The organism is Pseudomonas sp. RGM 3321 (assembly GCF_022836805.1).
In the GTDB taxonomy this organism is placed as follows: domain Bacteria; phylum Pseudomonadota; class Gammaproteobacteria; order Pseudomonadales; family Pseudomonadaceae; genus Aquipseudomonas.
This window is the reverse complement of the sequence record NZ_JALHBH010000121.1, coordinates 456,876-514,546: the sequence shown is the minus strand read 5'-3', so window position 1 is coordinate 514,546 and position 57,671 is coordinate 456,876. Positions and strand designations below refer to the sequence as shown.

Sequence of the window (57,671 nt, the reverse complement as noted above, 5' to 3'; positions counted from 1 at the left end):
GCTCATCAACAGGGTATTGAACAGCCCGGCAAAAAAGTTGCTGGTGGTCGGGCTGTCGAACGGGCTGACCAGCCTCGTCAGGAGCTGATACAGCGCAAAACACAAGGCTGACGACAGCGGCAGCAGAATCGCCGGGGTAAAAAGTTCGCCCCCCGGATGAATGATGATCATCACCCCGATAAACCCGACAACCACCGCAACCCACTGCCCGCGCGTCACACGCTCATGCAACAACGGCACCGACAGTGCCGTGACCAGCAACGGCGCAAGAAAGTTGACCGCCGTCGCCTCTGCCTGCGGAATGAACATCAGGCTGCTGGTAAACAGCAGACTGGTGCCCAGCAGGGCCAGCGCACGCAATGCCTGCAATCCGGGACGCTTGGTACGCAGCACGCGCAACCCCGCCGATGGCATGAAGATGCAGGCCATGAGCAGCGTGTGCACTAGATAGCGCGCCCATACCACCAGAATGATCGGATAGAAACCGGACAGGTACTTGGAAAGTGTGTCGTGACTGGCGAACAGAAAAGTCGCCAGAAGAATGAAACCAATCCCTTTCAGGGGCTGGTTGACGCCGGACAAAGGCGTACTGGCAGTGCTCATCGCGCTTCCTTGTTCAAGTTTCAGCAGCCGGACGCCGTGGCCGAAAACGCCAGAGCACGTTGCCTATATTTACAGAGCCGTATCAACAGACCAGTGAGCATCGCACACGCGTTTGCAACGTCCCTCACAAAATGTTCGAACCGGTTCATTAACGTTCGATAATCGCCCGAAACAGTTATTTCACAATTGCACGGCACCTTCCGTCCTTTCACTATCGTAGCCAGCTACAAGACTCAATAACTACAAAAAAGGTCTGTTCCATGCGCGCCAATTCCTCCTGCAAACTCCTTTGCGGTCTGTCTGCGGCCATTGCTGCAAACCTGACACCCATCAGCAGTAACGCTGCCGGGTTCGTCGAAGACGCCAAGGTCAATCTGAACCTACGCAACTTCTACATCAACCGCAACTTCGTAGACCCGGCCAATGCGCAGAACTACGCCGAGGAGTGGACGCAGAACTTCATCCTCGACGCCCGCTCCGGCTTCACCCAAGGAACCGTCGGCTTTGGCGTGGATGCGCTGGGCCTTTACTCGCTCAAGCTCGACGGCGGCAAGGGAACGGGCGGCACGCAATTGCTGCCAATCCACAGCGATGGACGCCCGGCTGACGACTTCGGCAGACTGGCCGTGGCCGGCAAGGCGCGCTTCTCGAAGACCGAATTGAAGGTCGGCGAATGGATGCCCGTGTTGCCGATCCTGCGCTCGGATGACGGCCGCTCGCTGCCGCAAACCTTTCAGGGCGGGCAGATAACCTCCAAAGAGATCGACGGGCTGACCCTGTACGGCGGCCAGTTCCGCGGCAACAGCCCGCGCAACGACGCCAGCATGGAAGACATGTCCTTGAATGGCCGCTCAGCGTTCACCTCAGACCGTTTCAACTTTGGTGGCGGCGAGTATGTTTTCAACGACAAACGCACTCAGGTCGGGGTCTGGTACGCCGAGCTTGAAAACATCTACCACCAGCAATATTTCAACCTGCTGCACAGCCAGCCGCTGGGCAGCTGGACGCTGGGTGCCAACCTTGGCTACTTCCAGGGCAAGGACGATGGCCAGTCGCTGGCCGGGGATCTGGACAACAAGACCTGGTCAGCGATGCTCTCGGCACGGCACGGTGGCAATACCTTTTACCTGGGTCTGCAGAAGGTCAGCGGCGACAGCGCCTGGATGCGCGTCAACGGTACCAGCGGCGGTACACTGGCCAACGACAGTTACAACTCCAGCTTCGACAATGCCAAGGAAAAATCCTGGCAGTTACGCCACGACTACGACTTCGCAGCCCTGGGCGCACCCGGCCTGACCCTGATGAACCGCTACATCAGCGGCGACAATGTACACACCGGCGCTATCACCGACGGCGAAGAGTGGGCACGGGAAACCGAACTGGCCTACGTGTTCCAGAGTGGCGCGTTCAAAAGCCTGTCGCTCAAATGGCGCAACTCGACCATGCGTCGTGACTACAACACCAACCAGTTCGACGAAAACCGCCTGATCGTCAGCTACCCGCTGTCGCTGCTCTAAAAAACAAAAACGCCGCCACGGTTGATCACTTATCGTTATACAGAAATCTAACTGACTATCGTGCCGACGCTCCGCGTCGGCATGCAGTTCTGGACGCTCTGCGTCCTCTTTGTGGCGCTACGCGCCACGCGCTGGTTCTGCGAATCAGTGAGATTCAGGCCCGACTTCGTGATAAAACAGCGCTTTTATTTATGGGCAGTGAACGCGGGTAAGGCATGACATTTCGCTGCAGCACTCCTTGTTATGCGACTTTTCAGTCTTCCTTCAACGACTCCACCCCCATCTCGTCCCACACTGCTTCGGCCAAGTGGAACGTTGCATTGGCCGCCGGAATGCCGCAGTAGATCGCGCTCTGCATCAGCACTTCCTTGATTTCCTCACGGGTCACGCCATTGTTTTTTGCGGCTTTCAGGTGCAGGCGCAATTCGCCCTCGCGATTCATGCCGATCAACATCGCAATGGTAATCAGGCTGCGGGTATGGCGTGGCAGCCCCGGACGAGTCCAGATATCACCCCAGGCGTGACGGGTAATCATCTCCTGGAATTCTTCATTGAACGGCGTCAGTTTGCTCAGGCTGTTGTCGACATGCGCATCGCCGAGCACAGCGCGGCGCACCTGCATGCCAGCTTCGTAACGTTCGTCTTCGGTCATCGGGAAATCCTTGTGTGTTCAGCCACGGCACGCTCGACCCATTGTCGGGCCTGGCCAAGGTAATGGGCCGGATCAAGCAGACGATCCAGCTCGTCGGAAGAAAACTGCTCGCTGACTTGCGGGGTTTCGCCGAGCACCTGACGCAAATGCGCGCCCTGCTCTACCGCGCGCCGGCAGCACTGTTCTACCAGATGGTGGGCAGCGTCGCGCCCGATGCGCTGAGCCAGCGCAATGCTCACTGCCTCGGCGAGCACCAGCCCTTTGGTGGATTGCAGATTGATCGCCATACGCTCGGTATCGACCTGCAGACCGGGTATCACCTGCAACGCCTGTTGCAGCGAACCGGAAACCAGACAGCACAGCTCAGGCAAGGTTTCCCACTCGGCATGCCACAGGCCGAGACTGCGTTCATGCTCCTGCGGCATGGCCGCGAACATGGTGGCGACCAGCCCCGGTGCGCGGGTGGCTGTACTGATCATGACGGCAGCGCCAACCGGGTTGCGCTTGTGCGGCATGGTCGAAGACCCGCCCTTGCCCGGTGCCGAGGGCTCGAAGACCTCGCCCACTTCGGTCTGCATCAGCAGGCTCACGTCGCGCCCCAGTTTGCCGAGGCTGCCAGCGATCAGGCCCAGCAGACCGGCAAACTCCACCAGTCGGTCGCGCTGGGTGTGCCAAGGCTGCTCGGGCAACTCCAGTTGCAGCTCGCCCGCCAGTGCTTCGGCCACCGAAAAGGCCTGATCGCCCAGCGCCGCGAGACTGCCGGAAGCACCGCCGAATTGCAGGCACAACAGGCGCGGTTTGATCTCGTTCAAGCGCTGTCGATGACGAGTTACTGCGCCCAGCCAGCCAGCGATTTTCATCCCCAGGGTGACCGGCGTGGCCTGCTGCAGCCAGGTGCGTCCAGCCAGCGGCGTACCAGCATGACGCTGTGCCTGCTCAGCCATCGCATCGGCCAGTCGGGTGAGGTCACGCTCAAGCAGCACGATCGCTCGACGCAGTTGCAGGATCAGCCCGCTGTCCATCACATCCTGACTGGTTGCGCCCATGTGCACATAGCGCTCGGCCTCAGCGCTGCGTGCGGCAATCTGTTTGCCCAGCGCCTTGACCAGCGGAATCGCCGAATTGCCAGCGCTGCCAATGGCGATTGCCAGCGCGTCGAAATCGAACAGCCGTGCGTCGCAGCTCAGCTCGATGTCGGCGACCGCCTCGGGCGGGATGAGGCCGACGCGTGCCTGTGCCCGCGCCAGTGCAGCCTCGAAATCGAGCATGCCCTGTACCCGGCCTTCATCCGAAAAGATCTCGCGCATTTCGGGTTGCATGAAGTAGGCATCGAAAAGTTGATTGCTCGCTCTGTTCACATCACCACTCCAGATTGAAAGGTTTCAGGTAGCATCCGAATGACTGACCCAGCCCTTGATCAGCACCGCTATCGCGGCCAGGGCAGCCGGGACCACCAGCGCCGTCAGCACCTGTTCGAAGCTCCAGCCCAGGCCCAACAGTGTGGCACCGGCCCAAGCACCGAGAATGGCACCGAAGCGACCTATCCCGAGCATCCACGACACCCCCGTTGCACGCCCCTGAGTGGGGTAGAAACGTGCCGCCAGTGACGGCATTGCAGACTGCGCACCGTTGATGCACATCCCGGCCAGCAGCACCAGCGTGGCCAACAGGGCGACATTGCCCAGACTCTGCCCGACCAGCCAGGCGAACACCCCCGCCAGCGCGTACGCACAACCAATGACCTTGTGCGGGTTGTAACGATCCATCGCCCAGCCGACGCCCACAGCGCTCAACACGCCGCCGAACTGAAACAGCGCACCGATGAACGCCGATTGCTCCATACTCGCGCCACTGTCGCGCATCAGCGTCGGCAGCCAGCTGGTCAACAGGTAGACGATAACCAGCCCCATGAAATACGTCAGCCACAGCAACAGCGTGCCAGCGCTGTATGTGCCGGAGAAAATCACTTTCAGCACATTGCGGCTACTGACCATTTTCTGTTCAGGAACGCTGAAATCGGTGATGCCAGCCAACGCCTTCGGCGCAATCGGTGCCAGCACTTTGCGAATCCGCTCCGCACCGCGATTGCGTACCACCAGAAACCGCGCCGATTCCGGCAGCCAGACCATCAGTACCACCGCCAGTATCAACGGCAGAATACCGCCCAGCATCAGCAGGCTGTGCCAGCCCATGCTCGGGATCAGTTTGGCCGACACAAAACCACCGCAGGCCATGCCCAGATTGAAACCACAGAACATGCTGGTCACCAGCAGCGACTTGAGCCGCTCGGGCGTGTATTCCGACAGCAACGTGGTGGCATTGGGCATCGCTGCACCGAGCCCCAGCCCGGTCAGAAGGCGTAATACCAGCAGTTGATCAATGTTGCTGCTGTAGGCAGACGCCAGGCTGAACAGACCGAACAGGAACACCGCGACCACCAGCACCACCTTGCGGCCGAACCGGTCGGCCAGCGGGCCGGAACCCAGCGCGCCGAACACCATACCGATCAGCGCAGCGCTCATCACCGGGCCCAGGCTTGCCCGGTCGATACCCCAGTCCTGGCTGAGCGCTGGTGCAATAAAGCCCATTGCGGCGGTATCAAGACCGTCCAGAAACACGATCAGAAAACACAGTGCAACCACCCGCCACTGATACCCGGACAACGGTTGCGCATTGATGAAGGCCTGAACGTCGAGCGTACCCGGCACAGGCTTGCTGGCGGAAAGCGTCATGGAGATGTCCTTTTATTTTTATAAGGTCGCCTGCCGATGCAGGCGCCGGGAACGCACGCACATTGATACGCAAATCGACAACCGATTCAGAAATCGAAAAACACCGTTTCGCCTTCACCCTGCACACGGATATCAAAACGATAGGCCGCTTGCCCATCGTGCGTGCAGCGGCGCGCCACCAGCGTTTCGCGACGCGGCGGTTGCTCGATCAAATTGAGCACCGGGTCCTGAGCATTGGCCTGCGCTTCGTCATCGAAATATAACCGCGTCTGCAGATGAATGTTGATACCGCGGGCAAACAGCGAAACGTTGATGTGCGCAGCCATCGGCACCCCGGCCGCATTACGTGCCGAGCCTGGCTTGATGGTTTTCAGAATCCATTGGCCGTCGTCAGTGGTCGCCGTGCGACCGAAGCCGTTGAACGGCCGGTCTGGGTCGAATTCGCTGTGATACGCGCCTTGATGGTCGGCCTGCCAGAATTCCAGATACGCATCGCGGATCAGATGACCGTTGCCGTCGAAGACGTTGCCCAGCAGCACGATATGCTCGCCCGGCGCGTCGGGCCTGGCCATCTCGTTCCAGATTTCCAGCTCTCGGGTCGGATTGCCAGCCACTTGCGGTGCCAGACCGATGTGCACGTAAGGGCCAGCGGTTTGCGAAGGGGTTTCCTGCAGTAATTGAACGGGCATGTCGGGCCTCCTCAGCAGTTTTCGAAGTGTGTCTTGCGCTGGCCGCGCAACACGATGTCAAAGCGGTACGCCAGGCAATCCATTGGATTACCCATCCCCAGATCGAGCCTGGCAATAAGGCTCTGCACGGCGTCCGGGTTGGCGATGGCCTTGACAATCGGGCAGATCGGAATCAACGGATCGCCTTCGAAATACAGCTGGGTGATCAGGCGTGTGGCAATCGACGGGCCGCTGATCGACACATGAATATGCGCCGGGCGCCAGTCGTTAGGGCCGTTGCGCCACGGGTAAGGGCCTGGCTTGACGGTGCGAAAGCTGTAATTGCCTTCGCTGTCGGTCAGCGCTCGCCCTACGCCGCCAAAGTTGGGGTCGATGGGTGCCAGATAGGCATCGCGTTTGTGGCGATAACGCCCGCCGGCATTGGCCTGCCAGATCTCCACCAAGGTATGCGGAATCGGCTTGCCGTACTGATCACAGACCCTGCCGGCAAGCAGGATGCGCTCACCGATCGGCAGCCCACCGTTGTTGAAGTTGAGCAGCAGATCGTTGTCGTGCTGGCCAAATTTCAAATGCGAGAAATCCGGGCCCGTGGTTTCGGAAATGGATTGCGGGATACTGACCAGCGCTTGGCGCGGTGAGCGCAGGATCGAGGTCTTGTAATCAGGTGTCAGGGCTTTGGGATGCCAGTTTCGATCACGAATGACGAAGCGGCTATTGTCCGCGGCAGACATGGCGTTCTCCTTGTTTTTCTTATGGGCGCAGGCGTCGATCACTTGCGCTACAGGCTGCGGCGAAGTGTCGCGCGATCCATACTTATAGAGAATTGAAATAAAACCGGCCATCCATAACCAAATGGTTATGCATACTGCGCTTTGCGGTAGGTGTCTCCGACGCCTCGTAGCTCATCCACACACCATTGCGCCGCGCGTGTCAGCGGCAAAGCCGGGTTGCTGCACAGGCCGACCGAACCACCCGGCTCACGAATGCCCATGTCCAGTTCGACCAGAGTGCCGCCTTTCAACTCCAGCAATACAGCATCAAGTGGCGCGATCCAGATTGCATCGCTGCACTGCACATAGCGGCGGCTCAGGGTGAGCGAGAGTGTTTCAAGGCGCTGACGTGGCATGCGGATACCGCACTGTACAAACAGACTGTCGGCAAACTTGCGGATGGTGGTGCCCGCCAGCGGCAGCACCAGTGGGAACTGCTCCAGACTTTCAGGCTTGAGCGGCGCGGTCAGTAACGGGTGCTCGTTGCGCACCACCAGCGTCATCGACTCGTTGTACAGATGCTCGAACGTCAGCCCCTGAATCTGCGGGCTGTCAGTCATGCGTCCGACCACGAGGTCCAGCTCCCCTACCCTCAGTTGCGACAGCAGATAAGCACTGGGACCGGTCATCACGCTGACAATCAACGCCGGGTGGCGCTCGTGCAGACGATGGACCACCTCCGGAACCAGCAGGCTTTCAGCCGTTGACAGCACGCCCAGCCGTGCGGTCACAGTTTCGTGCTCACCCGAGCGCAGGCTGCTGACACCTTCACGCAGGGCCTGGACGCTCGGCCCGGCGAAACGCATGAATGCCACGCCCGCTTCGGTCAGCGCCGCACCGCTCTTGCTGCGCACAAACAAGGTTGTGGCCAGCAGGGTTTCCAGTTCCTTGAGACTTTTTGACAGCGCAGGCTGACTGATCGCCAGAACGTCCGAGGCACGCGCCAGGCTGCCCTGCCGGGCCACTTCAAGAAAGCAGACCAGATGGCGAAATTTGATGCGTGTATCGATATTCACTGCGCGTCGTGTCCGGTAAATGAAAGGGAATGCAGCTCAACGACAAGGCAACTCAGCGACTCAGAAACGACGCAACCTGAGGCGCGTCAAATGGCCAGTCCAACTCATCGCCGGTGTCGACTCTACGCAACACCGGAACGCGCAACTCGTAGCGCTCAAGCAGTTGCTCATCCTCGCAGATGTCGACCAGCTCAACCAGCAGGCCGTGCTCGATGGCGAACGGCAGTAAAACCGCTTCGGCAACCTCACACAACGGGCATCCCAAGGTACTGAACAGCTGGCATTCGGGCGGCATGAATTGATCCTCGGCAAATCCTCTACGACGGAAATTATTCTAGGCGCACCCCGGGATCACGTCGACATCCGGAAATGCGTCTTGCTGAACGCGTTCGCACGGTCCAGTACCGGTTTTTCGAAACAACGGTATCCGACCCAGCCGTAAAACACCGCCGCCGCCATCATCAGCAGTGCGAAAAACAGGTTGTCCAGATAGCTTTCGGGCCAGGCGCCGACCAGGCTCCATACCCGCCCGATCACCCCCAGCACCAGCAGGTGAGACAGATAGATCGTGTAGGACATGTCACCCACAGCGACCAGAAACCCAGGCACAACCAGTTGTCGACGCCGTTCGAGCAGGGCAAGGGTCAGGACCAGCAGGCCGAACGTCCCTCCGACCATGAGCATGCGCAGCAAGCCCTGACTGTCGTATAACCGGAAGTAACCGATCAGGGGCACACCCAGCAGCAGCGCACCTCCCAACGACGCAAGGACGGCAGCTGTCGGCACGCGTGCGCTGTGCCGACCATAAAAGAACAATGCCAGCGCTGCGCCAAGAATGAATTCAAGGGCGTAGGGATGCAGGATGATCTTCAGTGCGGGCGAATAGTCCTGCCAGTCGGTCAGCACGTTGAACACAACAATGATCAGCGCCCAGCCGCCGAGCAAAAGCGGCACACTGCGTTCACGAAACAACAGAAAGCCTGAGTACACGACGTAGAACCACAGTTCGAACAGCAGCGACCAGGCCACCATCACCAGCAGCACTTTATCGTTGGGCAGCAGCAGGAACGACATGAGCAAGCTGGAAGACCCATGCCCGCTGTTGACCATGCCCGGCTGCACCAGGTACACCGCCAGCGTAATAAAAAAGTACAGCCAGTACGTGGGGTAGATCCGCGACACCCTGTTGAATAGAAAGCGTCGCGCCTCGACCCCGCTCTGGAAACGGCCACGGCTGACAATCACCATCACGAAACCGCTGATGACGAAAAATAGATCGACACCCAACTGAAAAAAATCGAGCAGCGGCGGCAGAAGGATGTCGCCACCGGAAAACTTGCTCTCTACCGACATCATGTGAAACAACACCACACCCAGGACAGCTATGCCCCTGAGCCCCTGCAGGGAATACAGCCGCTCCATGCCTCTCTCCATTCAGCTCTTATATCGCGCGCCGTGCACATGATCACGCGGGTGGAGCATAGCCAATGGCCAGAAATACGGAACCCCAATCTTCAACACGTTGCGGTTTTTCCTGACAGATACTTTTGGAGTAAGGTGCAGCGGCAGCGCACAGCCTGATTGAACACCAGACGGCAATCGAAGTGAACCTTCAGGAATCACCTGTACTCGAAACATCCATATGCCACCCAAACGGAGAAAATCATGGCCCGCCAAACCGCACAGAACGCTCAGGAAATCCTGAGAGCCGACTTCCAGGTACTGGTTGCCGACACTGAGAAATTGCTGGCGCATACCGCATCGTTGGCAGGTGATCAGGCCGATGAACTGCGTGCCCAGATTCGTGAAAGCCTGCTGCGTGCCAAGGAAACGCTAAAGACCACTGAAGACTCGCTTCGCGAGCGCGGTGAGGCTGCTGTGATCGCGACCGAAGATTACGTTCAGAACAACCCCTGGCAGTCAGTCGGTATCGCCGCAGGTGTCGGCTTTCTGATCGGTCTGCTGGCTACAAGGCGCTAACATCATGACTCTGGGAACGGAATCAGCACCGCCCGAGGGAACTCCGGGCTCTTCACCGCGGCGTCTTGGCGCTGCATTCCTTGGCCTGCTGCACACGCACGTCGAACTGTTCGGCATCGAATTGCAGGAGCAGAAGGCACGCACCGTGAGCCTGCTGCTGTTCGCGGGACTGGCGCTGGTTTTCGGCCTGCTACTGCTCACCGGCCTCTCGGCCTTGTTGCTGATCGTTCTGTGGGACAGCTATCGCCTGGCGGGTATTGTCGGCCTGTGTACGTTCTACCTGCTGGCCGCCGTGTTCTGCGGGTTGCGCCTCAAGGCAGCGATTTTCGATGAGTCGTCGCCTTTCCACGCAACCCTTGAAGAGCTGGCCAACGACCGCGAGCGATTGATGCCATGAGTGAACCCAAGTCGCACCAGAGCAATACCCGTCGGGAACTGCGCAAGGCGTTAATACGCCTGCGCATGGAGATGCACCGTCAGGAAATTCGTCACGAATCGACGCAACTGCTGCAGCCGTTGCAACGCTTTCGCGGGATCCGCCATGACTGGAAAAGCGCGCTCGGCTTTCGCCACGCGCCACTCTGGGGAGTGGGCTCGGTCGCCCTGCTGGGGTTTCTGAGCGGTAAACGTGCCAAGACCGGACGCACCAGCCTGCTGGGTCGCCTGTTGAAGCTCGGCATCACGCTGACGCCACTGATCAAGGTCGCCATGCAGAGTCGCGCCATTCAGAACCGCAACCGCAGGCTCTGATTACGCCAGACTTTTTGCGTAAATCGAACCTCGCGACAAATGCCTGCTCCGGTGCTCCGGGGCGGGCATTTGCTTTTTAACAGCCCCTGTTTCTGTCTGTCCGCGCTTCAGGCCTTGCGGCAGGCGTGCCGAACCGGGAAGCTACGGCCAACATTACTGACGGAGTGAACGCCTTGGATTGGCAAACCCTGCTTAACCGCGAACGACTTGGCAAGACACTGCACAGCCCCGAAGAACTGGGGCGCAGTCCGTTTCACAAGGACCATGACCGGATCATCTTTTCCGGTGCGTTTCGCCGTTTGGGACGCAAGACCCAGGTCCATCCGGTGTCCAGCAACGACCATATTCATACCCGCCTGACTCACTCGCTGGAAGTCAGTTGCGTCGGCCGTTCACTGGGCATGCGCGTTGGCGAAACGCTGCGCGCTGCCCTGCCCGACTGGTGCGAACCGAGCGACCTGGGCATGGTTGTGCAATCGGCCTGCCTGGCGCATGACATCGGCAATCCGCCGTTCGGTCATTCGGGCGAAGACGCAATTCGCAACTGGTTCAATCAGGCTGCCGGACGTGGTTGGCTCGACGCGATGAGCGAGACCGAGCGCAATGACTTTCTCAATTTCGAGGGCAATGCCCAGGGATTCCGAGTTCTTACGCAGCTGGAATACCACCAGTTCGACGGCGGCACTCGCCTTACCTACGCCACATTGGGCACTTACCTCAAATACCCGTGGACCGCTCGCCACGCAGACTCGCTGGGCTACAAGAAGCACAAGTTCGGCTGCTATCAGAGCGAACTGCCGATCCTTGAGCAGATCGCTGGCAAGCTGGGTTTGCCGCAACTTGAGGAACAACGCTGGGCGCGCCACCCACTGGTCTACCTGATGGAAGCCGCCGATGACATCTGTTATGCCCTGATCGATCTGGAAGATGGCTTGGAGATGGACCTGCTGAACTACGCGGAAGTTGAGTCACTTCTGCTTGGACTGGTCGGCGATGATCTTCCGGAAACCTATCGGCAACTGGGCCCTGGCGACTCACGGCGGCGCAAGCTGGCTATCCTGCGCGGCAAGGCCATAGAACACCTGACCAACGCAGCCGCCAGAGCATTCGTCGAGCAACAGGACGCCCTGCTTGCGGGCACGCTGCCCGGCGATCTGGTGGAACACATGCACGGCCCGGCCAAGCGCTGCGTCTTGAACGCCAAGGACATGGCGCGCAAGAAAATCTTTCAGGACAAGCGCAAGACGCTGCATGAAATTGGCGCCTACACCACACTGGAAATTCTCCTCAACGCCTTTTGCGGTGCAGCGGTCGAACAGTTTGGCGGCAGGACGCCGTCCTTCAAGCATCGACGTATCCTCGATCTGCTGGGCAACAGCGCGCCGGATCCCAAGGCACCGTTGCATACCTCGTTCCTGCGCATGATCGACTTCATCGCCGGCATGACCGACAGCTACGCCAGTGAAATGGCCCGGGAAATGACCGGCCGCTCCGGACAGATTTAGCCTTGATCGACCAGCCGAGTACCTGAGTCCAGGCAGATACAACGCTGGTCAGACCTGATTGCCTCGCAAAACTCAGACAGGCCCTACATGCATGTCAGACGAGTCCTATCGCAGCTTTTCTTGCATCCCTCAATAATTGCAGCCACTTCAAATGCCACTCCGGCTCGTCATCCATCCGCCTGCGATACTAACGGCCTGCACGCCGCCTGCGAGGCCTGAACGTCTCGCCAGGGCCTTTCCGGAAAACTCATGTCCACACACAGCCTGCGCATCCTCCTGGTGGAAGATCACCCGTTTCAACTGATCGCCACTCAGGTACTGCTCAACAATCAGGGCTATTTTCTCCTGACTCCCGCGCTCACCGCGGCAGAGGCCATGGCCGCCATGCAACGCAGCCCGGAGCCCTACGGGCTTTTACTGTGCGATCAGTGCTTGCCGGATATGTCAGGCCTTGACCTGATCGATGAAGCGGCCCGTCAAGGCTTGCTGCGTCGGGCCATTCTTCTCAGCGGCCTGCCCGATGTACAGCTTGAAAACCTGCAGCAGCTTGCCACGCAGCGCGACCTGCCCCTGCTCGGCTGCCTGAGCAAACCCCTGCATGGCCCTGACCTCAGCCGCTTGCTGGGGCACAGTCCTGGGTGACATCGCCAATGCTGCTTCAAGCGACTTCAGAAATGCCTGGCAACTATATACACGCCAATTAATGCAAAACCGGGCCGGTTATGAATTCACGTTCAGTGTCGTAGGAAATCATCAACCCACATGAATGATGATTCCATAAAGTAATAAACATCCCGCGCCTCAATAACCAGATACGCACTGAAATTAGCGTTAACGTTTAAACACACTTATGTTCAACGTAGGCTTTTACGTACTCCGATACGCTAATTATTGTAGGACTTTTCCTATATATGCCTGCCGAGCAAGTCTCTTTATGTGCCTGCCTGAACATCTGAGCTAAGGTGCGCGCTTTCTTCACTGCTTGTTATGGAATGGAATATGAACTCAGTTTTTATCATCGACGACCATCCGGTTATCCGGATGGCGGTCAGAATGCTTCTGGAAAACGAAAATTACGAAGTGGTGGGCGAAACCGATAACGGCGTCGACGCGATGCAAATGGTTCGCGAATGCATGCCTGACCTGATCATTCTCGACATCAGCATTCCCAAGCTCGACGGCCTCGAAGTCCTGGCCCGCTTCAATACGATGGGGCTGCCCTCCAAGATACTGGTGCTGACGTCGCAAACCCCCAACCTGTTTGCCATTCGCTGCATGCAATCGGGCGCTTCCGGTTATGTCTGCAAACAGGAAGACTTGAGCGAACTGCTCAGTTCGGTGAAAGCGGTATTATCCGGCTACAATTACTTTCCCAGTCAGGCATTGACGTGTGCCGTCCGCGAAGACGGGCAGACGAACGAGCTGGAACTTTTCAAGTTGGTCAATGATCGCGAATTGATGGTGTTGCAATTATTTGCTCAAGGCCGCTCCAACAAGGAAATAGCCAAGGGCATGTTTCTCAGTAACAAGACCGTCAGCACTTACAAAACGCGACTTATGCAAAAGCTGAAAACCAGAACCTTGGTAGAACTTATCGAGATGGCAAAACGCAACGCGCTAGTGTGAGAAACCGGATGCCCACGCGCTTCAGACAATTATTAATACTGGCCACAGGCCTGTGCATGGGCTGGAGTGCTCAGGCCAGCCTCCATGCGGCCGAACATTACACACTGCTCGGTCGCTCGAGCCCGGCACACATGGACGTGAAGCTGGACAGCAGCCAATGGCAATGGGTACGCGGTCAACGTGAACTGACTCTCGGCATCTCGAACCCCGATTACCCGCCCTTCGATATCACGATGTCAGGCAACGACTACGAAGGCATCACTGCCGATTACGCAGGCATCATCTCGGATGCGCTGGACCTCCCGGTCAGGGTGCAGCGCTTCGAAACTCGCAATGCAGCGATCAAGGCCCTGATCACAGGCCAGGTCGACCTGCTGGGCACTGCCAACGGCTTTGAAGCGGTTGATCGCAACATCAGGCTGTCACAGCCCTACTCGGTTGATCAGCCCGTGCTGGTCACCCGGGTCGGAGACACGCGCCCCCTCACCGAGGGCCTGAAAGGCATGCGGCTGAGCATGGTCTATCACTATCTGCCACCCACAGAGGTCGAGGCGACGTACCCCGGTGCAACACTGAAGACCTACCCATCATTCCAGAACGCTATCAACGCCGTGGCCTTCAACCAGGCCGATGTCTTTCTGGGCGATACGATTTCCACCCAATACATCATCAACAAGGGCTACCTGAACAATGTGCAAATGTCGAATTTCGGCAAGCACGAACCCAATGGTTTCAGCTTTGCCGTCAGCAATGAAAACAAACAATTGCTGGGCGTCATCAACCAGACGCTGAAAGCGATTCCGGTCGATGAGCGCATCAACATTTCCCGGCGCTGGAGCACCGGCAGCGACCTGATGCTCACCGACCAGAAGCTGCAACTGACGCAACGCGAGGAACGCTGGATCGCTCAGCATCCGACCGTGCGCGTGGTGGTCAATGAAGCGTACGCACCACTGACCTTCTTCGACGCCAAGGGCAACTTTCGTGGCATCACCGCCGACCTGCTTGAACTGGTCCGTCTGCGTACCGGGCTCAGGTTCGACGTCAAACGCTCGCCCAGCCTGACCGACATGCTGAACCAGGTCAGCGAGGGCCAGGCGGACATGATCGGCGCGCTGGTGTCCAGCGATGAGCGGGAAGACCGCCTGAGCTTCAGCCGGCCCTATATCGACAATTCGTTCGTACTGGTCACCCGCAAGGACCAGGGCTCTCCCAGCTATCTGGAGCAGATGGACGGCAAACGCCTGGCAATCACCCAGGGCAGCCCGATGCTGGACTGGCTGCGCCGCAAATACCCCAGAGTCGTACCGCTGGAAATCGACAACCCGTTCCAGGCGCTGGACATGTTGTCACTGGGCAGAACAGAAGGCGCGGTCATCTCGCTGCTCAGCGCAGACTACTTTCTGTCTTCAGGCATCTTCGAGGAGCGCCTGCAGATGACCGCGACCATCGGCGAGGACCCGGCGCTGATTTCCATGGCGACCTCACGCAATGCCATCGAGCTGAGTTCGATTCTCGACAAGGCACTGGCAAGCATCGCGCCGCAGGATCTGGCGGCGATCAACAATCGATGGCGCGCCTACACCCCTTCAAGCGCCAACTGGCATGACTACGAACGCCTGATCTATCAGATTCTGGTCGGAGCAGGCCTGTTGCTGCTGGGCCTACTGGCCTGGAATGCCTGGATGCGGCGGCAGATACGTCAGCGTGAAGCAGCGGAACGGGCGCTGGGCGACCAGTTCGAATTCATGCGTGCGCTGGTCGAAGGCACGCCCCATCCGATCTACGTGCGGGATCGCGAAGGCATGCTGCGCATGTGCAATGACAGCTACCTGAGGGTTTTCTCCGCGCAACGTGAAGACATCATCGGCAAGAGCGCTACCGAAGGGGTGCTGGGCAATGCCTTCGAAGCACGGGAATACGCTGCCGACTATCAACGGGTCATGGCCAGCAACACTGCACTGATCCTCGACCGCCCCCTACGCATTGGCGACCGGCATATGACCATCTACCACTGGATCCTGCCCTTTCGTGACTCTCTGGGCGAGGTGCAGGGCATCATTGGCGGCTGGATCGATATCAGCGAGCGTCGCCAGCTCATTGAAGACCTGCAGGCCGCCAAGGAACAGGCTGACGCTGCCAGCCGTGCCAAGAGCACCTTTCTTGCCACCATGAGCCATGAAATCCGCACGCCCATGAATGCAGTGATCGGAATGCTGGAGCTGGCGCTCAAGCGTGCCGATCATGGCGAGCTGGACCGTTCCGCCATCGAAGTCGCCTACAGCTCGGCCAACGACCTGCTGGACCTGATAGGCGACATTCTCGATATCGCGCGCATTGAATCCGGGCGGCTTTCACTGAATCCGGAGCGGGCGAACCTGCGTCGACTGGTAGAGTCGGTACTGCGGGTATTCGACGGTCTGGCTCGCCAGAAGGACCTCGACCTGGTGCTGGAACTGGACAGCCGGATCAACGCCGATGTGCTGATCGACCCGCTGCGCTTCAAACAGATACTGTCCAACCTGGTTAGCAATGCCATCAAATTCACCCCGATGGGTCGGATCAAGGTCGTACTGCAGGCAGCCGAAAGTCCGGACCCGCAACTGCTGCATCTGCACATCACCGTTCAGGACAGCGGCATCGGCATCAGTGTCGAAGACCAGCAACGCTTGTTCGAGCCGTTCGCCCAGGCCGATAACACCGGGCAGATGGCGCGCACCGGTGCCGGGCTGGGGCTGGTGATTTGCCGCAGCCTGTGCATGATGATGGGCGGCAACCTCTCGCTCGACAGCGCACCAGGCCAAGGCACCCGGATCAGTATGAATCTGGTGCTGACCACGCTTGAACCGCTGATTGGCCAGTCCGTCTCTATGCCACCGCTAGCCGTGGCACACCAGACACTACGGATTCTGATCGTCGACGACCATCCTGCCAACCGGCTGCTGCTCTGCCAGCAGCTCGGTTTTCTCGGTCACCACTGCGAAGTAGCCGAAAACGGCGCGCAGGGGCTTGAGCACTGGAAGAGCGATACCTTTGATCTGGTGGTCGTCGACTGCAACATGCCGGTCATGAACGGCTATGACATGACTACGGCAATTCGCGCGCTTGAAGACGCAGACGGCCAGCCACGCTGCCCTGTCTGGGGTTTCACCGCCAATGCGCAGCCTGACGAGATCGAGCGCTGCCGCGCAGCAGGCATGGACGATTGTCTGTTCAAACCCATCAGCCTTTCGATGCTCAGCGAACGGCTGACAGCCATTTCACCGCTGGCGCACACACCTCTGCCGTTCAGCCTGGACAGCGTCAGCAGCCTGACCGGTGACCGTCCGGAAATGGTTGAACGCCTACTTGCGCAACTCCTGCACAGCAATCACGAGGACCGGCTGCTGCTGGCCAGACTGATACCGGAAAACAATCGCAGGAAAACCCGCGACCTGGCCCACAGGATCAAAGGCGCCGCACGGATCATCAGAGCTTCACGAGTAGTCGATGCTTGCGATGCGCTTGAGCAGGCCTGCGAAGCGGACACGCCCGATGAACAGTTCCATACCTGTCAGCAGGTTGTTGAACTGGCGATGATCGAGCTTGAGGAGGCGCTGATTCTGCAGCAGGCGAAACCTGACTGAAGGTGCTTCACGGACGGTATAGCGAGGGGCATGCGAAGGGGAACAGCAAGGGAAGCAGGCGCTGGCCTGCCTCCCGTTACATCAGGCGGCCGGATTGATTTCTTTTTCCGGGTACCAGACGTCGATCAGCGGGCTGACAGTGACTTCTGTCAGTTCACTGCGGCCTTTGAGCCAGGCTTCGACAGCAACACGCTGCTCTTCGCTGACCGAGCCACGCTTGCTCAGGCAAACCAGACCGAAGTCGTCGCCGCCCACATAACCAAGGCCGTTGGCTTCCATTGCTTCTTTCAGGAAAGCGTCAAGGAAAGCATCGATTGCCTTGTCATCCAGCTCTTGCTTGAAGTCCAGGTTCAGTTCAAAACCCAATTCCTGGAACTCGTCCACACACAGTTTTTTGCGCAGACGGCGGGAGCGGTTAGTGGCCATGGGACAATCCTCATCAATAAATATCGGGCGGCACTTTACCAGCTTGGCGATTTAAAAGCCCGATAATTGCGGTCTGTCATGGATATCCGGTCTTGCGACAGCGATGCAGGCCCGATCGATAAAAAATAACGTTTACCGGCCCACCCCCCATCACAAGCCTGCCCTGCTTGGGGCATAATGCGGCTCGTTTCATGCGTGGCACTGTGTGTTACAAAAAAAAACCGCCACGCATTCACTACTATAGTTCTCACCATCGCATCGAAATAGTTACCGAGGGAACTCATCCATGCCCTCTTTTTTATGTCCCCCTTGCAGTAGGGTTTTATTCAATGATCAAGTCGCTACGTCCATTGTTGCTCGCGTCAATTCTTTTGCCACTGGCTTTGCCCTCCTACGCCGCCGTCATCAACACCACGCTGCCCCCCAAGGTTCAACAGGCTCTGAAAGCCAGCAAACTCGGCGATGACGCGCTCTCGCTGGTGATGTTGCCACTCAACGGGCCGGGCACGCCGACCGTGTTCAATGCCGACGTATCGGTCAACCCGGCTTCCACCATGAAGCTGATCACCACCTACGCCGCGCTGGAAATGCTCGGCCCTACCCACCAGTGGAAAACCGAATTCTTCACCGACGGCACACTGAGCAACGGCGTGCTGCGCGGCAACCTGTACCTCAAGGGCGGCGGCGATCCAAAGCTGAATATGGAAAAGCTCTGGCTGCTGATGCGTGACCTGCGCGCCAATGGTGTGCAACAAGTGACCGGGGACCTGGTATTGGACCGTAGCCACTTTGTGCAGCCGCAATTGCCCGAGTTCAATGATGACGGCAACGACGATAACAAGCCGTTTCTGGTCAAGCCTGATGCGCTGATGGTCAACCTCAAGGCATTGCGCTTCGTGACCCGCAACGATGACGGCAGGATTCTGGTTTCGGTCGAGCCGCCGATTTCTACCATTCGCATCGACAACCAGGTCAAGGCAAGCGCATCAAAGCAATGCACCGGGGATGTGCGCTACAACCCGGTCACCCAGCCTGACGGCAGCGTCAATGTGACGGTGACTGGCCAGCTGGGCAACGGCTGCAATTCGCAGACTTATCTTTCGCTGCTGGACCATCCAACCTATGCGGCAGGCGCAGTACGGGCCATCTGGCAGGAACTGGGCGGCACCATCCAGGGCAAGGACCGCGTTGGCGTCTTGCCCGGCAACGCCAAGCTGCTGGCCAAGGCTTTTTCGCCGGACCTGGTGGAAGTCATTCGTGACATCAATAAATTCAGCAACAACACCATGGCCCAGCAACTGTTTCTGAGCCTGGGTGAAGAGTTCCGCAATGAAGCGGACGGTGACGACGGCAAGGCCGCCCAGCGCGTCATCCGCCAATGGCTGGCGAAAAAAGGCATCACTGCGCCGCATCTGGTCATGGAGAACGGCTCCGGTCTATCGCGTGCGGAACGTGTCAGTGCCCGTGAGATGGCCATTATCCTGCAGGCTGCTTGGCGCAGCCCGTATGCTGCCGAATTCATGAGTTCGATGCCGCTGGCAGGCATGGACGGCACCATGCGTAAACGTCTGAAGCGCACCCCGCTACTGGGTGAAGCGCACATCAAGACAGGCACACTGAACACGGTTCGCGCCATTGCCGGCTTCAGCCGCGACAGCAACGGCAACACCTGGGCGGTCGTGGCGATCCTCAATGACCCGCGTCCGTTTGGCGCATCCTCGATACTGGACGAGGTACTGGTCGATCTGTATCGACAGCCGAAACTGACCAACACCACCGTCTCGATCCAGCAATAACCACCCGCAGCATGCAACCAGCAGACCCGCTTTCGAAGCGGGTCTGTGTGCGTCAGATCTGCTCGGGCTCGACCCGATCGCGACCGGCCTGTTTGGCGGCATAAACACCCGAGTCAGCGCGCAACAACATTGTGTCGATCCCCTCACCTGCTCGCCAACTGGCGATGCCGAAGCTGGCCGTCACAACCTGATCGACGCCTTCGATAACCTGATTACGCAGCCCCTCGCGCAGGCTCAATGCCAGTTGATATGCCTGCGAGCCCCGTGCGCCGGGGCAGACCACCATGAACTCTTCTCCGCCCAGACGGCAGAACACATCATCGCTGCGCAGGCGCTGGCTGATCTTTTCCGAAATCGCCTTGAGCACCTGATCGCCTGCGGCATGCCCGAAACGGTCATTAATGCGCTTGAAATGATCGATATCGAGCATGATGATCGACAGGTTACCGCCGTGCCGGTCGATCCTCTTCAGCTCGGCCTGCATGCGGTCCTGGAAATAGCGCCGGTTGTAGGCGCCGGTCAGTACGTCGGTGACCGACAGCGCGCGCAACTCCTGTTCGACACGCTTGAGGTCGGTGATATCGGACACAAAGCCGTGCCATAGCACGCTGCCGTCTACCAACCGTTCCGGCGTCGATGCAGCGCGCAGCCAGCGCTGGCCCTTGCGTGGCAGGTCGACACGGTACTCTTCGCTCCAGGGTGTCAGATGCTTCGCGCTGGCCAGAATCGAGCTTTTGACGCGTGTCAGGTCCGGTGGCTGGATACGTCGCAGAACGGCCTCGGAATCGCCCAGCAACTGCGCTTCATCGAATTCAAACAGCTCGCACATGCCGGCACTGGCGTACCTGAAGCGCGCACTGCCGTCGATAGCCAGGTGATACTGATAAATGCCGCCAGGCACCTGCGAGCCGAGCTTTTTCAACAATTGCCCTTGTTCGGCAAGGGCCTCGTTGACGCGCTTGTGCTCGGTGACATCGATGCACACCGCCAGGTACCCGGTCCACAGCCCCTGATCGTCGCGCACGGCGGTCACCAGCATGTTCACCACCAGGGTGCTGCCGTCACTGCGCTGCAGGGTCCACTCCTGCGAGGGGTGATGAGGGTCTTGCACGGCGTCGAGAAACATCAGCCGGGAAGCGCTGACCGGGTGCCCGCGGTCCTTGCTCAATATACTCGCGCGGGCCGCCAGCTCGGCCGACTGATAAAGGTCCATGAGGCGCAAACTGCCCAGCACCTCTTCCTGCGAATAACCCAGCATCTTCTGCGCACCGACGTTGAACGTCGTGATCAGCCCGTCCAGGTCAGTTGCAATGATCGCCACTTCCGTCGCGGCGTCCAGCACACTGCGCAATTGCCCGTGCGCCGCCCGCAACTGCTGCCCGCGCTGGCGCAACTCACAAGTACGCTGCGCCACAAGCTGCAAGGCTCGCTGACGCTGGCTGATCAGGCTGTAGAGCAACGCGCTGAGCATCAGGCTCAAAAGCCCGCCGAGCCACAGCACCCGGCCCGGCATAACGCTCTGATTGCTCTGGCTGAAGATTTCCGTAGGGCGAACCTCGACCAGATAATCCCTGTCGCCCAGGCTCAGCAGGCTGCTGGCGTACAAATGATTGCGTATGGCTGCGACCGGCGACTGGTAAACCTGCTCAGGCTTCGTCGGCGAGCTGAGGTCAAGCATGGTGACCGCAAGATTGTCCTGTTCCGCGGTGCCAATGCTCATCAATTGCGCCAGGCTGATCACTGCCGTGACATACCCCCTCAATTCCGAAGGCGGCTGGCCAATGGCGAATACCGGCGCCACCAGCAAAATTCCGTACGTGTCTGACGGGTCTAGGGCCAGCAGGCTGATACGAGGCGTTGCAACAATGCGCTTGAGCAAACGCGCACGCTCAAGGACGACATGACGTGCGGGCTCCGACGCTATATCGAACCCTGACGGCGTCGGAATTTTGCTGAGGGTCTGGATGAATCGAACCGGAAAATACTCATTCCGCACAGCGGCGGTTTTCAAGGTACCGTTTTCATCCATTTCTCGTATGGCGTATTCGGCTGAGCCCTCCTCGCGCGCCTGCTGTTCAAAAGCGGCCCGCTCCGCCAGCGTTACTTTGGGGTTCCAGGCGTACGCCTGGGTTCCAATCAGCAATGGCGCGACAAAGCCGTCGAATTCCGACTGCTCGACCTGATGGGAAAAGATAAAGAAGCGACACAGGGTGTCCAGCCGAGTGACCTGCCGGTCCAGACGCTCCTGAAGACGACTGAAGCGCTCTGCGGCAAGCATGTCGAAACGCTGGCGCAATTGACGCTGGTAGAGCTTATTGTCGGCCAGCGCCAACATGATGGTAAGTGCCGCGCCGACCATCAATGCCAAAACGGCTATTGGCCACGCTGAGAGCTGGCCGTTGATGAAACTCAGAACTCTGAGCCTGAACCGTTTCGCTGTCATACACAGAAACTCATGACGCCAACATGCTGAAGCGTCAAGCTGGCTATGACTTCTGTTATAGCTATTCGCCAGTAATTTTCATAGGCCTGTGACTGTTTCAAACGGGGCCATTGAGCTGCCGATAAGGTTGAGGACCTCGCCCAAACCTTGCGGGCATTGCCTCAAATTACATTTTGAACCGTGTGACGACACCATTCATTTCGATGGCCAATCGCGACAGTTCTCCACTGGCGAGAGACGTCTGATTCGCACCTTCGGTACTCTGTACTGAAAGATCGCGAATACTGACCAGATTGTGATCAATGGAACGGGCAACCTGCGCCTGCTCTTCAGAGGCGGTCGCGATAAGTGTGTTCATGTCATTGATCTGTTCGATACATCGGGCAATCTCGTCCAGCGCTGCCCCCGCTTCATGTGCAACCTCTAAAGTATCCTGCGCGCCCAGGCAGCTTTCCTGCATCGACTTTGTGGCTTGTTCGGAGCCCTGCAAGATGGCACCGATCATTTGTTCTATTTCCTGGGTTGACTGCTGTGTACGATACGCCAGCGCCCTGACTTCATCGGCCACAACAGCAAAGCCGCGGCCCTGTTCGCCGGCACGAGCGGCTTCGATGGCCGCGTTGAGCGCAAGAAGGTTGGTCTGCTCGGCGATGGTACGGATAACCGCCAATACCTTGCTGATGTCGTGGGATTGCCCGGCCAGACGCTGAACATCAGCGCTGGTGGCCAGCACCGTAGCGCCAAGTTTCTCAATCGCGCTGACGGTACTGGCCACTCTCTGAGCACCATGTACTGTGGACATGTTGGATTTCCTGGCCGCATCAGATGCAGCGGCGGCATTGCGCGCGACTTCATCTACCGCTGCCGTCATTTCATTAACAGCAGTGGCGGCCTGCTCGATCTCCTGATTCTGACGACCCAGCCCGGTGCTGGACTGCACAGTGATGGAATTCATCTCTTCGGCAGCAGACGCCAACTGCAGTGAGGAGTTACTTATCAAGCCAATGGTTTGTCGCAAGTTTTTCTGCATGGCCAGGGTTGACTGCTGAAGCGCAGAAAACTCATCGTTGCCAGTGACCAGAATGTCACCGCGAAGATCCCCTCCGGCAATTCTCTCATTGACCGACAATAATGATTTCAGTGGACTCACAATACTGCGGGTCAGCAGGATAGCCAGAATGATCGTAATGACCAGAGACAGTGCGATAATCACAACCGTAAACGTAAAACCACTGTGATAAGATACCGCGGCACTTTCACCCAGGCTATCGGCCTGGTCAATATTCATTTGAATCAACTCATCGACTGCGGTTTGCAACGCCCCGGTGACGGGCACTATATTAGTGTCAGTAAATGCAACGGCGTCAGCGTTGTCGCCTTTCCGGATCAGTTCAATAACCGTGTCCAGAAGTGCAGCAAACTTTTGGGCGGAGGAATTGACGGTCTGATAAAGGCTTCCTTCCTGAGCGCTGCCTACAAACGGAGCATACGCGGTAGATTGCTTGAGCATTTCCTCCCGCGAGGCTTTCAGCCGCGCCATCGTAATTGCCAGCGCCTGAGGGTCGGTTTGTGCAATCAAACGTCGCGCGTCCAGTCGCAGACGCAAGGTCGCGCTGCCTATTTTGTTGGCCAGAATAATACTAGCCATCGCGTCATTCTGCAGTGTATCCATGCTGGCCCGTAACTCGCCCATTTTCCATAGGGCTATACCTCCCAGCGCAATGAGCAGGCACGTGATCAGCATAAAGCTCATCCCCGCACGGACAGCGACCTTGACGTTTCTCATTCTATTACCTTCGGGGTGGGTACTGCATGGACAATAACAAGACACTGTCGACACCCTTAGTCGCCCGGCTGCACAGGGACATCACTTCAAACTTCGACAGTTGAAAATCGTTATATCGCCCTCCCCGTTGTAGCCAGGACAGGAAGAAAGTAGCGCAGCCCAAAAATACGACAGACAAGAAAAACAAGTTGGGAGACAGGATTTGAAAACCTGTTATAGAGTGCTTGACAAGCAATAGTACGCACTAAATCAAAGCACATAGCTTTAGAATAATGACAAACATACCAACAAAAAAAAAGAATAAATTATTGCTCGTCGCGAGTATAACACCGACCAGAGCAAGGCAATGCAAAAGTTTCAAACTTATTGAAATAAGCTTCTATAAAGATAATAACCTTATGCATATCAACACCAACATATTGATTGCTATAGCGTTTATACACAACAAGACAACGATCGATTGCTATCGACTGAAAGGCATTTAAACGCAATGAAAAAGGTCTTTGTACGACTGAAACAGTGTCAGGGTGCGATGAGCTGACCGGTATAAAACGCTACCGCTCAACTCATCGCACACCGCGTCAGGCACGCGCCATGATTTTCCAGGCGCGGTGAATCTTGCCGTTGCGGGCAAAATCCTGGTCGATGGTTTGCGCGGTAATATCCTCCACCGCATAGCGCTGACTCAGATTTTCATCGAGCACGAACTTGCGGAAGTTGTTGGAGAAGTACAGCACGCCACCCGGTGCCAGACGCGCCATGGCCAAATCGATCAGCTCGACCTGATCACGCTGCACATCAAAAATGCCTTCCATGCGCTTGGAGTTGGAGAACGTCGGCGGATCGATGAAGATCAGGTCGTATTCGTCGCGATTGGCCTGCAGCCAGGCCATCACGTCGCCCTGCTCCAGACGGTTCTTGTCGGAGAAACCGTTCAGTGAAAGGTTGCGACGCGCCCAGTCCAGGTAAGTCCGCGACAAGTCGACGCTGGTGGTGCTGCGCGCACCGCCCTTGGCAGCATGCACGCTGGCAGTGGCGGTATAGGCAAACAGGTTCAGGAAGCGCTTGCCGGCCGCCTCGCGCTGGATACGCATGCGCATCGGACGATGGTCGAGAAACAGGCCGGTGTCGAGGTAGTCGGTCAGATTGACCAGCAGCTTGACGCCGCCTTCACTGACTTCCAGAAACTGGCCCTGCGCGCTTTGACGCTCGTATTGTTTGGTGCCGCTCTGACGCTCGCGACGCTTGATCACCACACGGTTCTTGTCAATGTTCAGCGCCTGCGGAATGGCCGCCAGCGCATCGAACAGCCGGGCCGAAGCCTTTTCCGGATCGATGGACTTCGGCGCCGCGTATTCCTGAACGTGAACCCAGTCGTGATACAGGTCTATCGCCAGCGAATATTCAGGCATGTCGGCATCATAGACGCGGTAGCAATCGATGCCTTCACGGCGCACCCACTTACCCATCAGCTTGAGGTTCTTTTGCAGGCGATTGGCAAACATCTGCCCGCCTTCGCTCAGGCGCGCCTGTTCGACCACCACCGGTTCCGGCTTGATCGGGTTGCCGTTCTTGTTGAGCTTTCTTTCAACGACTTCAACTTCGACAGGGTTCTCGCGCTCGATCTGACGCTGCTCGGGTGTGCGACGCTCGCCCGTCACGAACTGGTCAGGCGTGACCTTGATCAGCAGCAGTTTGCAAGGCAAGGCACCGTTCCAGAACGAATACTGTTTGTGGCTGCGAATGCCCATGCGCTTGCCAAGGTCCGGCGCGCCGGTGAACACCGCAGCTTCCCAGTTAAGGCAGGCCTGACGCAGGCGCTCGCCCAGATTCTGGTAGAGATACAGCAGGCTGGCTTCATCACCCAGGCGCTCGCCGTACGGAGGGTTGCAGATCACCAGACCTTTCTGGTTCTGGTCGGGACGCGGCTCGAAGGTCGCAACTTCGCCTTGATAGACCTTGATCCAGTCGCTCAGACCTGCACGTTCGATGTTGTTGCGTCCAGGCTGGATCAGTCGCGGATCGGCCTCGTAACCGCGAATCCATGAAGGCGTTTTGGCCAGCCCTGCTTCTGCGCGCGCCAGCGCTTCGTCGTGCAGCTTGCGCCACAGCGCCGGGACGTGGCCCAGCCAGGCCGAGAAGCCCCAGCGTTCACGCTTGATGTTCGGGGCGATGTCGGCGGCGATCATGCCGGCCTCGACCAGGAACGTGCCGACACCGCACATCGGGTCAGCCAGCGCGCCGCCCTCGGCAGCAATGCGCGGCCAGCCAGCGCGGATCAGGATCGCGGCGGCAAGGTTTTCCTTCAGGGGTGCAGCACCTTGCTGCAGGCGATAGCCGCGCTGGTGCAGGCTGTGCCCGGACAGATCGAGGGACAGAATGGCTTCGCCTCGGTCCAGTCGCAGGTGCACGCGCAGATCGGGGTTGATCTTGTCCACCGAAGGCCGCTCGCCATCCGGTGTGCGCAGTTTGTCGACGATCGCATCCTTGACCTTCAACGCACCGAAGTGAGTGTTATCGATGCCTGACCCGTGGCCACTGAACTCCACTGCGATGGTGCCATCGGACTCGAGATGATCATGCCACTCGACATCGAGCACGCCGTGATACAGGTCTTCGGCATCCTTCATCGGGAAGCGCTTGAGCACCAGCAGCACGCGGTTGGCCAGCCGCGACCAGAGGCACAGCCGGTAGGCGGTCTCCATGTCGGCCGAGCCGCGAATGGCCGACGTATGCTCGCGGGTCTCTTGCAGACCCAGTGCCGTAGCTTCCTCGGCAAGCAGTCCTTCGAGGCCTTTGGGGCAAGTAAGGAAAAGTTCGTAGCGATCCGACATGTGTATTCCAGGGCCTGAGCCGTCAGCGGCGGGCAACGCATTGCCCTGCCAGATTTGAACAGGCGTCTTTCGTGGAGAACGCCTGCGTGGCACATGATGTGTGCCGGTCCACCGCATGATCCTGTCATGTCATTGCGGCAGTTTTCGGGAGATATTAGAACAGATATCCACCAGGACGTTGTTGGCAATAGAAAGACGCAATTAAAAAGTCATGCTGGAAAAGTCACATTTTTACCGTGTCCATCGCGACCCTTCGTCGCTTAACCAGCCAAGGCATTAGGCCATCACACGAGACTGACAAGCGATCTCATCTGGCTCGCAAATCCCTGCGTCAAAGGGGCTGCGCCAAAAATCAGTGCTTGAACAGGCTATCGCTTATTGCTCGACAGACCTGAATATGACGTGCTTATGACAAAACGATCATTCACACCGACCTGTGCTTTGGTTAGAAATCGTCTCAGGTCATCTCCGCAACGGTTATGACATCAAGGCCCGCGACGCCGGCAGCGGGCACCAACGGCAGAAGATTCTGCCCGACCTCATCACGGGGTCTCAGGGATATTACAGTCAACAGACGAGGGCATTACCCTATGAGAAGACTTAAGCGTGATCCGTTGGAAAGAGCATTTTTACGCGGATATCAATACGGCGTTCATGGTAAATCCCGTGAGCTTTGCCCTTTTACTCTACCGTCAGTACGCCAGGCATGGATCAATGGCTGGCGCGAAGGACGCGGCGACAACTGGGACGGTATGACCGGCACTGCGGGCATCCACAGACTCAACGAACTTCACGCGGTCGGATGAGGCGATTCAAAGACTTTCAGGCCTCTGTCGGGCCACCCACATGATTGACTGATTCACACCTGTACCATGCACGCCCGACCCGGGCGGCGGGCCAACGCCCAGGGGCTCTTTCGAGGAGCCCCTTTTTTTTGCCTTCGATTCAGCGTACGGCCGGTGGCATTGCCGCAATGGCGTCCACCGATTCGCGAATCAGCGCAGGGCCCTTGTAGATGAAACCGGAATAGATCTGCACCAGACTGGCACCTGCGGCTATCTTCTCGGCAGCATGCCGGCCTTCAGTGATGCCACCAGCGGCAATGATCGGCAGGCGACCTGCCAGTTCACTGGCCAGCACCTTGACGATGTGCGTGCTTTTTTCCCGCACCGGCGCGCCCGACAGACCACCGGCTTCATCGCCATGCGGCAGCCCTTCCACACCCTGGCGGCTGAGCGTGGTGTTGGTGGCAATCACTGCATCCATGCCCGACTCGATCAGTGCAGAGGCCACCAGCACGGTTTCTTCATCGCTCATGTCCGGGGCAATCTTGATCGCCAGCGGCACGCGCCTGCCGTGCCGTTGCGTCAGTTCCTGCTGGCGCAGACTCAGGGCCTGGAGCAGTTGCTTGAGCGAGTCACCGAACTGCAGGCTGCGCAGCCCCGGCGTGTTGGGCGAGCTGACGTTGACGGTGACGTAGCTGGCGTGGGCATAGACCTTGTCCAGGCAGATCAGGTAATCGTCCACCGCACGCTCGACCGGCGTGTCGAAGTTCTTGCCGATATTGATGCCCAGGATGCCGCGGTACTTTGCCGCCTGGACCCGGGACACCAGGTTGTCGACACCCAGATTGTTGAAGCCCATGCGATTGATGATCGCCTCGGCGTGCGGCAGGCGGAAAATGCGCGGCTTGGGGTTGCCCGGCTGTGGACGTGGCGTCACAGTACCGATCTCGACAAAGCCGAAGCCCAGTTGCGCAAAGCCATCGATGGCTGCACCGTTTTTGTCCAGACCTGCTGCCAGCCCCACAGGGTTGGGAAATTCCAGCCCCATCACACTGACCGGCAACTTCGCCGGGGACTTGCTCAGCAGGCCATTGAGGCCCAGCCGCCCGCCTGCACCGATCAGGTCCAGCGAAAGGTCATGAGAGGTTTCCGGAGAAAGTTTGAACAGTAACTGGCGGGCCAGGTTATACATGGCGGGATGGGCTCGTGAGCAGCTGAATTCAGGGTGGCGATTATAGACGTGTGCAGGCCTGTCAGGCGAGGCGCTCGACAAACTTGTTGCACGCACCTTGTATTGTCAGCAGCCTGGATTGCCAGCGCCTGGCCAGCAATGGCATATGCCTTGCTTAAAACCGCTATCGGCACTCGCTCCAACGGCGGAGCGGTGCGTGGACAACGGCGTCGCTTCGACACTTGCATCGGCAAGGGGTCGGACGACGCCTTTTTTCTGGACGGACCTTTATGAAGCACGCGTTATGAACGAACGAACCGGCAATGCGCTGGACTGGGTAGCCGGTAGCGACGCACCGGAAATGAACAGCCTGGACGTGGGCTTCATGGCACTCACCGACTGTGCCCCGCTGGTGGTCGCTGCAACCCAGGGTTTCGCCCAGCCTTACGGGCTCAGCCTGAATCTTGAACGGCAGACGTCCTGGGCCGGCCTGCGCGACAGGCTGGTCAGCGGCCAGCTTCAGGCAGCACACAGCCTGTACGGGTTGATCTATGCAGTCGAGCTGGGCATCAGCGGTGGTCCGGCGACCGACATGGCTATCCTCATGGGGCTCAATCAGAACGGCCAGTGCATCAACCTGTCCCGCGAATTGCAGGAGGCTGGCGTGATCACTCCTGAGGCACTGGATAAACGTGCGCACCAAAGCGGCTCAAGGCTGACTTTCGCCCAGACCTTCCCCACCGGCAATCATGCCATGTGGCTCTACTACTGGCTCGCCAGCCAGGGCATTCACCCGCTCGATGATGTGAACAGTGTCGTGGTGCCACCCACGCAAATGGCGCAACACCTGCGGGCCGGACGTATCGACGGTTTTTGTGTTGGCGAGCCCTGGGGGGCCAGCGCTGTGCAGCAGCAACTGGGCTTCACGATGGCGACCAGCCAGGCGATCTGGCCGGATCATCCGGGCAAGGTGCTGGGCTGCACCCGCGAGTTTGTCGAACAGAACCCCAACACGGCCAGAGCACTGATCATGGCGGTACTGGAAGCCAGCCGTTTCATCGAGCAAAGCGACCATAACCGGCGCAGCACCGCACAGCTGCTCAGCGGTGCGGATTATCTGGATACCTCGCCAGACTGCATCGAGCCACGCCTGCTTGGCCACTACAGCGACGGCCTCGGCAATCACTGGCAGGACCCGCATGCAGTCAGTTTTCATGATCAGGGGCAGGTCAATTATCCGTGGCTGTCCGACGGCATGTGGTTCATGACTCAGTTCCGGCGCTGGGGCCTGTTGCGTGAAGACCCGGACTACCTGGCTGTCGCCAGCCGTGTACAGCAACTGGACCTGTATCGCCAGGCAGCCGATGCGCTGGGCATCGACGCCCCCACTGCAACCCTGCGCAGCAGTCAGTTGATCGATGGCAAGGTGTGGGACGGCAGCGATCCCGCAGGCTACGCGCGTAGCTTCAAGCTCCACTCGCTGGCCGACAAAGCACCCGCTGTGGCCAGTCGTTGACGGAGAACGTGACCATGCTGCGTATCCTGCTTATCAATGACACGGCCAGAAAGGTCGGTCGCCTCAAATCGGCATTGATAGAGGCCGGTTTTGAAGTGATCGACGAATCCGGACTGATCATCGACTTGCCCGCCCGCGTTGAAGCGGTGCGCCCGGACGTCATCCTGATCGACACCGAATCGCCAGGACGCGACGTAATGGAGCAAGTAGTGCTGGTCAGCCGTGACCAACCGCGGCCCATCGTGATGTTCACCGACGAGCATGATCCGGGCGTGATGCGCCAGGCAATCAAGTCCGGGGTCAGTGCGTATATCGTCGAGGGCATCCAGGCCCAACGGCTGCAACCGATTCTGGATGTGGCGATGGCCCGCTTCGAGAGCGATCAGGCGCTGCGTGCGCAACTGCATGCCCGCGACCAGCAACTGGCCGAGCGCAAGCGCATCGAACTGGCCAAGGGGCTGCTGATGAAAATGAAGGATTGCAACGAGGAAGACGCGTACACCCTGATGCGGCGTCAGGCGATGAGTCGCCAGCAAAAGCTGATTCAGGTGGCCGAGCAAATTATCGCGATGAGCGAGCTACTGGGGTAAGCGAGCGAAGAACGCCTGCTCGCACAAGCGTTCTTCCCGCACTGGTTATTGCATGCGGTCGGTCAGCTCAGCACGACGTTCTTCATCGCCGGGATGTAGCCGTAGTCATACACTTCCTGCACAAACGAGCGGTCGCCCTCCAGCAGAATCCTCACCGTCGGCGCTTCGGTACCGCCAATGCGGTAATCCTCGCCAGAGGTGGGTACGCTGTCGATGAACGAAGTCACCAGACCGTTCGGCATCACACAGTGCGAGTAGGTCTGAAATGGCTGTGCAGGCGGATTGCCCAACACCAGGCCGGAGGCGTTCATCGGCCGGTAAGGACCGAACAAATGCTCGCCGACAAACCCGTAAACACCATCCGGACCCGTAACACCATCGGCATAAGTAAACTTGTGACTGATGGTAAACAAGTAATACTTGCCGTCCTGGAAGACATAATGCGGGCGTTCGGTCTGATCATTGACGCCTACTGCGGTGACCAGCGGCGGAAGTATTTCCCACTCATCGCCACTGAGGTCTTTCGCAACGGCCAGTCCGATACAACCGACTTGAAATCTGGCACCGCCTATATCCTCATGACCTGGCGGAACAGGACCCAGTTCTGCGGCGCCTACTGTATGCGTGCCGCGTTCGCCGGCAACATTACCTTCAAAAACCATGTACAACTTGCCATCATTGGGATCAATAAACGGACTGGGGTCGCGGAAGTTCCAGGTCGAGTTCTGCGCTTCGGTTTGATAATATTTGCCGTCGGCCTCGAACAGTGTTTTCACCTCCGTAAAGTCTTTCAATTCCACGCCCTTGTCGGACGTTACAATACGGCCACGGACTTTGGCAATTGCCGCCCCCGGCGTCACACAGGTGTAGTACAGGTCGATATCGCCTTTATCATTCAACAGTACGGGTGTACCCGCCCACTCCCGGGTGGTTGGCGACACACCTTCGGCCATTACCCGGCCACCGAAGATCCAGTCCTTTCCGGTGCGCGAGTACCAGTAGCACATGCGTGCCCGGCCATGACGATCTTCCCAGTCACGCTTGATGTCATAGCGGCCATTGGTACCGACATACTGCGGATCGTCGGGGTGGCGGTCAGCCGTCAGCGTGACGATCACCGACCAGCCGTTGACTGAAACCACGGTGCCGTCAAGCTCGCGCAACGGCATGGTGTCCCAGATGAATACGGTATCACTCATGACCGGAAAATCCGGGCTTACCAGAGGCTGCGTGGTAGTCGGATCATTTTCATTGACCTTCAGCGCATCAGCCCTGGACCAGATGGTAGGTGCGTAATTGATGTTACTCATGATGATGTCCTTTATTGGCGCCTGCAATGAAGCGCGAAGAGGAAGACAGCCCGGTCTGCGGGCTGTATTGCCGGGAGGAACCCAGGATCGGTATTTCAAGCCCTGGGGCAACTGAAAACCGGAAAAAGAGCGAGTAGCCGATTACTTTTTTTCAAAAGTAATCATTTATCGAAATTGACAGGCAATTTGCAATTACAGATCGCCGTAGTGAAGAGTAAATTCATGCCCTGATGAATGAGCCGTGTTAATCACGGTGCTATGAATGCTGTCAGAGATACCGGGCAATGTAAATTAAATATTGAGAGCGGTGTTATCGTACAACCTCAATAAACAGAACATTAATAAATATTAACACTTATTGATCATCGCTATTAAGACCGTCATACAAGCACATCAAAACAGCATCACAGTGACAGTACCTAATACCAAAACTAGTGGCGCATGAAATAATAATAACGCCATTGAACTTTAATAAAGTCTTCAGTAACCATGCTTTATCTCGCCCTGCCGGGCTGCAGGCTGTCGCTCGCGGCACGCCCTGTTTTACAGCGCTCTGCTGACGAGCGCCCGCTTCAAGGTCACTGACCGGCTCTCGCCTACTTCCTGGAAATCACCCAAACCCGCTCGCAGCTTGCAGCTAACCGCTTGCAACGCCATTGGCCCATCTCTTGCTTTAGCAATCGCTCGGTAGCCAACGGCGGCTATCACCCTTTACGACAAAGACGTCGCTCATCTCTTTCCGCTCACGTGGACAGAGAGGCGACGTTTTTTTCGTTTTGGCCCCGGCGACGGGGCCGGTGGAGTCGCCGTCATTCGGAACACTCCACCACAGCGTCTGGAATACCCCGTGTCGCGGTCATGGCCCGACTGACTAACTAGCAGATGATGAGGTGTGCACATGGATACAAGCTTCTGGAAGGCAGGCCATAAACCGACCCTGTTTGCGGCGTTTCTCTATTTCGACCTGAGTTTCATGGTCTGGTATCTGCTCGGGCCGCTGGCGGTGCAGATTGCCACTGACCTGCACCTGACCACTCAGCAACGCGGCCTGATGGTCGCTACACCGATTCTGGCGGGTGCCGTGCTGCGCTTTTTCATGGGTCTGCTGGCGGACCAGCTGTCGCCCAAGACCGCCGGCATCATAGGTCAGGTGATTGTCATCGGCGCACTGCTGGCAGCCTGGCAACTGGGCATTCATACCTACGGCCAGGTACTGCTGCTGGGGCTGTTTCTGGGTATGGCGGGCGCTTCGTTCGCCGTCGCGCTGCCTCTGGCGTCGCAATGGTATCCACCGCAGCATCAGGGCAAAGCAATGGGCATTGCCGGTGCGGGCAACTCGGGCACCGTACTGGCAGCATTGATCGCGCCGGTACTGGCCGCCAGTTTCGGTTGGGGCAACGTGTTCGGTCTGGCGCTGATACCGCTGGTTCTGACCCTGATCGCTTTCACCCTTATGGCGCGCAACGCCCCGGAGCGCAGCAAGCCCAAATCCATGGCGGACTACCTCAAGGCGCTGGGTGATCGTGACAGCTGGTGGTTCATGTTTTTCTACAGCGTGACGTTCGGCGGCTTCATCGGCCTGGCCAGCGCCCTGCCCGGCTATTTCAACGACCAATATGGCTTGAGCCCGATTACTGCCGGCTACTACACCGCTGCCTGTGTCTTCGGCGGCAGCCTGATGCGCCCGCTCGGTGGCGCGCTGGCTGACCGCTTTGGCGGGATTCGCACGTTGACCGTGATGTACGCCGTTGCGGCCATCGGTATCGCAGCGGTGGGTTTCAACCTGCCGAGTTCGTGGGCAGCACTGGCCCTGTTCGTTGCCGCGATGCTCGGCCTTGGTGCCGGTAACGGCGCGGTCTTTCAGCTGGTTCCGCAGCGTTTCCGCAAGGAAATCGGGGTCATGACCGGCCTGATCGGCATGGCAGGCGGCATCGGTGGCTTCCTGCTGGCAGCCGGTCTGGGCACCATCAAACAAAACACTGGCGATTACCAGTTGGGCCTGTGGCTGTTCGCAGGTCTGGCGGTGCTGGCCTGGTTCGGTTTGCTGAACGTTAAACGTCGCTGGAGAACCACCTGGGGTTCGGCGGCCGTGACTGCGGCGCGAGTCTGAACCGCCGATGACGCTGCAATTGCAGTTCGCTCAATTCAGCGCCAGCGGTCCGCGCGCGGAAAACCAGGATGCTCTGCGCCTGGTCACTCCGGCCCCGGCACTGGCCGCCAGCAAGGGCTATCTGTTCGCCCTTGCCGACGGCGTCAGCCAGTGTGCCGATGGCGCACTGGCTGCGCAGTCCACGCTACAGGCGCTGGCACTCGACTATTACGCCACGCCGGAAACCTGGGGCGTGACCCAGTCTCTCGACCGCCTGCTGCTGGCGCAGAATCGCTGGCTGCTGGCCAACGGTTTGCTGACCACCCTCAGTGCTCTGGTGCTGCGCGGACGACGCTTCACCCTGGCCCACGTCGGTGACTGCCGGGCTTATCGCTGGCAGGCCGGTACGCTAAAGCGCATCAGTGAAGACCACGTCTGGGAACGGGCAGACATGCAGCATGTGCTCAAGCGCGCGCTGGGCCTGGACCAATACGTGGTCATGGACTATCTGGACGGCGAGCTGTGTGAAGGTGAGCGACTGTTGCTGGTCAGCGACGGTATCTGGGCAACCCTTGGTGATGCCAGCATCCGCTCGATTCTGACCGAGCAGGACAACCTCGACTCCGCGGTGAAAACCCTGGTCAGCGCGGCGCACCTGGCGGGCAGCCAGGACAATGCCAGCGCCCTGCTGATTCAGGTCGATAGCCTGGGCGAGGACGATCTGGGTGACACACTGCTGCAATTGCAGCAATGGCCACTGCCACCCGCGCTCAAGGCGGGCCAGGGCTTCGAAGGCTGGACGGTTGGCAGCATCGTGGCGCAGTCGCGCCAGTCCATCCTTTATCGGGTGACGGATACCCTCGGCCAACCGTGGCTGCTGAAAACCCTGCCGGCCAGCCGGCATGACGAATCGGGTGCTGGCCAAGGTTTATTGCTTGAAGAGTGGTTTTTGCGACGGGTTGCCGGGCGCTTCTTTCCCGAGGTCCATCCGCTGGCAGACCGTCAGCACCTGTATTACGTAATGCGCGAGTATTGCGGAAATACACTGGTCGAGGTCTTCACACGCAACGGGCCGCTGCCGCTGGCTCAATGGCAGGACCTCGCAACCCGACTGTTACGCGCTGCGGGCCTGCTGCATCGGCGCAACATCATTCATCGCGATATCAAACCGGAAAACCTGCTGCTGGCAGATGATGGCGAATTGCGCCTGCTGGATTTCGGTCTGGCGTACTGCCCGGGGCTGTCAACCGGCAACGCTGACGACTTGCCCGGTACCCCGAGCTACATCGCCCCGGAAGCCTTCAACGGCGCTGAGCCGCATCCGCAGCAAGACCTCTATGCGGCAGGCGTCACGCTGTATTACCTGCTGACAGGCCACTACCCGTATGGCGAGATCGAAGCCTTTCAGCATCGCCGCTTCGGCACGCCGATCGCCGCCAGCCGTTATCGACCGGATCTGCCGCAATGGCTGAGCCAGAGTCTGGACAAGGCACTGCAAGCCGACCCGCACCAGCGTTACGAAACCGCCGAGCAGTGGTTACTGGAAATGGAGCAAGCCGAGCATCGCCCGGTGGTAGCAAAACCGCGCCCATTGCTGGAACGCGAACCGCTCAAAGTCTGGCGGACGCTGGCACTGGTCTCGATGCTGCTCAATCTTCTGCTGGTGATCTGGCTCATGAGCCATCACTGAACCAGACCGCCCTGCTTCTGTGCAACACGCCTCAACGCAGTGCAGAAATAACCTGAGGCATCGACCGTCCCCCCCTTTACGCAGGTAGATGCGAGTTGGCACAGGCGCTGCATGGTCTTGTGCAGATCATTCATAACGCGTAGCCCTCAACGATGAAGGCTGCGCCTCCCGATAGAACGGGACCGGACAAAGGCGTCCCCGTCAGGCAACTGGCGGGACGCCTTTTTTTGTTTGCGCGAAACGTGTCGAGCACGCGCTGCAGTGACTCGGAGGCAAGATGAAAAAACTCAAACTGGTGATGATAGGCAACGGCATGGCCGGCGTGCGCACACTCGAAGAGTTGCTGAAACTGAGCGAAGACCTGTATGACATCACGGTCTTCGGTGCCGAGCCACACCCCAACTACAACCGCATCATGCTGTCCCCGGTGTTGGCAGGCGAACAGAATTTCGAAGACATCGTGCTCAACGATCTGGCCTGGTACGAAAGCAACGGTATCCAGTTGTTGCTGAACCGTCGCGTGGTGAAGATTGACCGAATCAAACGCGTGGTAATCGCCGATGACGGCACCCAGGCCTCTTACGATCGCCTGCTGATCGCCACCGGCTCGCGACCTTTTATTCTGCCGGTTCCCGGCAACACGCTGGAAGGCGTCATCGGCTACCGCGACATCAGCCACACCCGCCAAATGATCGATACCGCCGTCACGCACAAACGTGCAGTGGTCATCGGCGGCGGCCTGCTCGGGCTCGAAGCTGCAAATGGCTTGAGCCTGCGCGGCATGCAGGTCACTGTGATTCACAACGGTCAGACGCTGCTGGAGCGCCAACTGGACAAAACCAGCGGGCTGATGCTGCAAGCAGCACTCGAAAAGCGCGGCCTGGGTTTTCGCCTCAACGAACAGACCGAAGCCCTGCTCGGCGATGATATGGGCCGTGTACGCGCGGTGCAATTCAAAAGCGGCGAGGTGATCGATACCGATCTGGTGGTCATGGCTGCAGGCATACGCCCCAACACCGAATTGGCCGAACAGGCTGGTCTGCCCTGCAACCGGGGCATCCTGGTCAACGATACCTTGCAGACCTACGACCCACGCATCTATGCGATTGGTGAATGCGTCAGCCATCGCGGCATTGCCTACGGGCTGGTGGCGCCGCTGTTCGAGCAGGCGCGGGTGTGTGCCAATCACCTAGCTCAGCTTGGCTTTGCCCGTTATCAGGGGTCAGTGACCTCGACCAAGCTGAAAGTCACCGGCATCGACCTGTTTTCCGCCGGAGACTTTCTCGGTGCCGAAGGCACTGAAAGCATCACCCTCTCGGATCCCATCGGCGGCGTCTACAAGAAACTGGTGATCAAGAACGACGTACTGGTCGGCGCCTGTCTTTATGGCGACACTGCGGACGGTAGCTGGTACTTACAGCAGATCCGTGATGGCCAGGGCATTGATGCCATACGCAATCACCTGATGTTCGGCAAACCCGACGCGCCAGAGGCCACCTGCGCATGACCAGCCTCGCCATTCAGACCACTCGGGTGACCGCGTCCACCTGCTGCTATTGCGGTGTGGGCTGCGGCGTGCTGATCGAGCATGACGGCCAGAATATCCTCGGCGTCAGCGGTGACCCGAAGCACCCGGCCAACTTCGGCAAGTTGTGCAGCAAAGGTTCAAGTCTGCACCTGACCGGAGACATCGAAGCGCGCGCACTGTACCCGGAACTACGCCTGAGCAAAGGCCTGGCACGCAGCGTCACCGATTGGGACACCGCGTTGGAGCACGCGGCCAACATCTTCGCCGAGAGCATCCGCGAGCACGGCCCCGACAGCGTCGCATTCTATATTTCCGGCCAGTTGCTGACCGAGGACTACTACGCGTTCAACAAGCTGGCCCGCGCACTGGTCGGCACCAACAATATCGACAGCAATTCACGGCTATGCATGTCTTCGGCCGTGGCCGGCTACAAGCGCAGCCTGGGCGCCGACGCACCGCCTTGCAGCTATGAAGATATCGAACTGAGCGATTGCGTGATGATCGTCGGCAGCAATATGGCCTACGCGCACCCGATTCTGTTTCGTCGACTGGAAGAAGCGAAAAGCCGTCGGCCACAGATGAAACTCATCGTCATCGACCCACGGCGCACCGATACCTGTGAACTAGCGGACCTGCACCTGGCGATTCAGCCTGGCACCGACGTTGCGCTGTTTCACGGCATCCTCCATGTGCTGATGAGTGAGAGCCTGATTGATCCCGGGTTCATTGCCGCACACACACAGGGCTACGAAGCGCTTTCAGCGCTGGTACGAGATTACCCGCCTGAACACGTAGCAGCCCTATGCGGCATTACCCAGGAACAGCTACACACCTGCGCACGCTGGGTGGGTGAGGCACCGTGCTTTCTGTCGCTGTGGTGCATGGGCCTGAATCAATCCACTGCGGGCAGCGCAAAAAACAGCGCACTGATCAACCTGCACCTGGCCACCGGGCAGATCGGCCGGCCCGGTGCAGGCCCCTTCTCGCTCACCGGCCAACCCAACGCCATGGGCGGACGTGAAACCGGCAGCCTGGCCAACCTGCTGCCTGGCCATCGCGACGCAGCCAATCTCGAACACCGTGCGCAGGTTGCGCACTACTGGGGCGTCGACAGCCTGCCCGCCAAGCCCGGTTTGTCCGCCATCGAACTGTTCGAGCAACTGCAGAGCGGTACGATCAAGGCATTGTGGATTGCCTGTACCAACCCGGCACAATCACTGCCCGATCAGAACAGAATCCGACAGGCGCTGGAAACCTGCCCGTTCGTGGTGCTTCAGGAGGCCTTCAAGACCACCGAAACGGCGCGCTATGCCGACCTGTTGCTGCCTGCCGCAAGCTGGGGCGAGAAAGAAGGCACTGTGACCAACTCAGAGCGGCGCATTTCCAATGTCCGCAAAGCCATTGCGCCCCCTGGCGAAGCGCGCTCCGACTGGGCAATCACTGTGGACTTCGCCCAGCGTCTGCAAAAGCGCCTGCAACCCGATGCACCTGCGCTATTCGATTTCCACACACCCAAGGCCTTGTTCGATGAATTCAAAGGCCTGACGGTCGGGCGGGATCTGGACATGTCCGGGATCGACCGCGAGCTCATCGACCTCCATGGCCCGCAGCAATGGCCCTTCCCTCGCGGTGCCAGCGTGGGCACGCCGCGGCTGTATACCGATGGTATTTTCCCCACCGACTCGGGCCGTGCGCAGTTTTTATCCGAGCCTTACATCGCCGCCAAAGAGCTGCGCGATGCTGACTACCCACTGACACTCAACACCGGCAGGCTGCGCGATCAATGGCATGGCATGAGCCGCACCGGCACGGCTGCGCGGCTGTTCGGGCATGTCAGTGAAGCGCTGTTGAGCCTCAACCCGCAGGACATGCAGCGTCATGACCTGCAACCTGGCGATCTGATCAAGCTGATCAGCCGACGCGGCGAGCTGTTATTGCCCGTCGGCGGCGATGACAGTGTTGCCTGCGGTCAGGCCTTCTTGCCGATGCACTGGGGCGACCGGTTTCTCAAGGGCGGCGTAAACACTCTGACTCAGCCAGCCTTCGACCCGGTCTCGAAACAACCGGAACTCAAACATTCCGGAGTCAGAATCGAAAAAGCTTATCTGCCCTGGCAGTTTTTCGCCCTGATCGAGGGCAATGTGCAGCAGCAGATGGAAAGGCTGCGCCCCCTCCTGTGCGACGTGTTTACTTACCTGAGCATGGGCCTTGCCGGACGCGAACGGCCTGCATTGGTCATACGCGCCGCCAGCGCCGAAGCGCCCGACCCGATGCTGCTGCAGTACATTGACCATGTGCTGGGACTCGATGACGGGCCGGTTATGGCTTATGACGACCCCAAGCGCTCAATTGGCAAGCGGGTGCGCATTGATAACGGCCGCATTACCGCCATCCGCCTGGCCGGTGAAACACTTGCCCGACACTGGCTGCAGGCGCTATGGCTGGAAGAACGAATTGATGCTTCGCTGCGACGCTGGCTGCTTGCCCCGCTCAGTAGCGAGCCTGGCAAGGACTCGGCGCAGACCCGTGACAAGACCTTGTGCAACTGCATGAACGTCAGCCAGAGCGCAGTAATGGACGGTATCGGGCGCGGCCTGGACCTGAATCACCTCAAGACACAATTGGGCTGCGGGACCCAATGCGGCTCCTGCGTGCCTGAAATAAAAAGACTGATCAACACCGTGACCGTTACCCAGTGAGGAGTGCAGCATGAGCGCAAAAGTATGGCTGGTGGGCGCCGGTCCCGGTGACCCGGAATTACTGACCCTCAAGGCAGTGCGAGCCTTGCACGAAGCCGACGTGGTGCTGATCGATGATCTAGTCAATACCGCAGTGCTTGAGCACTGCCCGAATGCGCGAGTTATCGCGGTCGGCAAACGCGGCGGTTGCCGTTCAACGCCACAAGCGTTTATCCATCGCCTGATGCTGCGCTATGTACGTCAGGGCAAATGCGTTGTGCGCCTCAAGGGCGGCGATCCGTGCATCTTCGGCCGTGGCGGCGAAGAGGCGCAGTGGCTGCAGGAACGCGGCGTCGCGGTGGAACTGGTCAACGGCATTACGGCGGGGCTTGCCGGCGCAACACAGTGCGGCATTTCGCTGACCCTGCGCGGTATAAGCCGTGGCGTAACACTGGTCACTGCCCATACCCAGGACGACAGCAGCCTCAACTGGCAGGCCCTCGCACAAGGCGGAACTACTCTGGTGGTTTACATGGGCGTGGCAAAGCTGGCGGAAATTCGCGAGAGCCTGCTGGCTGGCGGAATGAGTGGCGAGATGCCGGTGGCGATGATCGAGAATGCTTCACTGCCCTGGCAGCGCGAGTGCCGCAGCACGTTGAATGCGATGCAGCGCGACGCCAGCGCTCTCGAGCTGAAGAGCCCTGCCATTCTGGTGATCGGCGCGGTTGCCGCGTGCAGTAATGAGCTGCTGAATCAAACGCTGATGGATCACGCACAGCTGAATGCCGGCTGACCCTGCCTCCTGAGTAGCGTCTGCCTGAGCAAATCGCAGGCAAAGAAAAGCCCGGCCTAAGCCGGGCTTTTCAGTACAAGCGGCTAATTACTTAGCTTGAGCTTCTACTTCTGCTTCTACGCGACGGTTAACTGCGCGGCCAGCTTCAGTTGCGTTGTCAGCAACTGGACGGGATTCGCCATAACCAACCGAGTTTACGCGGCTAGCGCCAACACCGTACTGGTTAACCAGAACCTGTTTAACGGCGTTTGCACGACGCTCGGACAGTTTCTGGTTGTAAGCGTCAGGACCGACGGAGTCAGTGTGACCTTCAACAGTGGTGGTGGTCTGTGGGTACTGCTGCATGAAGTCAGCAAGGTTCTTGATGTCGCCGTAGCTGTTAGGCTTGACTACGGATTTGTCGAAATCGAACTTCACGTCCAGCTCAACACGAACGACTTCGGCAACTGCTGGGCAGCCATCAGCGTCAACGGTTACGTTGGCTGGGGTGTCAGGGCACTTGTCGACGTTGTCGCACACGCCGTCGTTGTCGCTGTCGGAGCACACTTCAGCTACTGGAGCTGGTGCTGCTTCAACTTTCTTGCTGCCGCCACCGAAGTTTACGCCGATACCGACGCTAGGCGCCCACTCGGTGTTGCCTTGGTCAATGTTGTACTGAGCTTCAACGCCTGCACGGGCATAGAAGTTGTCAGTGAAGTACAGCTTGGCGCCGCCGCCGATGTTGGCGAAGGTGGAACCGTCGCGACCGTTGCGAGCGTCTTGACCGATGCTCTGATCGGAGAAACCGGCAGACAGGTAAGGACGCAGCATGTCGCCCGGGTTGTTGAAGTGGTACAGAGCGTCCAGAGCGGTGTTGGCGCCCTTGATGTTCTTGCCACTGTCGCTACGGACGTTGTGGACTTCGTCGTAGCCCAGACGCAGCTCAACATCGTCAGTCAGGAAGTAGCCAACGGAGCCGCCGAACAGGTTGCCGTCGTTTTTGAAGTTACGATCGCTGTCGTAGTACTCTTTCTTGGCGAAGCCTTCGATTTCGACCGCGCCTTGGCCTTGAGCCAGCGCGCCGAACGAAGTTGCGGCAACAATAGTACCAATGGCCAAGCCCAAGGTGTTTTTCAGTTTCATCCGTTAAATCCCCATCTGATGATTATTAAGCAGTCCCACACAGGGGACAACTCAGCGGCGAGTCTACCAGACCTTGCCAGTTTGTTAGAGATATTTGCACCGTATTAAGTTTCGGCGATTCCCGCAAATTTCTCTCGTAATTTATCTAAAGCCCGCTTGTAACGCATTTTCGTTGCGCTCAAGCCCATGTGCATGATGTCAGCAATCTCCTGGAATTCAAGTTCTGCGACGAAACGCAGGACCAGAATCTCCCGATCGATCGGGTTTACATACACAAGCCAGCGATCAAGTCCGCCCCGCTCTTCAGGTTTGGGCGTCTTTTCTTCCGACGCTTCCTCAAGTGGATCCAGACTCAAAGCGTCCATCAAGCGACGCTTACGCCGTTCCTTCCGGTACTGCGTGATGCATTCATTGTAGGTGATGCTGTAAAGCCAAGTCTTAAATTTAGATTTACCTTCAAAATTTTTCAACCCATACAACACCTTAAGCATCACCTCCTGACAGACATCGTCAGCATCGCGATCGTTCCCTAAATAACGTGCGCAGACGTTAAAAAGTGTTCTTTGGTAACGACGCATCAATTCTTCATAAGCCCGCGTCACATTGAACAGCTCAACATGGGCGCGCGCGACCAGCTCCTCATCAGAGAGCTCGCGGGGATCGTAGCGCGTCGAAAACGGTTGAGGTTTATTCAAAACAAATCTTGCCGACAGTCAGGTCAATGTCCGCCACGGCCTGTTTCGGCAACCCGGCGGCATAGATTAGCAGGTTAGCCGCTTAACGGCTGCTTACTCTCTGCTCGAGAAGGATGCGGTTGGAAAACGACACCAGCTCCCCCTCGTCTGTCAGCAACGTTGTCTTGACCGTACCTATTTCCTCGATCTGACCTTCCGTATCGCCCACCCGCACCTGCTGGCCCACCTGAAACAGCTCACGAACATAAATTCCGGCGATGATCTGACCGGCGATCTCCCGACTGCCCAGGCCCAAGGCAAGCGCCACTGTCAGACCAACGGTAATCAAGGCAATCACAATAACGTGGTTCAGCAGGTCGGTCTTGACCTCAAGCTGGCTGATCGCAACCGAAATACTGATGATGATGACCAGACCCTGAGCAATTCGGCCCAGGCCGGCGGAGTAGTCGATACCTACGCCTTCGGCTGCGCCGCGTACCAGTCCATTGACCAGTTGCGCCAGCAGCACGCCAACCAGCAGGACCAGTGCCGCACCAAATACCTTGGGCAGATACAGCGCCAACATGTCCAGCGTAGCTGAAACCCGCTGCAGCCCCAGCGATTCGGCAGCCGAGACGAGGAAAATCAGTAGAACAAACCAGTAGACGATCTTGCCGATCAGCGTTGAGATCGGCACCTTGACGCCGGCGCGGCCAATGATCTTGGTCAGACCGGTACCGCCGACCAGACGATCAAGGCCCAGTTTGGCCAGCAGTTTGGAAAGCAGCGCGTCGAGCAGTTTGGCGACGACGAAACCCAGCAGCACCACGACAAGGGCGCCGAACAGGTTAGGGATGAAATTTGCGACTTTGGTCCACAATGCAGTCATTGCAGCAAGAAGGCTCTGGGTCCAGAGATTTAATTCCATGCTCAATCAGCCTTATCGATAGAACGGGCACCAGGGGTGGTGCGGCGAGAAACAGGAGAGACGTGGGCAGAGCCGTTGTTCACGGCAATCATCAGTGCTTCTGACCAACGGCCCAGCAACCCGAACAACACACCGGCACCGACCTGGCGATTGGCGGTTTTCAAGACGCGTCCCAGACATGCGTCATCATCCCGGCTGGAGGATGAAGAATTGAGCATGTCGCGTAAAGATTCTTCAAACGGATCGTGCATCAGGCACCTCACGTAATGTCAGTCAAAGACGCGACGCGAAAACAACAAGTCACACCGGCCTGTCAAAAAACCTCGCAAGTCCGACCTACACCCAGCGCAAACGCCTGAACAGCCACCACTGCCCTGCGGCCAGCGCAACAATGAGCAGGCAGGCCACCAGAAAGCCATATGCGCTGTCCGAACCGGGAATTCCGCCGACATTGATACCCAGCAGACCGGTGAGAAAACTCATGGGCAGAAAGATACCGGTAATGATCCCGAAGCGGTACATGGTGCGATTCATGTGTTCCCGCAGGCGCCGGTCTTCGGACTCCAGCAGCAGCCCCACCCGCTCGCGGGTCAGTTCGAGCTCCTCCAGATAACGGGTCAGGCTGTTGTTCAGTTCATTCCAGTAATCGGCATCGTCATGCGCGAACCAGGACAGTTTGGTTCGCGAGAGCTGGCCGTATATATCGCGCTGGGGCCCGAGAAAGCGGCGCAGACCGGCGGCGCGCCGACGGATATGCAGCAGCTTGCCGTGCTCGGGACTGTACCGCTCGTCGGCGTCGTTCTTTTCTTCCTCTTCATCGACCGATTCGGTCAGTTCGCCCACCAGATCCTGAACCTTGTCAGTGAGGTGCTGCGCCAGATACAGGATCAGCTCCGAGGCGCTCTTCGGGCCTTTGCCCTGCCCCAGCATCTCGATGAGTTCCTCAGTGGCACGCAGAGGGCGCAGACGCAGCGAGATCACTCGCTGAGCCGAGGCGAAGATGCGCACCGACACCATGTCTTCCGGTTCGGCACCCGGGTTCAGGTTCACCCCGCGCAGAAACAGCAGCAGCTCCTGCTCAGGCAACGGCAGCAAACGCGGCCGGGTGTTCTCTTCCAGCAACAGGTCGCAGGCAAACTCGCTCAGACCGCTGCCGGTGCGCAACCAGGCATGGGTCTGCGGGTGACTGCGATCCCAATGCAGCCACAGACTTTCCTGCGGCTGCAGCTCAAGGTCCTGCAACTCGGTTCGAGCGATGAAACGCGCCCCGCCTTTACCGTCCAACACGAGGGCATGCACCAGCCCCCACTGCGCGTTTGCTTCATCGAACATGGATACTTCGCTTATTCCGGCATGGTCAGGGGTGAAGGGGAAATGATGACGCCATTGTTGTCGGCATACAGGTACTCACCTGGACGGAAGGTCACACCGCCAAAGGTGACCGGCACGTTCAGGTCACCGATTCCGCGTTTTTCGGTTTTTTTCGGATGGCTGGCCAGCGCCTGTACCCCCAGGTTGGTCTGGGCAATGACATCGACGTCGCGAATGCAACCATAAATCAACATGCCTTCCCAGCCGCTCCTTGCCGCCTTCTCGGCCAGCATGTCACCCAGCAGGGCGCACCGCAGCGAAGCACCACCGTCGACAACCAACACCTTGCCCTTGCCGTCCAGTTCGACCTGCTCCTTGACCAGCGAGTTGTCTTCGAAACATTTAACGGTGACGATCTGGCCACCAAACGAATCGCGACCGCCAAAATTGCTGAACATCGGCTCCACGACCTGAATCAGGTCCGGATAGGCGTCACACAGATCGGGGGTGATGTAGTGCATGAGGTCAACTCCTGTCTCGGGATTGATACGGATCGGCCTGATGAATCAGACGCGACCGACTGACGCTAACCATAGCGACTTTAACCGCTAACTGCCCACCACCGCCTGAAACTCTACAACCTGTTCAGGAACATTCTGCTCGTTCAGCCACTCGAGAACCCGCGGCCAGACCTGTTGCTGCGCGGCCTTGCTGACCAGCATCCGCACATGGTCAAAGTCTTCGTCAAAGCCGTGCTCGCGCCCCAGGCAAAGAAACTGTTTGTGCTGCTCTGACCCGACCTGATCGAACAGCGTGCGACAGGCCCACACCGGGTCCTGATGATCACCAGCGGCAGCAACGGCCAGCACCGGCACCTGAACCTCCTTCAGCCCGGCCCACCAGTTGTTGTCGCGCTCGCCAAAACGCCCGAACAGCCCGTGCCAGCGCATGCTTTCCAGCACCAGCCCTATCGGCTCATCTTCCGGCCCACGCTTGAAACGCGGCCCTGAGACATGTTCGAAGGACCTGAGCAACAGCCGCGCGGACCATTGCAGCGGCGGGATTTTCAGTGGCCAATAAGTGCGGCTGACCTGACTGCCGAACAACGCCACCGAAGCTGCAGTTTCCGACCCCAGGTATTGGCCGCCCAAGGCGGCCGCCAGGGTTGTGCCGCCCAGCGAGTGCCCCATCCAGTGTGGTATCTGACCACTTTGCTCGCAGACGAAAGCGGCAATGGCGGGCACGTCGAAACGGGCATAGTCAGCCACACAGTTGGCGCGATAGTTCTGGTTGCGTGCCGACAAGCCGTGCCCGCGCATTTCCGGTATCCAGATGTCATAACCGGCACGCGCCAGATACGGCCCCAGACCGATACCTTTGGGCGAATACCAGAAACGCCGGTTGGAAAAACTGCCATGCAGCAGAATCACCGGAATACCGCGCACATCAGGCTGATCGACCAGCCCCAGTCGGGTCACCACCAATTCGACGCTGGGGTCGGGGCTGTTGGCTGGCTTGAGACGATAGACGTCCTCGACAAGATCGCCGCGACGCTCGGCGCTGATCAAGGCAACGGGAAAAAGCTGGCTACTGCTTTGCATATCACTCTTTATCTGGCTTGACAGACGGGATGAAACATCGCGCTCCGGGGCTATCGCGGCACGCCATAAAAAAGGCGGCTTCCGAAGAAACCGCCTCTTTCAAACACCTGAAGCACATGACGGCTCAGGCCACCCTCGCGTCACACGAAGGCCGTGTCGCCTCAGACAGGTGCCTGCGCCTCGGCGAGGAAGAACCAGGTTTCCAGCACCGAATCAGGGTTGAGCGATACGCTCTCGATCCCTTGATCCATCAGCCAGCGCGCCAGATCCGGATGATCGGAAGGGCCTTGTCCGCAGATGCCGATGTACTTGCCCACCTTGTTGCACGCTTGAATGGCATTGGACAGCAGCTTCTTGACCGCAGGGTTACGCTCGTCGAACAGGTGGGCAATGACGCCGGAGTCGCGATCAAGGCCAAGTGTCAGCTGGGTAAGGTCGTTGGAGCCGATGGAGAAACCGTCGAAATACTCGAGGAACTCTTCGGCCAGAATCGCATTGGACGGCAACTCGCACATCATGATGATGCGCAGGCCGTTTTCGCCACGTTTCAGGCCATTGGCCGCCAGCAGGTCGATGACCTGACTCGCTTCACCCAGAGTCCGGACGAATGGCACCATGATCTCGACGTTGGTCAGGCCCATCTCTTCACGCACGCGTTTGAGCGCACGGCACTCCAGCTCGAAACAGTCGCGAAAGTTCTCGCTGATATAGCGCGAAGCACCGCGAAAGCCCAGCATTGGGTTTTCTTCTTCAGGCTCGTATAGCTTGCCGCCGATGAGGTTGGCGTACTCGTTGGACTTGAAGTCCGACAGACGCACGATGACCTTTTTGGGCGTGAACGCGGCAGCCAGGGTACTGATGCCCTCGACCAGCTTTTCGACGTAGAAACCGACCGGGTCGTCATAACCGGCAATACGCTTGTCGACGCTTTCCTTGATTTCCGACGGCAGCAGCGAATAGTTGAGCAGCGCCTTGGGATGCACGCCAATCATGCGGTTGATGATGAACTCCAGACGAGCAAGACCGACACCGGCGTTGGGCAACTGGGCGAAATCAAACGCACGATCCGGGTTGCCGACGTTCATCATGATCTTGAACGGCAGCTCTGGCATCGCATCGACCGAGTTGGTCTTGATGTCGAAACCCAGCTCGCCTTCAAAGATGTAACCGGTGTCGCCCTCTGCGCATGAAACCGTTACGCCCTGGCCATCCTGCAGCGTCTGAGTGGCGTTGCCACAACCGACCACTGCCGGAATGCCCAGCTCGCGCGCGATGATCGCGGCGTGGCAGGTACGACCGCCACGGTTGGTGACAATTGCGCTGGCGCGCTTCATGACCGGTTCCCAGTCCGGGTCGGTCATGTCGGACACCAGCACGTCACCAGGCTGGACCTTGTCCATCTCGGATACGTCCTTGATGATCCGCACCTTGCCTGCGCCGATGCGCTGGCCGATGGCACGACCTTCGACCAGCACCTTGCCGGTCTCCTTGAGCAGGTAGCGCTCCATGACATTGGCCGAGGCGCGGCTTTTCACGGTTTCCGGACGCGCCTGCACGATGTACAGCTTACCGTCGTCACCGTCCTTGGCCCATTCGATATCCATCGGGCACTTGTAGTGTTTCTCGATGATCATTGCCTGTTTAGCCAGTTCCGAGACTTCGGCATCGGTCAGGCAGAAGCGCGCACGATCAGCAGGCTCTACGTCGATCACCTTGACCGAACGACCCGCCTTGGCTTCTTCGCCGTAAATCATCTTGATAGCCTTGCTACCCAGATTGCGACGTAGAATCGCCGGACGGCCAGCAGCCAGCGTGTCTTTATGCACGTAGAACTCGTCCGGGTTGACCGCGCCCTGCACAACCGTCTCGCCCAGGCCGTAGGCACCGGTAATGAACACCACATCGCGGAAACCGGATTCGGTGTCCAGGGTGAACATGACGCCCGCCGTTCCGGTTTCGGAACGCACCATACGCTGCACACCCGCCGACAGCGCGACCAGTTTGTGGTCGAAGCCCTGGTGCACGCGATAGGAAATGGCACGGTCATTGAACAGCGAAGCGAAGACTTCCTTAGCGGCGCGGATAACGTTCTCGACACCGCGAATGTTCAGGAAAGTTTCCTGCTGGCCTGCGAACGAGGCATCCGGCAGGTCTTCAGCGGTCGCGGAGGAGCGCACGGCCACCGCCAGGTTCGGATTGCCGGCTGAAAGCTCGGCAAATGCAGTACGAATCTGGGCGTTGAGCGTCTCGGGAAACTCGGCTTCCATGATCCACTGGCGAATCTGCGCACCGGTGCGGGCCAGGGCGTTGACGTCATCGACATCGAGCGCGTCCAGCGCAGCATGGATCTGATCGTTCAGACCGCTGAGCTCAAGAAAATCACGGTAAGCCTGGGCCGTAGTCGCGAAGCCGCCGGGCACTGAGACGCCAGCACCTGCCAGGTTGCTGATCATCTCGCCGAGGGACGAGTTTTTGCCCCCCACATGCTCTACATCATGGACGCCGAGCTTATCGAGGGAAACTACGTACTCTACCAAGGTGATCTCTCCACTAACTGTGTTTGTTGTTGGGAAAAGCTCATTCACCCGAATCACATGTGATGTGACCTCGGGCGTGTCTGGCCGGGCGCGGGCCCATGCCTTGAAACCGTACCTTCAAAAAAGACGCACCTGCAGGCAGGCACGCCTATGATAGCCAGAATTAGTCAACTGCTTAAGGCCTGGGTCAAAAATGAAACGATCTGCTTTCTTCATCTCGGACGGCACCGGTATCACCGCCGAAACCCTGGGCCAGAGCCTGTTGGCACAATTTGAAAACATTACATTCAACAAGTTCACCAGGCCCTATATCGACAGCGTCGAGAAAGCCCGGGCGATGGTACAACAAATCAATAATGCCGCCGACAAGGACGATGTGCGCCCGATCATCTTCGACACTATCGTCAATCAGGACATCCGCGAGATTCTGGCGACGTCCAATGGCTTCATGATCGACATCTTTTCGACCTTCCTCGCCCCGCTGGAACAGGAGCTTAGTTCACACTCTTCCTATTCGGTGGGCAAATCGCACTCCATCGGGCATAACTCCAATTACATGGAGCGCATCGAGGCAGTCAACTTTGCGCTGGACAACGACGACGGCGCGCGGACGCATTATTACGACAAGGCCGACATCATCCTGGTTGGTGTGTCGCGCTGCGGCAAGACCCCGACCTGCCTGTATATGGCCATGCAATTCGGTATCCGGGCCGCCAACTATCCGCTGACCGAGGATGACATGGAGAAGCTGCAACTGCCTGCAGCGCTCAAGCAGCATCGCGAAAAGCTATTCGGTCTGACCATTGACCCGGACCGTCTCACCGCGATCCGTCACGAGCGCAAGCCAAACAGCCGCTATTCCAGTTACGCGCAGTGTGAATTCGAAGTGCGCGAGGTAGAGAGCCTGTTCCGCCGCGAGAACATTCCCAACATCAACTCCACACATTTTTCGGTGGAAGAAATCTCTGCCAAGGTGCTGGTCGAAAAAGGTGTGGAGCGGCGCTTCAAATAACCACTGAAAGTAGCCGCATCAGCTAATTTTTTCAGTTGACTGTTTCAGTCGTTTTACTGTGGCACTCGCACCCAGCCTTCCATCAGCACCCTGGCGCTGCGGCTCATGAGGGCTTTGGTGACTTTCCAGTCAGCGCCTTCCTGAACAGCCTGCGCGCCGACCCGCAGCGTGCCGGAGGGATGACCGAAGCGCACCGCGCTGCGCGCCTGTCCACCAGCCGCCAGACTGACCAGCGTGCCTGGAATGGCGGCGGCAGTGCCGATGGCCACCGCCGCCGTGCCCATCATCGCGTGATGCAGCTTACCCATCGACACAGCACGCACCAGCAGGTCGATATCCTGTGCCACGACAGGTTTGCCACTCGATGACAGGTAATCGGCAGGGGCTGCTACAAAAGCCACCTTTGGTGTGTGCTGCCGCGTTGTGGCTTCATCAATGCTGCGAATCAGGCCCATGCGCACGGCACCGTGGGCGCGAATGATTTCCAGACGAGCAAGCGCCTGCGGATCACCATTGATATCGCCCTGCAACTCGGTACCGCGGTAGCCGATATCGGCGGCGTTAACGAAAATCGTCGGGATACCGGCGTTGATCATGGTTGCTTTCAAGGTACCGATGCCGGGCACGTCAAGGTCGTCTACCAGATTGCCGGTGGGAAACATCGAGCCGCCTGCACCCTCTTCGTCCGCTGCCGGATCAAGAAACTCCAGCGCCACCTCCGCGGCCGGAAAGGTCACGCCGTCCAGTTCGAAATCGCCGGTTTCCTGTACCTCGCCGTTGCTGACGGGCACATGGGCGATGATGGTCTTGCCGATATTGGCCTGCCAGATCCGCACGATGACGACGCCGTCTTGCGGCACACGATCAGCATCGAGCAGACCACTGGCGATAGCAAACGAGCCGACGGCCGCCGACAGGTTGCCGCAGTTGCCGCTCCAGTCGATGAAAGGCTTGTCGATGGATACCTGGCCGAACAGGTAATCGACATCGTGGTCGGGCCTGCTGCTGCGCGACACAATCACGCTCTTGCTGGTACTCGACGTCGCCCCGCCCATGCCGTCGATCTGCTTTTCATAGGGGTCTGGGCTGCCGATGACTCGCAGCAGCAACGCATCCCGCGCCGATCCCGGAATCTGTGCAGCTTCGGGCAGATCAGTCAGCCTGAAAAACACACCCTTGCTGGTGCCACCACGCATGTAGGTGGCGGGGATGCGGATCTGGGGTGAATGAGCCATGAATTCGTTGTCCTGTTCAAAGAGCGCGCTGAGCGCTCAAAATCGGACGCAGAGCGTCCAGAACTGCATGCCCACGCGGAGCATGGGCACGATAGTGCTCTTGCGCACACTTATCGTTCCTCACGCTCCAGCGTAGCTACGATGCAGTAGCCTCTAGAAAATCCTGGGCAAAGCGCTGCAACACGCCGCCAGCCTCATAGATAGAAAGCTCCTCGGCAGTGTCCAGACGACAGGTCACCGGCACTTCCACACGCTCACCGTTACGGCGCTGGATCACCAGCGTCAAGGTCGCGCGCGGTGTGCGCTGACCGATCACGTCGAAGGTTTCGCTGCCGTCGATGCCCAGCGTCAGGCGGCTGGTGCCCGGCTTGAACTCCAGCGGCAGCACGCCCATGCCAACCAGGTTGGTGCGATGGATACGCTCGAAACCTTCTGCGGCAATGGCTTCGACACCCGCCAGCCTGACGCCTTTGGCGGCCCAGTCACGGGACGAACCCTGCCCGTAATCGGCACCGGCAATGATGATCAACGGTTGCTTGCGGGCCATGTAAGTTTCAATGGCCTCCCACATGCGCGTAACCACGCCCTCGGGTTCGATCCGGGTCAGCGAGCCTTTCCTGACCTTGCCGTCGATCACCGCCATCTCATTGACCAGTTGCGGATTGGCAAAGGTTGCGCGCTGGGCCGTCAAGTGGTCGCCCCGGTGGGTTGCGTAGGAGTTGAAGTCCTCCTCCGGCACGCCCATTTTCGCCAGATACTCGCCCGCAGCACTGTCGAGCATGATCGCGTTGGACGGTGACAGGTGATCGGTAGTGATGTTGTCCGGCAGCACGGCCAGCGCGCGCATGCCCTTGAGCGTGCGCTCTCCGGCCAGCGCGCCTTCCCAATAGGGCGGGCGACGGATATAAGTGCTCATCGGGCGCCAGTCATACAGCGGCTCGACTTTCGGCCCGGTGTGCTCTTCGATGGCGAACATCGGAATGTAGACCTGACGAAACTGCTCCGGCTTCACCGACGCCTGCACCACGGCATCAATCTCTTCGTCGCTCGGCCAGATGTCCTTGAGGCGAATCTCTTTGCCATCGGCCATCCCGAGCACATCGTTTTCGATATCGAACCTGATGGTGCCGGCAATGGCGTAGGCCACCACCAGGGGTGGCGAGGCCAGGAAGGCCTGTTTGGCGTAAGGGTGAATACGTCCGTCGAAATTGCGATTACCCGACAACACCGCAGTGGCGTACAGATCGCGGTCAATGATTTCCTGCTGGATCAGTGGGTCCAGCGCACCGGACATACCGTTACAGGTGGTACAGGCAAACGCCACGACGCCAAAACCCAATTGCTCCAGTTCGGACGTCAGACCTGCGGCATCCAGATACAGCGCCACGGTTTTCGAGCCGGGTGCCAGCGACGACTTCACCCACGGCTTGCGCAACAGCCCAAGGCGGTTCGCGTTGCGGGCCAGCAGGCCTGCCGAAATCACGTTGCGCGGGTTGCTGGTGTTGGTGCAGCTGGTAATCGCCGCGATGATTACCGCGCCATCCGGCATCTGCCCCGGCACGTCTTCCCACTGCCCGGCAATGCCTCTGGCGGCCAGATCCGCAGTGGCGACCCGCGCATGGGGGTTGGACGGCCCGGCCATGTTGCGCACCACACTGGACAGGTCGAAGCTCAGCCCGCGCTCGTACTCCACCTCGTACAGGCTGTCCGACCACAAACCGGTGTGCCGCGCATATAGCTCGACGAGTTTTACCTGCTCGTCTTCACGGCCGGTCAGGCGCAGATAATCGATGGTTTGCGAATCAATGGAAAACATTGCCGCTGTCGCGCCGTATTCCGGCGCCATGTTGGAAATCGTCGCCCGGTCACCGAGGGTCAGACTCGACGCACCCGCGCCATAGAATTCCAGATACGCGCCAACCACCTTCTGCTGACGCAGGTATTCGGTCAGAGCCAGCACCACATCGGTGGCGGTGATGCCCGGCTGACGGCATCCAGTCAGTTCGACGCCGATGATGTCCGGCAGGCGCATCCACGAGGCGCGTCCCAGCATGACGTTTTCGGCCTCAAGGCCGCCAACGCCGATGGCAATCACGCCCAGTGCGTCGACATGCGGTGTGTGGCTGTCTGTCCCCACCAGCGTATCGGGAAAGGCTACGCCGTCGAGCACCTGCACTACCGGCGACATTTTCTCCAGGTTGATCTGGTGCATGATGCCGTTGCCCGGCGGGATCACTTCGACGTTCTTGAACGCCTGCTTGGTCCAGTCAATAAAGTGAAAGCGGTCTTCGTTGCGACGGTCTTCGATGGCGCGGTTCTTTGCGAACGCCTGCGGGTCATTACCGTCGGATTCCACCGCCAGCGAATGGTCGACAATAAGCTGCACCGGCACCACCGGGTTTACCTGCGCAGGATCACCGCCCTGCGAGGCAATCGCATCACGCAGGCCGGCAAGGTCGACCAGTGCGGTCTGCCCCAGAATGTCGTGGCAGACCACCCGCGCAGGGAACCACGGAAAGTCCAGATCACGCTTACGCTCGATGAGCTGGGTCAAAGAAGCACTCAAGGTCGCAGGATCACAACGGCGCACGAGGTTCTCTGCCAGCACTCGCGAGGTGTAGGGCAGCGTGGCATAAGCGCCGGGCTTGAGCGCCTCGACCGCTGCGCGCGCATCGAAATAGTCCAGTCGGGTGCCAGGAAGCGTTTTGCGGAATTCACTGTTCATTGCGGGACTCGATCACGGAGTGTTCGGAATACGGGTGGGGAGCTCGTCAGCGGCTCCCCTGCCCCCTTTTCAGCGCTGTTCGATGGGCACGAAGCTGCGCTGTTCGACGCCGGTGTATTCGGCGCTCGGACGGATGATGCGATTGTTGGCGCGCTGTTCGAAAACGTGGGCGGCCCAGCCGGTCAGGCGCGAGCAGACGAAGATCGGGGTGAACAGCTTGGTCGGGATGCCCATGAAGTGGTACGCCGACGCATGGTAGAAGTCGGCGTTGGGGAACAGTTTCTTCTGCTCCCACATGACCTTGTCGATGGCTTCGGAGACAGGGAACAACACGCTGTCGCCCACCTCGTCGGCAAGCTTCTTCGACCAGCCCTTGATCACCTCGTTGCGCGGGTCGGACTCTTTGTAGATGGCGTGGCCGAAACCCATGATCTTTTCCTTGCGCTCAAGCATCCCCAAGGTGCCTTTGGTGGCTTCCTCAGCCGAAGCGAAGCGCTGAATCATCTCCATCGCGGCCTCGTTGGCACCGCCATGCAGCGGGCCGCGCAACGTGCCAATGGCTGCGGTGACGCAGGAAAACAGGTCCGACAGGGTCGACGCGCAGACGCGGGCAGTGAACGTGGAGGCATTGAATTCATGTTCGGCGTACAGAATCAACGACACGTCCATGACCTTGCGGTGCAGCTCGCTGGGGGACTTGTCGAGCAGCAGGTGCAGGAAATGCCCGCCGATGGAGTCTTCAGCGGTCGTACAGTCAATGCGTTTGCCTTCATGACTGAAGCGATACCAGTAGCACATGATCGCCGGGAACGCCGCGAGCAAACGGTCGGTGGCATCGCGCTGCTGATCGAAACTGCGCTCCGGTTCCAGTGTGCCGAGCATTGAAGCGCCGGTGCGCATGACGTCCATCGGGTGAGTGTCGGCGGAAATGCGCTCCAGCACTTCCTTCAGGGCCTGAGGCAGATCGCGCAGGCTCTTGAGCTTATCCAGATAAGCAGCCAGCTGGGCCTGGGTCGGCAGCTCGCCGTACAGCAACAGGTAGGCAACTTCCTCGAACCGGGCCTCAGCGGCCAGTTCGCGCACGTCGTAGCCGCGATACGTCAGCCCGGCGCCCGCCGTGCCCACAGTGGACAACGCCGTCTGCCCGGCAACCTGCCCGCGCAGCCCGGCACCACTCAATATTTTTGCTTCAGCCATGATGTTCTCCACTATTGTTTTTGTGTGATGGGACGCAGAGCGTCACGAGATAAATTCACACCTGCAGCGCTCATTGTTGTACATCAGTCCCAATGAGCCCGGAAACGGAGCTCAAATCACGCTATTGATCGTTGATCGTTCCCACGCTCCGCGTGGTAATGCATTTCGTGACGCTCCGCGTCACACATTGGAGCCTTGACGCGTGATTCAGGCCATACGAAGCAGGCCTGGGCTTCGATTACGTTTGCTTTCTCGCCAGACTGGAGACTTCTGACGCAGAGCGTCACGAACTGCCTGCCAACGCGGAGCATTGGCACGATAGTCATCTCAAGACCTGTGTATGACGCTGAGCTTGCAGCGTGGGAACGAGAGTTCTCGTTCTGTGCCCATCAGCCCTTCTTCTGCGCAAACAGCGCGTCCAGTTTCTGTTCGAATGTGTGGTAGTCGATGGCGTCGTACAGCTCCATGCGCGTCTGCATGCTGTCGACCACGTTCTTCTGGCTGCCATCGCGACGAATTGCGCCGTAAACATTTTCCGCAGCCCTGTTCATGGCACGGAAGGCAGAAAGCGGGTAAAGGACCAGCGACACATCGGCCGCGCGCAGCTCATCGACGGTAAACAAGGGCGTAGCGCCAAATTCAGTGATATTGGCCAGGATCGGCACGCCTGCACGGTTGGCAAATTGCTTGTACATCGCCAGTTCGGTGATGGCCTCAGGAAACACCATGTCCGCGCCAGCTTCGATACAGGCCGCAGCACGCTCAAGTGCCGACTCCAGCCCCTCGACCGCCAGTGCATCGGTGCGCGCCATGATCACGAAACTGTCGTCAGTGCGTGCATCCACGGCGGCCTTGATACGGTCGACCATTTCCTGCTGCGAGACAATTTCCTTGTTCGGCCGATGCCCGCAGCGCTTGGTACCCACCTGATCCTCAATGTGAATCGCCGCAGCCCCGGCCTTGATCATCGAGCGCACGGTTCGCGCCACATTGAACGCCGAAGAACCGAAACCGGTGTCGACATCCACCAGCAGCGGCAGGTCGCAGACATCGGTGATGCGGCGCACATCAATCAACACGTCTTCAAGACCGGTAATCCCCAGGTCCGGAATACCCAGTGACCCTGCTGCAACGCCGCCGCCAGAAAGGTAGATAGCCTTGAACCCGCCACGTTTTGCGAGCAGCGCATGATTGGCATTTATTGCGCCGACCACTTGCAACGGCTGTTCACTGACGACAGCATCGCGGAAACGCTGGCCGGGAGTACTGTTGTTATGACTCATTGTTCACCTCGGTCGGGAGCCGCCTGAAAGTGGCGCTCGATGTTGCGTCTGGATGCACCGATATGGCGGCGCATCAACAATTCAGCCAGCTCACCGTCGCGATCAGCGATGGCATCAAGAATACGGTGATGTTCGGTAAAGGCCTGACGAGGCCGGTTGGGCGTTGTGGAATACTGGATGCGGTACATGCGCACCAGTTGGTACAACTCGCCACACAGCATCTGGCTGAGGGTACGATTGCCGCTGCCCTGAATGATCCGGTAATGGAAATCGAAATCGCCCTCCTGCTGGTAATAGCCGATGCCCGCCTGAAACGCAGCATCGCGCTCGTGGGTATCAAGGACGCCGCGCAACTCATCGATCTCGGCCTGGGTCATGCGCTCGGCGGCGAGGCGGCAGGCCATCCCTTCCAGAGACTCACGGATCTCATAAAGCTCGATCAGCTCGGCATGGCTGAGCGCGACAACACGTGCACCGACGTGCGGCACGCGCACCACCAGTCGCTGCCCTTCGAGCCGGTGAATGGCTTCACGTAACGGCCCGCGACTGATGCCGTAGGTGCGCGCCAGCTCCGGTTCGGAGATCTTGCTACCGGGCGCAATCTCGCCTTTCACAATAGCGGATTGAATGCGTCGGAAAACGTTCTCGGAGAGGGTTTCCGATTCGTCAACGACCGCCACTGCCTTTTCGACCGCACTCAGCATTGTCGACACCTTTAGACTGTCAAGACGCAAATCTAGCCATAAACCGCAAATCAGTCAAAATAAAACAGAGGATTGTCGACAATACATCAAAAGGACGCTCAAAGGTTCCTGCAAGAGAACCTGAACAGACATACAGGTTGATCGCTGGCAGCGCCGAGGCTTCATGCTAGAATGCGCCGCGTCCGCACAGCACGCGCCTCACCGGAGCGGCGACTGCGAACTGCCTGCCCTATCACCCTCAGGTCAACTCCATTTGCGCCCTGACCCTGAAGTTGTTCGCTCATCGCGCCAGGATTTATGAGACTGACTAGCCTGCCCACACTGCTCTGCCTGCTGTTCTTTTCCGGCCTGCTGCTGCCCAGCGTCAGCCTGGCCGCCAACAAGACAGTTTATGGCCTCAACGAATACGCCAGCCTCATTGAAATCGACGTCGAGATTGCC

At 58.7% G+C, this 57,671-nt stretch carries 46 protein-coding genes and 1 pseudogene (2 of these 47 cut by a window edge); 19 read left to right on the top strand and 28 right to left on the bottom strand.

The window, feature by feature from the left end:
• Positions 1 to 603, bottom strand: the 5' portion of a protein-coding gene (locus RGM3321_RS27680) for a DMT family transporter (RefSeq protein WP_002553127.1). It extends 285 nt beyond the left edge of the window; the window shows 603 of its 888 coding nt (coding positions 1-603); its start codon is at positions 601 to 603; the stop codon falls past the left edge of the window.
• A gap of 260 nt (positions 604 to 863) precedes the next feature.
• On the opposite strand from RGM3321_RS27680, the gene RGM3321_RS27675 reads away from it, so the two are divergent.
• Positions 864 to 2,120 carry an OprD family porin gene (locus tag RGM3321_RS27675; protein ID WP_244395672.1) on the top strand — a complete coding sequence of 419 codons (1,257 nt, stop codon included), beginning with the start codon at positions 864 to 866 and terminating at the stop codon, positions 2,118 to 2,120.
• Between the two features lie 253 nt (positions 2,121 to 2,373).
• Here the strand turns inward: RGM3321_RS27675 and pcaC are convergent, their stop codons facing one another.
• The 8 genes from pcaC to RGM3321_RS27635 form a co-directional block, all read right to left on the bottom strand.
• Complete coding sequence (gene pcaC, locus RGM3321_RS27670; protein WP_044319470.1) at positions 2,374 to 2,772, bottom strand: 4-carboxymuconolactone decarboxylase; 399 nt, start codon at positions 2,770 to 2,772, stop codon at positions 2,374 to 2,376.
• Positions 2,769 to 4,130 carry a 3-carboxy-cis,cis-muconate cycloisomerase gene (locus tag RGM3321_RS27665; protein ID WP_347880987.1) on the bottom strand — a complete coding sequence of 454 codons (1,362 nt, stop codon included), beginning with the start codon at positions 4,128 to 4,130 and terminating at the stop codon, positions 2,769 to 2,771. Before RGM3321_RS27665 ends, pcaC begins: the two co-directional genes overlap by 4 nt.
• 24 nt (positions 4,131 to 4,154) lie before the next feature.
• Complete coding sequence (locus tag RGM3321_RS27660; RefSeq protein ID WP_244395671.1) at positions 4,155 to 5,504, bottom strand: MFS transporter; 1,350 nt, start codon at positions 5,502 to 5,504, stop codon at positions 4,155 to 4,157.
• Between the two features lie 86 nt (positions 5,505 to 5,590).
• A complete protein-coding gene (gene pcaG / locus RGM3321_RS27655; RefSeq protein ID WP_244395670.1) occupies positions 5,591 to 6,193 on the bottom strand; it encodes a protocatechuate 3,4-dioxygenase subunit alpha in 603 nt (200 codons plus the stop codon).
• An 11-nt stretch (positions 6,194 to 6,204) separates the two neighbouring features.
• Positions 6,205 to 6,924 (bottom strand): protocatechuate 3,4-dioxygenase subunit beta, encoded by a 720-nt coding sequence (gene pcaH, locus RGM3321_RS27650; RefSeq protein WP_003366939.1) that lies wholly within the window; start codon positions 6,922 to 6,924, stop codon positions 6,205 to 6,207.
• A gap of 125 nt (positions 6,925 to 7,049) precedes the next feature.
• On the bottom strand, positions 7,050 to 7,979 hold the full coding sequence (gene pcaQ, locus RGM3321_RS27645) for a pca operon transcription factor PcaQ (protein WP_244395669.1): 930 nt from the start codon (positions 7,977 to 7,979) through the stop codon (positions 7,050 to 7,052).
• Between the two features lie 52 nt (positions 7,980 to 8,031).
• Positions 8,032 to 8,274, bottom strand: a complete 243-nt coding sequence (locus RGM3321_RS27640) for a glutaredoxin family protein (protein WP_003315616.1) — start codon at positions 8,272 to 8,274, stop codon at positions 8,032 to 8,034.
• Positions 8,275 to 8,330: 56 nt separating this feature from the next.
• Positions 8,331 to 9,401, bottom strand: coding sequence for an acyltransferase (locus RGM3321_RS27635; protein ID WP_244395668.1), 1,071 nt, complete (start codon positions 9,399 to 9,401; stop codon positions 8,331 to 8,333).
• A 243-nt stretch (positions 9,402 to 9,644) separates the two neighbouring features.
• On the opposite strand from RGM3321_RS27635, the gene RGM3321_RS27630 reads away from it, so the two are divergent.
• The 7 genes from RGM3321_RS27630 to RGM3321_RS27600 all read left to right on the top strand — a co-directional run bounded on the left by RGM3321_RS27630 (position 9,645) and on the right by RGM3321_RS27600 (position 17,466).
• Positions 9,645 to 9,959: a YqjD family protein gene (locus tag RGM3321_RS27630; protein WP_002553118.1), complete on the top strand. Its 315-nt coding sequence runs from the start codon at positions 9,645 to 9,647 to the stop codon at positions 9,957 to 9,959.
• A 4-nt stretch (positions 9,960 to 9,963) separates the two neighbouring features.
• Positions 9,964 to 10,356 (top strand): phage holin family protein, encoded by a 393-nt coding sequence (locus RGM3321_RS27625; RefSeq protein ID WP_244395667.1) that lies wholly within the window; start codon positions 9,964 to 9,966, stop codon positions 10,354 to 10,356.
• A complete protein-coding gene (locus tag RGM3321_RS27620) occupies positions 10,353 to 10,709 on the top strand; it encodes a hypothetical protein (protein ID WP_002553116.1) in 357 nt (118 codons plus the stop codon). The genes RGM3321_RS27625 and RGM3321_RS27620 overlap by 4 nt, the downstream gene beginning before the upstream one ends.
• A gap of 173 nt (positions 10,710 to 10,882) precedes the next feature.
• Positions 10,883 to 12,214, top strand: coding sequence for a deoxyguanosinetriphosphate triphosphohydrolase (locus tag RGM3321_RS27615; RefSeq protein WP_244395666.1), 1,332 nt, complete (start codon positions 10,883 to 10,885; stop codon positions 12,212 to 12,214).
• Between the two features lie 249 nt (positions 12,215 to 12,463).
• Positions 12,464 to 12,856: a response regulator gene (locus RGM3321_RS27610; RefSeq protein ID WP_244395665.1), complete on the top strand. Its 393-nt coding sequence runs from the start codon at positions 12,464 to 12,466 to the stop codon at positions 12,854 to 12,856.
• A 357-nt stretch (positions 12,857 to 13,213) separates the two neighbouring features.
• Positions 13,214 to 13,840 carry a response regulator transcription factor gene (locus RGM3321_RS27605; RefSeq protein ID WP_003423744.1) on the top strand — a complete coding sequence of 209 codons (627 nt, stop codon included), beginning with the start codon at positions 13,214 to 13,216 and terminating at the stop codon, positions 13,838 to 13,840.
• Between the two features lie 56 nt (positions 13,841 to 13,896).
• On the top strand, positions 13,897 to 17,466 hold the full coding sequence (locus RGM3321_RS27600) for a transporter substrate-binding domain-containing protein (RefSeq protein ID WP_244395787.1): 3,570 nt from the start codon (positions 13,897 to 13,899) through the stop codon (positions 17,464 to 17,466).
• Positions 17,467 to 17,547: 81 nt separating this feature from the next.
• On the opposite strand, the gene RGM3321_RS27595 is transcribed toward RGM3321_RS27600, so the two are convergent.
• Positions 17,548 to 17,892 carry a YggL family protein gene (locus RGM3321_RS27595; protein ID WP_005732557.1) on the bottom strand — a complete coding sequence of 115 codons (345 nt, stop codon included), beginning with the start codon at positions 17,890 to 17,892 and terminating at the stop codon, positions 17,548 to 17,550.
• A 329-nt stretch (positions 17,893 to 18,221) separates the two neighbouring features.
• Between RGM3321_RS27595 and dacB the strand changes: the two genes are divergently transcribed.
• Positions 18,222 to 19,688: a D-alanyl-D-alanine carboxypeptidase/D-alanyl-D-alanine-endopeptidase gene (gene dacB, locus RGM3321_RS27590; protein ID WP_244395664.1), complete on the top strand. Its 1,467-nt coding sequence runs from the start codon at positions 18,222 to 18,224 to the stop codon at positions 19,686 to 19,688.
• A gap of 52 nt (positions 19,689 to 19,740) precedes the next feature.
• Here dacB and RGM3321_RS27585 read toward each other — a convergent pair whose 3' ends face one another.
• From RGM3321_RS27585 to rlmKL, 3 genes are all read right to left on the bottom strand, one after another.
• Positions 19,741 to 22,131 carry a diguanylate cyclase gene (locus tag RGM3321_RS27585; RefSeq protein WP_244395663.1) on the bottom strand — a complete coding sequence of 797 codons (2,391 nt, stop codon included), beginning with the start codon at positions 22,129 to 22,131 and terminating at the stop codon, positions 19,741 to 19,743.
• A gap of 166 nt (positions 22,132 to 22,297) precedes the next feature.
• Complete coding sequence (locus RGM3321_RS27580; protein WP_244395662.1) at positions 22,298 to 23,917, bottom strand: methyl-accepting chemotaxis protein; 1,620 nt, start codon at positions 23,915 to 23,917, stop codon at positions 22,298 to 22,300.
• Positions 23,918 to 24,498: 581 nt separating this feature from the next.
• Positions 24,499 to 26,751 (bottom strand): bifunctional 23S rRNA (guanine(2069)-N(7))-methyltransferase RlmK/23S rRNA (guanine(2445)-N(2))-methyltransferase RlmL, encoded by a 2,253-nt coding sequence (rlmKL, locus tag RGM3321_RS27575; protein ID WP_002553056.1) that lies wholly within the window; start codon positions 26,749 to 26,751, stop codon positions 24,499 to 24,501.
• 590 nt (positions 26,752 to 27,341) lie between these two features.
• Here rlmKL and RGM3321_RS27570 point away from each other — a divergent pair.
• Positions 27,342 to 27,557, top strand: coding sequence for a ribosome modulation factor (locus RGM3321_RS27570; protein WP_002553055.1), 216 nt, complete (start codon positions 27,342 to 27,344; stop codon positions 27,555 to 27,557).
• Between the two features lie 139 nt (positions 27,558 to 27,696).
• On the opposite strand, the gene RGM3321_RS27565 is transcribed toward RGM3321_RS27570, so the two are convergent.
• A complete protein-coding gene (locus tag RGM3321_RS27565; RefSeq protein ID WP_244395661.1) occupies positions 27,697 to 28,728 on the bottom strand; it encodes a quinone-dependent dihydroorotate dehydrogenase in 1,032 nt (343 codons plus the stop codon).
• A gap of 283 nt (positions 28,729 to 29,011) precedes the next feature.
• Here RGM3321_RS27565 and RGM3321_RS27560 point away from each other — a divergent pair, with 283 nt between their 5' ends.
• Together RGM3321_RS27560 and RGM3321_RS27555 are read left to right on the top strand one after the other, a co-directional pair.
• The gene (locus RGM3321_RS27560) at positions 29,012 to 30,223 is read left to right on the top strand and encodes a CmpA/NrtA family ABC transporter substrate-binding protein (RefSeq protein ID WP_244395660.1); all 1,212 of its coding nucleotides are present in this window, start codon (positions 29,012 to 29,014) and stop codon (positions 30,221 to 30,223) included.
• 14 nt (positions 30,224 to 30,237) lie between these two features.
• Positions 30,238 to 30,813: an ANTAR domain-containing protein gene (locus RGM3321_RS27555; protein ID WP_002553052.1), complete on the top strand. Its 576-nt coding sequence runs from the start codon at positions 30,238 to 30,240 to the stop codon at positions 30,811 to 30,813.
• Between the two features lie 62 nt (positions 30,814 to 30,875).
• Here RGM3321_RS27555 and RGM3321_RS27550 read toward each other — a convergent pair whose 3' ends face one another.
• The gene (locus RGM3321_RS27550; protein WP_244395659.1) at positions 30,876 to 32,123 is read right to left on the bottom strand and encodes a glycoside hydrolase family 68 protein; all 1,248 of its coding nucleotides are present in this window, start codon (positions 32,121 to 32,123) and stop codon (positions 30,876 to 30,878) included.
• A gap of 898 nt (positions 32,124 to 33,021) precedes the next feature.
• Here RGM3321_RS27550 and RGM3321_RS27545 point away from each other — a divergent pair.
• From RGM3321_RS27545 to cobA, 5 genes and pseudogenes are all read left to right on the top strand, one after another.
• Complete coding sequence (locus RGM3321_RS27545) at positions 33,022 to 34,233, top strand: MFS transporter (protein ID WP_002553050.1); 1,212 nt, start codon at positions 33,022 to 33,024, stop codon at positions 34,231 to 34,233.
• 7 nt (positions 34,234 to 34,240) lie between these two features.
• Positions 34,241 to 35,902: a bifunctional protein-serine/threonine kinase/phosphatase gene (locus RGM3321_RS27540; RefSeq protein ID WP_244395658.1), complete on the top strand. Its 1,662-nt coding sequence runs from the start codon at positions 34,241 to 34,243 to the stop codon at positions 35,900 to 35,902.
• A gap of 277 nt (positions 35,903 to 36,179) precedes the next feature.
• Positions 36,180 to 37,379: pseudogene (locus RGM3321_RS27535) on the top strand (FAD-dependent oxidoreductase); the annotation flags it as partial.
• 26 nt (positions 37,380 to 37,405) lie between these two features.
• Entirely contained in the window at positions 37,406 to 40,129 is a 2,724-nt protein-coding gene (locus tag RGM3321_RS27530) for a nitrate reductase (protein ID WP_244395657.1), read from the top strand.
• Between the two features lie 10 nt (positions 40,130 to 40,139).
• Complete coding sequence (gene cobA / locus RGM3321_RS27525; RefSeq protein WP_244395656.1) at positions 40,140 to 40,901, top strand: uroporphyrinogen-III C-methyltransferase; 762 nt, start codon at positions 40,140 to 40,142, stop codon at positions 40,899 to 40,901.
• An 87-nt stretch (positions 40,902 to 40,988) separates the two neighbouring features.
• Here the strand turns inward: cobA and RGM3321_RS27520 are convergent, their stop codons facing one another.
• The 8 genes from RGM3321_RS27520 to ppsA all read right to left on the bottom strand — a co-directional run bounded on the left by RGM3321_RS27520 (position 40,989) and on the right by ppsA (position 49,074).
• Positions 40,989 to 42,023, bottom strand: coding sequence for an OmpA family protein (locus RGM3321_RS27520; protein ID WP_002553044.1), 1,035 nt, complete (start codon positions 42,021 to 42,023; stop codon positions 40,989 to 40,991).
• Between the two features lie 104 nt (positions 42,024 to 42,127).
• Entirely contained in the window at positions 42,128 to 42,718 is a 591-nt protein-coding gene (gene sigX, locus RGM3321_RS27515) for an RNA polymerase sigma factor SigX (RefSeq protein WP_002553043.1), read from the bottom strand.
• Positions 42,719 to 42,800: 82 nt separating this feature from the next.
• A complete protein-coding gene (locus tag RGM3321_RS27510) occupies positions 42,801 to 43,625 on the bottom strand; it encodes a mechanosensitive ion channel domain-containing protein (RefSeq protein WP_002553042.1) in 825 nt (274 codons plus the stop codon).
• A gap of 2 nt (positions 43,626 to 43,627) precedes the next feature.
• Positions 43,628 to 43,876, bottom strand: coding sequence for a CrfX protein (locus tag RGM3321_RS27505; RefSeq protein ID WP_244395655.1), 249 nt, complete (start codon positions 43,874 to 43,876; stop codon positions 43,628 to 43,630).
• Positions 43,877 to 43,961: 85 nt separating this feature from the next.
• Positions 43,962 to 44,957 (bottom strand): zinc transporter ZntB, encoded by a 996-nt coding sequence (locus RGM3321_RS27500; RefSeq protein ID WP_244395654.1) that lies wholly within the window; start codon positions 44,955 to 44,957, stop codon positions 43,962 to 43,964.
• 11 nt (positions 44,958 to 44,968) lie between these two features.
• Complete coding sequence (gene rraA, locus RGM3321_RS27495; protein WP_244395653.1) at positions 44,969 to 45,457, bottom strand: ribonuclease E activity regulator RraA; 489 nt, start codon at positions 45,455 to 45,457, stop codon at positions 44,969 to 44,971.
• 87 nt (positions 45,458 to 45,544) lie between these two features.
• Complete coding sequence (locus RGM3321_RS27490) at positions 45,545 to 46,537, bottom strand: alpha/beta fold hydrolase (RefSeq protein WP_244395652.1); 993 nt, start codon at positions 46,535 to 46,537, stop codon at positions 45,545 to 45,547.
• Between the two features lie 161 nt (positions 46,538 to 46,698).
• Entirely contained in the window at positions 46,699 to 49,074 is a 2,376-nt protein-coding gene (ppsA, locus tag RGM3321_RS27485) for a phosphoenolpyruvate synthase (RefSeq protein ID WP_244395651.1), read from the bottom strand.
• Between the two features lie 193 nt (positions 49,075 to 49,267).
• Here ppsA and RGM3321_RS27480 point away from each other — a divergent pair, with 193 nt between their 5' ends.
• Positions 49,268 to 50,086 carry a pyruvate, water dikinase regulatory protein gene (locus RGM3321_RS27480; protein WP_010215814.1) on the top strand — a complete coding sequence of 273 codons (819 nt, stop codon included), beginning with the start codon at positions 49,268 to 49,270 and terminating at the stop codon, positions 50,084 to 50,086.
• A gap of 53 nt (positions 50,087 to 50,139) precedes the next feature.
• On the opposite strand, the gene prpF is transcribed toward RGM3321_RS27480, so the two are convergent.
• The 5 genes from prpF to RGM3321_RS27455 all read right to left on the bottom strand — a co-directional run bounded on the left by prpF (position 50,140) and on the right by RGM3321_RS27455 (position 57,230).
• Positions 50,140 to 51,321 carry a 2-methylaconitate cis-trans isomerase PrpF gene (gene prpF / locus RGM3321_RS27475; protein ID WP_244395650.1) on the bottom strand — a complete coding sequence of 394 codons (1,182 nt, stop codon included), beginning with the start codon at positions 51,319 to 51,321 and terminating at the stop codon, positions 50,140 to 50,142.
• A 136-nt stretch (positions 51,322 to 51,457) separates the two neighbouring features.
• Entirely contained in the window at positions 51,458 to 54,046 is a 2,589-nt protein-coding gene (gene acnD, locus RGM3321_RS27470) for a Fe/S-dependent 2-methylisocitrate dehydratase AcnD (protein ID WP_244395649.1), read from the bottom strand.
• Between the two features lie 69 nt (positions 54,047 to 54,115).
• Positions 54,116 to 55,243, bottom strand: a complete 1,128-nt coding sequence (gene prpC, locus RGM3321_RS27465; protein WP_244395648.1) for a 2-methylcitrate synthase — start codon at positions 55,241 to 55,243, stop codon at positions 54,116 to 54,118.
• Between the two features lie 389 nt (positions 55,244 to 55,632).
• Positions 55,633 to 56,526, bottom strand: a complete 894-nt coding sequence (gene prpB / locus RGM3321_RS27460; RefSeq protein WP_244395647.1) for a methylisocitrate lyase — start codon at positions 56,524 to 56,526, stop codon at positions 55,633 to 55,635.
• The gene (locus RGM3321_RS27455) at positions 56,523 to 57,230 is read right to left on the bottom strand and encodes a GntR family transcriptional regulator (RefSeq protein WP_244395646.1); all 708 of its coding nucleotides are present in this window, start codon (positions 57,228 to 57,230) and stop codon (positions 56,523 to 56,525) included. The genes prpB and RGM3321_RS27455 overlap by 4 nt, the downstream gene beginning before the upstream one ends.
• Before the next feature lie 297 nt (positions 57,231 to 57,527).
• On the opposite strand from RGM3321_RS27455, the gene RGM3321_RS27450 reads away from it, so the two are divergent.
• Positions 57,528 to 57,671: the 5' portion of an ATP-dependent zinc protease gene (locus RGM3321_RS27450; protein WP_122258753.1), read on the top strand. 408 nt of this gene lie beyond the right edge of the window; the window shows 144 of its 552 coding nt (coding positions 1-144); its start codon is at positions 57,528 to 57,530; its stop codon lies off the right edge, out of view.

Bases quoted from the DNA above. Each gene is read 5' to 3' on its own strand.
- RGM3321_RS27675 (WP_244395672.1), top strand. From the start codon at position 864: ATGCGCGCCAATTCCTCCTGCAAACTCCTTTGCGGTCTGTCTGCGGCC.
- pcaC (WP_044319470.1), bottom strand. From the start codon at position 2,772: ATGACCGAAGACGAACGTTACGAAGCTGGCATGCAGGTGCGCCGCGCT.
- RGM3321_RS27660 (WP_244395671.1), bottom strand. From the start codon at position 5,504: ATGACGCTTTCCGCCAGCAAGCCTGTGCCGGGTACGCTCGACGTTCAG.
- pcaG (WP_244395670.1), bottom strand. From the start codon at position 6,193: ATGCCCGTTCAATTACTGCAGGAAACCCCTTCGCAAACCGCTGGCCCT.
- pcaH (WP_003366939.1), bottom strand. From the start codon at position 6,924: ATGTCTGCCGCGGACAATAGCCGCTTCGTCATTCGTGATCGAAACTGG.
- RGM3321_RS27640 (WP_003315616.1), bottom strand. From the start codon at position 8,274: ATGCCGCCCGAATGCCAGCTGTTCAGTACCTTGGGATGCCCGTTGTGT.
- RGM3321_RS27635 (WP_244395668.1), bottom strand. From the start codon at position 9,401: ATGGAGCGGCTGTATTCCCTGCAGGGGCTCAGGGGCATAGCTGTCCTG.
- RGM3321_RS27630 (WP_002553118.1), top strand. From the start codon at position 9,645: ATGGCCCGCCAAACCGCACAGAACGCTCAGGAAATCCTGAGAGCCGAC.
- RGM3321_RS27625 (WP_244395667.1), top strand. From the start codon at position 9,964: ATGACTCTGGGAACGGAATCAGCACCGCCCGAGGGAACTCCGGGCTCT.
- RGM3321_RS27620 (WP_002553116.1), top strand. From the start codon at position 10,353: ATGAGTGAACCCAAGTCGCACCAGAGCAATACCCGTCGGGAACTGCGC.
- RGM3321_RS27610 (WP_244395665.1), top strand. From the start codon at position 12,464: ATGTCCACACACAGCCTGCGCATCCTCCTGGTGGAAGATCACCCGTTT.
- RGM3321_RS27605 (WP_003423744.1), top strand. From the start codon at position 13,214: ATGAACTCAGTTTTTATCATCGACGACCATCCGGTTATCCGGATGGCG.
- RGM3321_RS27600 (WP_244395787.1), top strand. From the start codon at position 13,897: ATGGGCTGGAGTGCTCAGGCCAGCCTCCATGCGGCCGAACATTACACA.
- RGM3321_RS27595 (WP_005732557.1), bottom strand. From the start codon at position 17,892: ATGGCCACTAACCGCTCCCGCCGTCTGCGCAAAAAACTGTGTGTGGAC.
- dacB (WP_244395664.1), top strand. From the start codon at position 18,222: ATGATCAAGTCGCTACGTCCATTGTTGCTCGCGTCAATTCTTTTGCCA.
- RGM3321_RS27585 (WP_244395663.1), bottom strand. From the start codon at position 22,131: ATGACAGCGAAACGGTTCAGGCTCAGAGTTCTGAGTTTCATCAACGGC.
- RGM3321_RS27580 (WP_244395662.1), bottom strand. From the start codon at position 23,917: ATGAGAAACGTCAAGGTCGCTGTCCGTGCGGGGATGAGCTTTATGCTG.
- rlmKL (WP_002553056.1), bottom strand. From the start codon at position 26,751: ATGTCGGATCGCTACGAACTTTTCCTTACTTGCCCCAAAGGCCTCGAA.
- RGM3321_RS27570 (WP_002553055.1), top strand. From the start codon at position 27,342: ATGAGAAGACTTAAGCGTGATCCGTTGGAAAGAGCATTTTTACGCGGA.
- RGM3321_RS27565 (WP_244395661.1), bottom strand. From the start codon at position 28,728: ATGTATAACCTGGCCCGCCAGTTACTGTTCAAACTTTCTCCGGAAACC.
- RGM3321_RS27560 (WP_244395660.1), top strand. From the start codon at position 29,012: ATGAACGAACGAACCGGCAATGCGCTGGACTGGGTAGCCGGTAGCGAC.
- RGM3321_RS27555 (WP_002553052.1), top strand. From the start codon at position 30,238: ATGCTGCGTATCCTGCTTATCAATGACACGGCCAGAAAGGTCGGTCGC.
- RGM3321_RS27550 (WP_244395659.1), bottom strand. From the start codon at position 32,123: ATGAGTAACATCAATTACGCACCTACCATCTGGTCCAGGGCTGATGCG.
- RGM3321_RS27545 (WP_002553050.1), top strand. From the start codon at position 33,022: ATGGATACAAGCTTCTGGAAGGCAGGCCATAAACCGACCCTGTTTGCG.
- RGM3321_RS27540 (WP_244395658.1), top strand. From the start codon at position 34,241: ATGACGCTGCAATTGCAGTTCGCTCAATTCAGCGCCAGCGGTCCGCGC.
- RGM3321_RS27530 (WP_244395657.1), top strand. From the start codon at position 37,406: ATGACCAGCCTCGCCATTCAGACCACTCGGGTGACCGCGTCCACCTGC.
- cobA (WP_244395656.1), top strand. From the start codon at position 40,140: ATGAGCGCAAAAGTATGGCTGGTGGGCGCCGGTCCCGGTGACCCGGAA.
- RGM3321_RS27520 (WP_002553044.1), bottom strand. From the start codon at position 42,023: ATGAAACTGAAAAACACCTTGGGCTTGGCCATTGGTACTATTGTTGCC.
- RGM3321_RS27510 (WP_002553042.1), bottom strand. From the start codon at position 43,625: ATGGAATTAAATCTCTGGACCCAGAGCCTTCTTGCTGCAATGACTGCA.
- RGM3321_RS27505 (WP_244395655.1), bottom strand. From the start codon at position 43,876: ATGCACGATCCGTTTGAAGAATCTTTACGCGACATGCTCAATTCTTCA.
- RGM3321_RS27500 (WP_244395654.1), bottom strand. From the start codon at position 44,957: ATGTTCGATGAAGCAAACGCGCAGTGGGGGCTGGTGCATGCCCTCGTG.
- rraA (WP_244395653.1), bottom strand. From the start codon at position 45,457: ATGCACTACATCACCCCCGATCTGTGTGACGCCTATCCGGACCTGATT.
- RGM3321_RS27490 (WP_244395652.1), bottom strand. From the start codon at position 46,537: ATGCAAAGCAGTAGCCAGCTTTTTCCCGTTGCCTTGATCAGCGCCGAG.
- RGM3321_RS27480 (WP_010215814.1), top strand. From the start codon at position 49,268: ATGAAACGATCTGCTTTCTTCATCTCGGACGGCACCGGTATCACCGCC.
- prpF (WP_244395650.1), bottom strand. From the start codon at position 51,321: ATGGCTCATTCACCCCAGATCCGCATCCCCGCCACCTACATGCGTGGT.
- acnD (WP_244395649.1), bottom strand. From the start codon at position 54,046: ATGAACAGTGAATTCCGCAAAACGCTTCCTGGCACCCGACTGGACTAT.
- prpC (WP_244395648.1), bottom strand. From the start codon at position 55,243: ATGGCTGAAGCAAAAATATTGAGTGGTGCCGGGCTGCGCGGGCAGGTT.
- prpB (WP_244395647.1), bottom strand. From the start codon at position 56,526: ATGAGTCATAACAACAGTACTCCCGGCCAGCGTTTCCGCGATGCTGTC.
- RGM3321_RS27455 (WP_244395646.1), bottom strand. From the start codon at position 57,230: ATGCTGAGTGCGGTCGAAAAGGCAGTGGCGGTCGTTGACGAATCGGAA.